Origin of the sequence: Pelagimonas sp. (assembly GCF_050633425.1) — a bacterium.
Taxonomy (GTDB): Bacteria; Pseudomonadota; Alphaproteobacteria; order Rhodobacterales; family Rhodobacteraceae; genus Pelagimonas.
Window position 1 is genome coordinate 57,672 of the sequence record NZ_JBOEGM010000005.1, and the last position, 52,240, is coordinate 109,911.

The following is a 52,240-nucleotide window of genomic DNA, read 5'->3' on the forward strand; positions in this document are numbered from 1 at the left end:
CATGTCGCTGAGAAAGGCAAAGGGTGCGTTGTCATAATCAATATCGCGGTAACTCAGCGCGACCCGTGGTAGCATTCCCTTTACGGCGCGCGTTTTGGAGAAGCTCAGTTGCGCGCCCGTTGTTTCATTGGCAACCATATACAGATCGGAATTTGTGTCACTAAACCAAGCGTCTAGCCGCAAGCGCCCCATGTCGAACTGCTTGCCAAGCGCCAGCCCGATTTCCTGTGTGGTCAGATCATTTCCCGAGCCATGCACAAGCGTTTCATGGCGCCATTCGGCCCGCGCACTGCCCGTCACCCCTGGCATCACCATGCGCCCGTAAAACAGCCGCAGCGCTTTGACATTGGAAAAGCCTTCGCCGCGTCTCGTGTTATGGGTCAGATCGACACCCGCCGAAGCCAGCCATCCGGTCTTGCCACGGGCCTCGTAATCCAGCGAAAGGCCAAAACTGTCTTCACGAAAGTCGTTGTTTTTGGCATCGGGGTCGGTGGCGCGGGCGTCGCTGCTCAGTTCGGCACGGGTCACCTCAATATTGGCCCCAAATTTGAGCCGCGTGTTGCGTGAAATCGGCACGCGATAACTGAAATCCGCGTTCAATCCATAGCGCAGCCCTGACAAGGGTCGCGCGCCGGGGCGCACCGTGAAGCCGTTGATATCGGTGCTTTCGTTTTTGGCACCACCATTCAAATTGTCGGACGGGGCAAAGGTCAGCCCAAGATGAAGCCGCCATGGTGTGGCCCGGCGAAGTTTTCGAAAATCCTGCACCGCCGCCCCGCGCAGACGTTCTTCGGGGGCGACCTGTGCGGCGCGGCGTAGCCAATATTGCGCATAGCCTTTTTGGCCGTTCGACACCAAGGTTCCGGCCTGCACCATGGCGGCATAAAACCTGTCACGGTCGGTGTTGGACACGCTCCAGGCCAATTTCGCCGACTTGCGCGCATCCCTGTGTTTGCCCAGCTCTTGCAAGGCGCGTGCCTTGAGCAACAGCCCTTCCACATCGCCCGGAGCCCCAAGCAAAACACCTTCTGCCAGGATCAGCGCGGCTTCTGGCTTGCCAGCTTGCAACATCCGCGCCGAGGCGGCCCGCGCTTCGGGCAGGCTCAGCCGCATTTCCTGGGCCGAGGCCAGCCCTGTGCACGCTGACATCAGGGCGCAGGAAAGCACCAGTCGTCGCAACCATGTGGTGAGGGCGCGCATCTGCCTATCGGGTCGCGATAAAGCCGCCAGTTTCGCGGACATCGACCTCAATATAGTTGCCTGTGTCCGGGTCGATGCCAATTGGCCCTGTCCCTTCGACGACCACAACCCCGGCGATCTCTTCACCATTGGGGCCGGCAAACAACCCGTCCCAGGTGCCAGACGCGCCAACGGTTGTTCCGCTGTCTGTGAAGACGGTCGCATCGGCCGAAGTGATGGTCCAATTGTCAAAGTTGATGTCGGTGTCGGTCAGTGTGATGAAATCGCCGACCCCATCCAGATCGGTGATCTGCACGCCATTGGCATCAAAGAAAGATCGATCCGCGATAAAGCCGCCGACAACACCCGTATCATCGAAATCTTCGGTGTCGACCCGCAGGGTCGCCGTGCCCGAAACATATTGCATGACTGATCCGTTGTCCGGGTCAATCACGGTGCGAACGGCGGCATATTCGCCTGTGAACACATAGGTTTGCTGGTCATCCGGCAAGGCCCCGGTCCCGCTCAGACGCTGGGCCGCCGCGCCGCCATAACCAAAGCTGACATAGCTTTCTGTACCCGCGGTTCCGACTTGGCTATAGCCGCTGTCCGACACCCGAAAGACGGCAAAATAGCTCGCCGGTCCGGCGGCATTGCGGTAGACGTCGAAAGTCGACGACCCGAAATTATCCGAAATCGTTGCATCGCGCTGATAGATATTGTCGTCGCCATCAAACGGCATGTTGTTGAGCACCAGCTCACCAGTGTCCTCGTCAAACGACATTTCATTTGCGGTCAATCGGTCGTTGTTCAGATCACTGCCAAACACCGTATTGGCGTCGCCATCCCCGTCACCGGTCGGCGTCTCGTCGGGCACAGTGCCTTCGTCGATCAGCGTTGTGTCATCTGGATCAAGATCGTTGATCGGATTGCTTCCGCTGCCGCTTGCACAAGCAGCAAGGACGCCCGCACACGCGAGCGCTATAAAATTGCGATACATCTGACTGCCTCAGGTCTTGCCCGTTTTATATTTTGTAAGCAGCCTGCCCAACGAAACCGCCCCAAGTCAATCTCCCAGCCCCGACTTGGCCATGATTTCGCCACGACTGAGGCAAATCTGTCGCCCACATAATCGCGTTCCCCAACGACCGCCCCCCATATATAGTGTCCCTCGACTCATATCGTGGGAAAGGAATCGCTAGGCCCGGCTCGTCGTGACACCGTATATCGGTGCCTGTCAAAACCGCGCGATTGGCGTTTTCTGATCACATCGACCGGATGACATCCGGCTTTAAAACACAAAGGACGAGGGCCAAGGTGCAGCAATATCATGACGCGTTAAAAACCATTCTGGACATGGGCGAAGAGTCGAGCGATCGCACCGGAACCGGCACACGGTCCTATTTTGGATTGCAATCGCGCTATCGGCTGGCCGATGGTTTTCCGTTGGTCACCACCAAAAAACTGCACCTAAAATCCATTATTCATGAACTTCTGTGGTTTTTGTCCGGCGATACCAATGTGCGTTACTTGCAGGAAAACGGCGTGTCGATCTGGGATGAATGGGCCGATGAACAGGGCGATCTTGGACCGGTTTATGGCTATCAATGGCGCAGTTTTCCGGCGTTGGAACCGACGGACCAGACGCAGGATGGCTCACCGCTTTACACCCGAAAGAGCATTGATCAGATCTCTCAACTTGTTGATATGATTAAAAACAGCCCCGACAGTCGCCGCCTGATCGTCTCGGCGTGGAACCCCGCTGATGTGCCGCGCATGGCGCTGCCGCCGTGTCACACCATGTGGCAAGTGCGCGTGTTGAATGGCAAATTGCATCTGCAACTCTATCAACGCTCGGCCGATATGTTTTTGGGCGTGCCGTTCAACATTGCCTCCTATGCGCTGCTTCAGGTGATGCTCGCCCATGTTACCGGATATGAACCCGGTGATTTCATTCACACTTTGGGCGATGCCCATATCTATTCCAACCATATGGAGCAGGTGGAGTTGCAGCTGTCCCGCACGCCAAAACCGCTCCCCAGCTTGCGGATCAAGCGCGAGGTCACGTCGATTTTTGACTTCAAATACGATGACTTTGAAATCAACGGCTATGATCCCGATCCGCTGATCCGCGCACCGGTCGCGGTCTAAGAAAGGCGCTGAAAATATGATCACACTTATCGTTGCCCGCGCCCTGAATGGCGCCATTGGCCGGGACGGAACCATTCCGTGGCACGTCTCCGAAGATCTCAAATCCTTTCAGCGCGAAACCCTTGGTGGTGCGTTGATAATGGGGCGCAACACATGGGATAGCCTGCCGGTTAAGCCCTTGTCCAAGCGTCTGAATATTGTTGTGTCCTCCCATCCCGACGCCGCTGACATCGTCGTGCCGTCCATTGCTGAGGGCATCAAACTGGCCTCAGACCAAGGCTATGATCGGGTCTATGGTATTGGCGGAGCGCGCATCTACCAAGAAATGCTCGCCCTTGCGGATCGACTTTTGATCTCCGAAGTCGATCTTCAGGTGCCCGATGCCGATACGTTTTTCCCGGAGTTCACGCCCGATGACTGGCGTGTCGCCAATGAACGGATTCTGCGCGCCACCGATCCAAATTGCATCGTCCGAGAGTATCTGCGGCGCGGTCAATAACTGCGGTTATCGGGTCTGAAAATGGGCGGCGTCGCCCGTTTCTGCGACATAAAAACCTGTGCTATGCAGGGCGATTGCTTGCTCACTCGTTTTCCGACTAAGTAGCAGCATTCAAATTCAAAGGTCGCGATATGAAACCATTTTTCCTTTTCGCCGCTACGGTTGTCCTCTCAGCGTGCCAAATTTCGGCACCTGAGGACTTGCCAAAGACCAATAATCCAGACGCCCTTATCGGCCGCACCATTTTGCACGAAGACGGCAACCTTGCAGTAAATCCCGATGGCAGCATCGGCGGTGATCTCACCGGCACATGGGAGATCAAAAACACCCGATGGTGCCGCACCATCGCGACGCCGGAAAAATACGCTGGCACCGAATGCCGCGATGTCCATGTTTCGGGCAATTCGGCGTTCTTCACTCGTGACAATGGCGTCTCCTACACCATGAAACTCAAGTGATGAAAATCCTGGCAGGGGCACCCGGTTGTTCCCTGCCAAACCGCTGTCACGCCGCCGCCGTTAACCATTTTTGACGCCAAGTCATGCGGATCTCGATCACCTCGGTTGCAGGGGGTGGGCAAACTCTACCAAACGCCGCCAGAATCACACATTTTGCCTCCCATCGCTGATTTGGGCGCGCAGATTACCCTTTGGCAATCTCCCCCAAACTCGGGTGGAATCAGACAGATTGCCCCGACGAAATCCCCATGGGGCTGGTGCAAAATCGCTGTTAACCTGACCGCTCCGACACTTAACCGCCCCTTTAACGCGTCGTGCAGACCTGTCATAATAGCTTTCAAACAACAGCAAGAATGAGCAGCGTTTATGCCTGACGATCTCCTTTCCGGCGGTGAAGCACCGAAATATGATGCCTCCTCGATCAAGGTGCTCAAAGGCATGGAAGCGGTGCGGATGCGCCCCGGTATGTATATCGGCGGCACTGATGAACGCGCGCTGCATCACATGGCGGCTGAGATTCTCGACAACTCCATGGATGAGGCCGTCGCCGGTCACGCCACCCGGATCGAGGTTGAGCTAAACTCCGATTATTCCTTGACTATTCGCGACAACGGGCGCGGCATTCCGATTGATCCGCACCCCGAAGATCCGTCCAAAACCGCCTTGGAAATGATCTTTACCGAGCTGCATGCCGGCGGCAAATTCAATGGCGATGCCTATGAAACCTCGGGCGGTTTGCACGGGGTTGGGGCCACCGTTGTGAACGCGCTGACCGACAGCCTTGTGGTGCAAGTTGCCAAAAACAAAGAGCTTTATGAAATTCGGTTTTCCCGTGGCGAGCTTCTTGGCCCGATGGCAAAAATCGGCGCGGCTCCTAATCGGCGCGGAACAACCGTAACCTTCCACCCTGATGCAGAAATTTTCGGGTCTCACAAGTTCAAACCGTCCCGTTTGCTCAAGATGGCCAAGTCCAAAGCCTATCTGTTTTCCGGGGTGGAAATCCGTTGGAAATGCCATGTCGAAGACGCGGATGTACCCTCGGAAGCCGTCTTTCATTTTCCCGGCGGCCTGTCCGATTACCTGTCTGAAACGCTAGAGAAATCAACGCCTTACGCTGAGAGTCCCTTTGCGGGGGTTGTGGATTTCAAGGAGAAATTCAACACCCCGGGCAAGGTGGAATGGGCGATCAACTGGACCCCATCACGCGATGGCTTCATTCAATCCTATTGTAACACCGTGCCAACCCCCGAAGGCGGCACCCACGAAGCCGGATTCTGGGCCGCGATTCTCAAGGGGATTCGCGCCTACGGCGAGTTGGTGCACAACAAAAAAGCCAGTCAAATCAATAGGGATGACCTGATCACTGGCGGTTGCGCGCTGGTGTCGTGCTTTATTCGCGAACCGGAATTTGTTGGCCAAACCAAGGATCGTCTGGCCACGGTTGAGGCGCAGCGCCTCGTCGAAAACTCTGTTCGCGACCACTTCGATCATTGGTTGGCATCAAACACAAAGTTCGCTGGCGCAATTCTGGATTTCCTTGTTCTGCGCGCCGAGGAACGTCTGCGCCGCCGTCAGGAAAAGGAAACCGCGCGTAAATCGGCCACCAAGAAACTCCGTCTGCCCGGCAAACTGACCGACTGTTCGTCGAAATCGCGCGAAGGCACTGAGTTGTTCATCGTGGAGGGTGATTCAGCGGGGGGGTCTGCCAAGGGCGCGCGCAACCGTGAAACCCAAGCGCTTTTGCCGCTCAAGGGTAAGATCCTTAATGTGCTTGGTGCCGCGTCTAACAAGTTGAATTCAAACGCAGAAATTCGAGATTTGTGTGAGGCTTTGGGCGTCGGTGTCGGGGCGAAATTCAACGTGGATGATCTGCGCTATGACAAGATCATCATCATGACCGATGCGGATGTCGACGGGGCCCATATCGCGGCGCTCTTGATGACGTTTTTCTTTACCCAAATGCGCCCGATGATCGATTCCGGCCATCTCTATTTGGCGTGCCCGCCGCTCTATCGGCTGACCCAAGGCGCCAAGCGAATCTATGTTCCTGACGATGCTGAAAAAGATCGTGTCTTGGAAAAAGGCCTTGGTGGAAAAGGGAAAATTGACGTTCAGCGCTTTAAGGGTCTGGGTGAAATGGACGCCAAGGACCTGAAAGAAACCACGATGGACCCCGCCACCCGAACCTTGATTCGTGTGACGATTGATGAGGATGAGCCCGGTGAAACCGGTGATCTGGTCGAGCGTTTGATGGGCAAAAAACCGGAGCTGCGGTTTCAATACATTCAGGAAAACGCCCGCTTTGTGGAAGAACTTGACGTTTAACCCATTTGGGCCGTGGAAGTGCTTGCGTAAATCTCGCGCTTGGGGGAACCTCGGGCCATGCGGTATGTGTTGATTTTCCTTTTGGTTTTGTCGTCATGCGGGCGGGTGTTGACGCCGTCCGAAACGGCCTATCTTCAAGCTATTCACGGCGATCAGCTCGACCCGAAAACGATCCGGATCGTGAACGGGCACTTTGCTGGATCGGTGACCTATCAAATTCCGGTTCGACCGCGCACCACGTGTCAGGAACGAATTTGGCCGCCTCAGACCGAGTCAAAAACAGTTACGGTGTCACCGGCGGCGACCGTGCTTTTCAACAAGGTTTTGTATCGTAAGGATCTGTTTGCCAAAGATTTCATGCCTGGCTGGCCCGAGAAAATTGATCTGTTTTATGCCATGCTATTCGCCCATGAGGCGACTCATGTTTGGCAATGGCAAAACCGCGACCGAACCGGGTATCACCCGATTAAGGCATTGAACGAGCACGCAAATAACGCTGACCCATATTTGTTTGATCCTGACAATACCCGCAGTTTTCTGGACTACGGGTATGAGCAGCAAGGCTCAATTGTCGAGGAATATGTCTGTTGTCGGTTGCTTGATCCAAAGGCCCCACGCACAGCCCGCTTGCGGGCTATGATTGCGCAGGAAATGCCGATTGATGGGCTTGATCGGGCATTGGGGCAGGGCACTGTGCGCCTGCCTTGGTCCGGGGTGCAGACCAAGGGGATATGCCGGACGTCACCTTAGGCGAAGGTCACTCAACCCGCTGAATCTCGCGAATATATGCGATGAGATCCACAACCGGCCGTGAGGTCAGAACCGGCTGGCCAGACGGGGTTTTCATGGGCACATCAAACGTGCCTTCAAAGTAATCTCCGTAGACCGGCATCGGCGAGCCGTGGCTGACCAAAGGATCGCGACCATCAATACGCTTCACGACACGTTCCAGAGGGAAAACGCCGCCGTTTGAGGCGGTTAGCTCGGTCAAATTGACTGGCTTGATCATCAAAACCCCCGCCATGGGGCCATCACCCGCGCCTTCGAGCCCGTGGCAGGTGGCGCAATGCGTGTGATAATGTGATCGCCCGATGTCGGCATCTTGGGCAAGGGCAGGTGTTGCCACGGCAAGGGCCGCAAAAGTTAGTCCGATGAGAGTACGCATGATCGATCCTCCTGTTCCACAACAGATACTGTGGCAGGCGCGCTCTGGAGTTACCTTGATCGGAGTCAAACCGGGCTTTTGCGATGCGTTAGATTTGAGCTAAATGAGAAATGCGGCGATGGATAATCTTAAACCACTCGGCCCTAAACGACGGGGCCCTAAAGCACTGGGCCCTAAGCGACTGGGCAGGAATGCCGGGGCAACGGGTGCCCCGGCCTACTCATAAAAGCGTTGTCGCCAGAAACGATCACCGCGTACCGCTTACTGCCCTTGTTACAGGCCACTCAGCTCTGAAATTGCAGAGCACGTGGCGAACCAGATGGAACTCCTTAAGGGTTAGGCGCGAGGCCTATGAATGACTAACCTGATCCATCTGTGTCCAATATAGAGTGTCAAAGATTGATAATTCCCTGACAGACATCTGGGAGTCACCTTTTGTCGCCCCAAAATGCGCCCTGAACCACCATTATAATTTTTATGCTGAAATTACTGTTTTAAAATATAAGCTTATGCTGAAATTTCGTTGGGCGGATTAGTCTAAATTTTGGAAACAATGGCTGGAATGAGGCAAGTCTGGCCTTAAATTTCATCAAGTTTGCCCAGCAGTTCCGCATTCGTGACCAATTCACAGCGTTTCTAGCACCTAACAAAAACCGTCTGCAGGGCGGTTGGCCACAGATCGTGGTGAGTATTGAGGTTAGGAGCGCTGACATGGCGACGTATACGGTCACAACATCGAACTGGAACTCTTCGGCATTCTGGTCGGGGATCAACGGAGCGTCTGGCGGGCACATGTTGGACTTTTCCGGTTTGGGATCTGGCTATTCGGTCGAATACGATGTGTTCAACGGCGAAACTACCCTTTCGGATGGAACGGACACCTTTGTCGTTGGTGATGCAATTTCGGATGGCGGCCAGGATGCGCAGCTTGGTGGCGGGACGCGTTTGACTGACTTCTCCTCGGTGATTGGCAGCGATGGCGACGACACGCTGTTTTCCAGCGCCGGCAGTGAGACGCTTGCGGGTGGTGGTGGCTCAGACACGTTTGTGATCGGCACGGGCAACGAGACAATCACCGGCGGCGAATCCGGCGATGATATGGATGTGGTCGATATCAGCGCGGCGGATGATGTTTTGAACGTCACCTTTAGCGGCGATGAGGCAGGCACCTATGCCGATGCGGATGGCGACAGCGGGAGCTTTTCCGAGGTTGAAGGTTTCTTCCTCAGCTCGGGAAACGACACCCTTGATGCGTCAGCGGCCACAAGCGATGGTGTCTTTGTCGTTGGGCGCGATGGCGATGACAGCCTGACCGGCGGTGGCGGGGATGACACGTTTGTCGGCGGTGAAGGAAGCGATGTTCTGACTGGCAATGGCGGCGCGGATAGCCTGTCTGGTGGTTTGAATGGCGATACCATTAGCGCGGGTGACGGTGCCGACAGTGTCGATGGCGGCTCTGGTGCGGATGACATCAGCCTGGGCGCAGGCGACGATATTGCCGAGGGCGGATCAGGCCGGGATACGATTTCTGGCGGTGACGGCAACGACACGATTTATGGTGAAGACGCGGATATTGGCAAAGACGCCGGAACCTTGGCCAGTTTCGATTTCTCCACCATCTCGGATAGCGGCAATTCCGGCGCGGGTGTGATCGGCGAATATGCGGTCTATGACAATATCGGGACGACCAGCGATGGCACCGTTGTTCAGGCGCGAATGACCGTTCTGGATGCGGATGATCCAAACATTGAAATCGAATTTGGCACCAACTCGATTTTTCTGAACGACAATGCCAAGACGGTCGCTGGAAATGGCGTGACCCTTGGGTTTGAGTTCTTTGACCAAGCCACAGGTGAGCCAATTCTGATCAGCGGTGGTTTCACGTTCCATGACGTTGATACAACTGACGAAAGTGTGACAGCCCTATCTGCGGATGTGACATCGGTGACTTTGTCGGCCTCACCAGCGTCGAATCTGACTCCTTCTGATAGCTCCGAACAATTGTCGGCGGCCTCTGACTATACAAGTTCAGGCAATGCAGACGAAAATCACTGGGCGCAGTTCACCTATGAAGGCCAGCAACAGTTGGTGTTCGAAGTGACAACGCGCGGTGCCGGGACAAATTATGCGTTTTCGACCGATGGGTTTAGCAACCCCGGCACCACCACCTATGCGACCCCTGAAAATCAGGATGACAGCATTGATGGCGGGGCCGGTGATGACCTGATTTATGGTATGAGCGGCAATGACACCCTGAATGGCGACGAGGGCCAGGACACGCTGAATGGTGGCGTTGGCAATGATCTGATCGACGGCGGGGCTGACGCGGATGTCATCACCTTTGAAGACGGGTTTGGTGATGACACGGTTGCGGGGGGCGAAGCCGTCACGACCGGGTCTGACACGGACCGGCTTGACCTAAGCGCAATTGGCAATAATGGCGTGACAGTCACCTTTTCGGGGGATGAGGCGGGGGCAGTGACCTCTGGGGCGGACAGCATTGATTTCACTGAAATCGAAACCATGACCCTGACCGATCAAGACGATAGCGTGACCGGCGGTGCCGGTGCCGAGGTGATCGACGCAGGCGCAGGCGATGACACGCTTGATGGGGCGGGCGGCGCGGACAGCCTGTCGGGCGATGCAGGCGATGACATCATTGATGGCGGTGCAGATGCCGATACGCTGTCGGGTGGCGCAGGTCAGGATACCCTGATCGGTGGCGCGGGTGACGACGACATGTCAGGCGGCGATGATCAGGACTTTTTCCAGTTCGACGATGGCTTTGGCAATGACACGATCACAGGGGGTGAAGGTGGCACGGATGAGGATACGCTTGATCTGACATCACTCACCACGGATACAACCGTCGATCTAACGGGGGTCGAAAGTGGCACTGTGACCCAAGGCGCGGATACGGCGACCTTTGGTGAGATCGAGATTGTTGACCTTGGCGCGGGCCGTGACACGATTGTTTTGGCCGATGGCTCGGGCAGTGATGTTGTGCAGTCCTTTGACTTGCTCGACAGCGGTGATGGCAGCACAAATGATCAGCTCGATGTTTCGGCCCTGACCAGTGATGGCGGCACAACACCGGTCCACACCGGTGACGTGGTGGTGAGCGATGATGGCAGCGGCAACGCAGTTTTGACATTCCCGGGCGGTGAAGCGATCACATTGCTTGGTGTGGCCCCATCAGACGTGAATGATCCGGCTGAGCTTGAAAGCATCGGCATCCCTTCCGCGCCGTCCTTTATTGTGTCGGGCACAGCGGCTGGTGAGGTGATCGACACCGCCTATAGCGATGATCCGCATGGCGATATGATCGACGCCAATGATCATTCAGATGGGTCGCATGATGACAGCGTCGAAGCGGGTGAGGGCGATGACACGATCTATGCCGCGCAGGGTGACGATACTGTGCACGGGCAGGGGGGCGATGACCGTTTCAACATCGAAAACACCCTCGACAATGACAGCCTGATTGGTGGCGAAACCGGCGAAACGCTGGGTGATGAAGTCAACCTGACCGATCTCAGCGACGATCTGACTGTTGATTATACCGCAGCCGAAACCGGGACCATCAGCGATGGGACCAAGACCACCAGCTTTGAAGAAATCGAACGGCTTGAGCTGGGCGCGGGCAATGACAGCGTCACCGGATCAGCCGGGGATGACAGTATCGCAGGCAATGGCGGTGCTGACACGATCACCGGCGGTGCAGGTGATGACACAATCGCGCTTGGGGCCAGCGATGGCGTGGCGGATGAGTTGATCCTTGGTGATGGCTTTGGCAACGATCAAATCCTCGAATTCGAAGCTCCGACCGACAATGGCGATGGCACCTATACCGGCAATGACCAGCTTGACGTGATCGGTTTGACCGATGCGGGCGGCGACCCTGTCACCACCGCAGATGTCGTCGTGAGCGATGATGGCCTGGGCAATGCGGTTTTGACCTTTCCCAACGGTGAAAGCCTGACTTTGGATGGGGTCGCGCCGGGCGCGGTTTCCTCTCCCGATCAACTCGAAGCCATTGGTATTCCGTCCGCACCTGCGGCCACTGACTTTATTGTCGAGGGAAGCGCGGCAGATGACACCATTGATGGCGGTTATACCGGGGACCCCGAAGGCGATATGATCGATGCAGGCGATCATTCTGATCTGTCTGATGCGGACCTTGTATATGGATACGACGGTGACGACCTGATCCAATCGGGCGCAGAGGCAGACACCGTGTATGGTGGCACCGGAGCCGACACGATTGAAGGGGGCGCAGGCGCAGACGTCATGCATGGCGATGCGGGCGATGACAGCATTGATATCGGCAGCGGCGACACGATTTCCGGCGATGATGGTGATGATCTTTTCACCGTCGACACAGCCCTTCTTGACGGCACCAGCGCCACTGTCACGGGCGGCGAAAATGCCGAAACCGGTGGTGATACGCTGACGTCAGGTGACTACTCTGGCTCAGTGACCGTGAACTTGGCGGCGGGCGATCCAGAGGCGGGCACCATGGCGCTTGGTGGCACAACGGTCCATTTCTCCGAGATCGAACACATTGATACTGGCGACGCGGGCGACAGCGTTGTTGGCGGCAACGGCGATGACACGGTCAGCACAGGTGCGGGCGCTGATACAGTTGAGGGTGGTCTTGGCGATGACAGCTTTGACATTGGCCTTGGTGATGGGGAGGACGATCTGATCCGCCTCAGCGATGGGGATGGCAATGACACCATCACCGGCTTTGAGGCCCCAACCGACAATGGTGATGGCACCTTTACCCCCAATGATCTGTTGGACCTCGGCGGTTTGACCGACGACAGCGGCAATCCGGTCAGCCATGAAGATATCACCGTGACCGACACCAATGGGGATGGCAGCGGCGATGCCGTGCTGAATTTCCCAGACGGCACAACACTGACGCTGATTGGTGTGCCACCAGCGGCTGTTGAATCCAAGGAACAGCTCTTTGCCATGGGTGTCGACCTGCACGCCGGCGATTATTTCGTCGAAGGCACCGGCGGTAGTGATCTGATCGACACGGCTTATGTTGGCGATCCCGAAGGCGATATGATCAACAACAACGATCACTCCGACGGCTCAAACGACGATATCGTTCATGCGGATAGTGGCAATGACACGGTCCTGACTGGCGAAGGCGATGACAGTATCGAAGCCGAAGAAGGCGACGACAGCGTTGTTGCCGGGATCGGTGACGATACGCTTCGCGGTGGCGACGGCGCGGATACCCTGGTGGGGGGTGACGGCAACGATAGTGCGCGCGGCAATGACGGTGATGACAGCATCATCGGCGGCGATGGCAATGACTCGCTCTTTGGTGAGGTCGGTGAAGACTATGTTGAAGGCGGCGCAGGTGACGACAGGCTGGAAGGCAACGAAGGCAAAGACACGCTGATTGGTGGCGACGGAAATGACTGGATGCGTGGGTCATATGACAATGACGCGCTCTATGGCGGGGCTGGTGACGATTTCCTCTGGGGTGGCTTTGGGGACGATACCTTCCACATTGAAAACGGCTTTGGCAATGACACTGTCGACGCCGAAGGTGTGGCCGAAACCCATGGCGACACGCTTGACCTAAGCGCGGTGACCGATGCGCTGCGCATTGATCTGAGCGATGGCAATACCGAAGCGGGCACTGTGAGCGATGGCACCAGCACGCTGGTGTTTGACGAAGTGGAAAACATCCTTCTGGGCGCTGGCGAAGACACCCTGATCCTCAAGGATTTCGGTGGAGCCGACACCGTGACCGGGTTTGCGACACCAATCGACAATGGGGATGGTACCTTTACCGGTGTTGATCTGTTGGACGTCACCGGTTTGACCGACGATGACGGCAACCCCGTCGATACCGACGATGTCATCGTCACCGATGATGGCAGCGGCAATGCGGTTTTGACCTTCCCTGGGATGGTTGTTCTGACATTGGATGGCGTCGCGCCTGCGGATGTTGCGACACCGGCCCAATTGGCGGCGATCGGCATCCCAACGAGCGGCACCACGACCCCCGACTATGTGGTCTCCGGCACGTCTTCGGGTGAGGTGATCGACACGCTTTATGCGGGTGATCCGCATGGGGATATGATCGACAATGCGGACCATTCCGATGCGTCTGACGATGATAGCGTCGAAGCGGGTGGTGGTGATGACACGATCTATGCGGCTGGCGGCGATGACACTGTGCATGGCGAAGGTGGCGATGACCATTTCAACATCGAAGGTGGTCTCGACAATGACAGCCTGATCGGTGGCGAAGCGGGCGAAACGGATGGCGACCAAGTCAACCTGACCGACCTGAGCGACGATCTGACCGTCACCTTCTCGGCGGCGGAAACGGGCACGATCACCGACGGCACCGACACAACCAGCTTTGAGGAAATCGAAGAAATCGCGCTGGGCTCGGGCGACGATAGCGTCACGGGGTCTGCTGGCGATGACGCCATTCTGGCCGGGGACGGATCGGACACGCTGAGCGGCGCGGCAGGCGATGACACAGTGGACGGCCAGGGCGGCGATGACGTGTTTATTGTCGACGGCGGGCTGGACAATGACGACATCACCGGTGGTGAAACCGGCGAGACCCTTGGCGATGTGCTGGACCTCTCGGCGCTGGCCGATGACTTGACCGTCGCGATGAGCGCGGCGGAATCCGGCACCGTGACCGACGGCAGTGACACGACCAGCTTTGATGAGATCGAACGCCTCGAACTCGGGGCGGGCGACGATAGCGTCACGGGGTCCGCTGGCGACGACAGCATCGCAGGCAATGGCGGCGCGGACACAATCACCGGCGGATTGGGCGACGACACCATCGCATTGGGCGCTGATGATGGCGTTAACGATGAGTTGATCCTGGAGGATGGTTTTGGCAGCGATCTGATCCAAGAGTTCGAGGCCCCGACCGACAATGGAGACGGTACCTTTGCGGGCTTTGATCAACTTGATGTCACAGGCCTGACAGATGCGGGCGGCGATCCGGTCAACACCGATGATGTCACGGTCAGTGACACCAATGGCGACGGCACCGGGGATGCGGTTCTGACCTTCCCCAATGGCGAAACGCTGACCCTAGAGGGCGTGGGCCCAGCCGAGGTTCAAACCCCGGCACAGCTTAATGCTATTGGCATTCCGCTGGCTCCCACGCCACCAACGCCGACCCCGCCAACTCCGACCCCACCAACTCCGGGTATCGTCGAAGGCGATGGCAGTGATAACCTGATTGACGACAGCTATACCGGTGATCCGGATGGCGACATGGTCGACAATGGTGACGGTCCAAGCGGCAGCGATGTTGATACGATCACTGCTGGTGCTGGCGATGACACTGTGCTTGCCGGTCTCGCTGATGACAGCGTGTTGGGCGAAGCGGGTGATGACAGCCTGTCTGGCGAGGCCGGTGACGACACGCTGGAAGGTGGCGATGGTCGCGACACGCTGGTTGGCGGTCTTGGCGATGACAGCATGGATGGCGGGGCCGACGAGGATTTCTTTACCCTCTATGATGGCTTTGGCAGCGATACGATTGAGGGCGGCGAAACCGTAACCACGGGTGTCGATGATGATACTCTGGATGCCTCTGGCCTCACGGGGCCACTGACCGTGACCTATAGCGGCGACGAAAGCGGAACGCTCAGCGATGGGACCGATACGGTGGCCTTTAGCGGCATCGAAACCCTCATTCTGAATGATAGCGGTAATGTGTTGGATGGGTCTGGTGACGATGATGGCATTGACCTCGAAGCGGGCGACGGAAGCGATACACTCACCGGCGGCAGTGGTGCCGATTCCCTTGTGGGAGCTGGTGGCGACGATAGTCTGACCGGCGGTGTTGGCGAAGACACGCTTGATGGTGGTGACGGCAGCGACACGCTGTCAGGTGCCGATGGCGAGCAAACCCTACTTGGCGGTGCTGGCGATGATGTGATTGGCGGCGGTGACGGAGTCGACTCACTTGATGGAGGCGATGACGACGATTTGCTGGATGGCGGGGCCGGTGATGACACCGTGCTTGGCGGTCTTGGCGAAGATACGTTGACGGGCGGCGCTGGCGATGATCTTGTCGATGGCGGCGACGACAATGACACGCTGTCGGGTGAAGGCGGTGCCGATACTCTGCTTGGTGGCGGCGGCGATGATGTGATTTCCGTTGGCTCTGGGGATGATGCCCAGGGCGGCGACGGCGATGATGTTTTCAATGCGGGCGCGTCCGGTTTGGACGGTGGCAGCATGACGGTCACCGGTGGCGAGGGGGGCGAAACCCTTGGCGATACGCTCAACATCACCGGGCCCGCGACGATCACCATGAGCGGCGCGGAATCCGGGACGGTTGATTGGCTCGATGGCAGCTCGTTGACCTTTTCTGAGATCGAAACGGTCAATTACGTGCCCTGTTTCACCCCCGGCACCCTGATCAAGACGATGCTCGGCGAAGTTGATGTGGCCGACATCAGCCAAGGTGATGTGGTTTTGACCCGCGACAACGGCTACCAAACTGTCCGCTGGGCCGGGACCAAGGTTTTGGACGGCGGCGAAATCGCCTCCAATCCGTCGCTCCAACCCATCCGCATCGCACGGGGAGCGTTGGGCGCAGGTATGCCTGAGCGCGACATGGTCGTGTCCCCGCAGCACCGCGTGGTGATGTCAGGCTACGCGATTGAACTGTTGTTTGGCGAAGACGAGGTTTTGGTGGCCGCAACCCATCTGGTCGGCCGTCCGGGGATCACCCGCGAATGTCCAACCGCTGGCGTTACCTATGTGCATTTCATGTTTGATCACCACGAATTGGTGATGTCGGACGGCACCTGGACCGAAAGCTTCCAACCCGGTGACTTGTCGCTGGCGGGGCTTGATATGGATCAGCGCGAAGAGTTGATCCTGCTTTTCCCGCAACTCGTCTCACCAATGGGCCGGGAGGCATATGGCGCGGCGCGCATGTCGCTCAAGGCGTATCAAGCCCGGCTTTTGGTTGAAGTTTGAGCCACACTGAAATGACGGTCAAAGGGCGGGGTTTTCCCGCCCTTTTGCATTGCGGCGGGGGGTGGCTTTGATACCGTCAGCCCATGCCAATTTCACCCGGATACCACGAACACAGCCCGGCCACATCTTTGGGGGGCGAAACCTTTTGGTCCTTTGCTGCGTCGAATGCCGGTCAGACCGTTATCCTGCCAGATGGCCGGTGTGACATAATTTTCAAGGGGATCGCGCGGGGCGAGGAGATCACTGAAATCACTCCGATCGTGACTGGCCCGGCGACCCGCGCCTATACTGTCCAATACCAGCCTTGCGATGTCTGGGTTGGGTTACGGCTGCAACCTTGGATGGCGCGCTCGCTTTGGCAAAGCCAGATAGACATCGCTCAGGACCATGTCTCGCGCGGGTCTGGGGCGCAACGCCTTGTACCGCAGTTGGACAGGCTGCCAGAAACAAGCGATGCCAAGTCATTGCGGGCGATTCTTGCGGGTATTGAGAACGGGTTGGAACATGCGGGTCGCGGCGATTTGCTGGACAATGCGCTATCCTTGATCCGGGCCACAGCCGGGCAGATTGCGATCCACGCGCTTGCCGATCAGCTTGGCATGTCCGAGCGGCAGTTGAATCGGCGGTTCACGGGGCAAGTTGGGCTGGCCCCCAAGCTCTATGCCTCACTCATTCGCTTTCATCGCGCCTTGCGCTTGATCCGCGATCTGGGGCTTGGCGCCTGTGAGGCTGCCCATGATGCCGGTTACGCTGACCAAGCCCACTTGATCCGCAGCTTTCGCCGATTTGGCGGCTTCTCCCCGGCCAAAATCCCGACCCAGATAAGCCTGCCGGGGTTTTCCAAACTGCAATGATGTCCGATTTCTTCAATCTTGCCCCGCCGATTTGCGATACATTCGGGGTATGAAACTCGGATATACAATTATTTACGTTCAAGACGTTCCCGCAACCGTTGCCTTCTATGCTGCGGCGTTTGATTTGCCGCTGCGATTTATGCACGAGACCAAAACCTATGCCGAAATGGAGACCGGCCCGACCGCCTTGGCCTTTGCTCGCGAGGCGGATGTTGAGTTAAACGGCGTGGCGGTGTCGCCCAATCGCCCCGAAGCCTTGGCCGCAGCGTGGGAGATATGCTTGGTGACGGACAATGTCGCCGCAGCCTATGATCGGGCGGTATTGGCCGGGGCGGTGCCGGTTTCTGAACCTCAGGACAAGCCATGGGGGCAGACGGTCGCCTATCTCCGTGACCTGAATGGGTGCATTGTGGAATTGGCGTCAGAGGTGGTGAGGTGATGGAGGCAAATTCAGTTGCGGAGTTGGATTCCGCGGTTGTGGAGATGGTGCTTGAAATCTGCCCGGATGTGGCCTTTGTCCCCAAATATGGCGGCAAGCTTTTTGAGGCGGTGGCGGGTGACCCGAGCACGCAATTTGGTGGCCACTTCTTTTACAAAAACCATATGAGCATTGAGTTTACGCATGGGGCGGACCTGATGGATCCTGTGGGGATTTTGCAAGGGTCTGGCAAGCGCCGTCGACACCTGAAAATCCGGTCTCTGCAAGAGCTTCAAGCCCCCGCTATACGCGATATGATCGCGCAGTCCGCGGGCCAAGCTCTTGAGAATGCTTAACGAAGTAGCCTGAGCAAAGCTTGTGAGGGTTTGCCGGTAACAGGCAGCCCCCGAGCCTGTTCAAACCCACGAATGGCGGCTTCGGTCTTTTTGCCGATCACACCATCGGGGCGTCCCGCATCAAACCCGGCACGGCTCAATCCGCTTTGCAGGTCTTTGCGATCTTGCAAAACCAACCCGTATTTGTCAGGCCCGAAACGGGTTTTGAGCGGCCCGCCCCCGGCAAGACGGCCGGCCATATAGCCAACCCCAAGCGCGTAATTGTCGGACGGGTTGTAGCGCTTGATCATGTTGAAGTTGTGGAACACCAAAAACGCCGGTTTGTCGCGCCCCATCGGAGCAAGAATCGCCGCTGATCCGTGGTTTGGAAGGCTCCCACCCGCCGCTGCCTTGACGCCCAAGGCACGCCAACTGTCGACGCTGCGCTTGTTTTTGTGGCCAATTCCAGCGCTGAAACCCGCCGGGAGTGTGACCTCAAGCCCCCAGCTCTGCCCCTTGCGCCATCCGGCTTTTTGCAGAAAACGGGCGGTGGTGGCAAAGGCGTCAATCGGATTGTCACTCCAGATATCGCGCTTGCCATCGCCGTCAAAATCAACGGCGTGCGCCTGATAAGCATCTGGAATCAATTGTGTGTGGCCCATGGCCCCGGCCCAACTTCCGGTGAGCTGGCTCGGCTTGGCATCACCCGACTGGACAATGCGCAAGGCATTCATCAGGTTGCTTTCAAAGAAACGGCCGCGCCGCCCTTCCCATGCCAAAGTCGAGGTGGCCGAAATCACCGGAATCGTACCGCGCTTGGTGCCAAAATAGCTCTCAAGCCCCCAGATTGACGCCAAAACCTCCGAGGGAACACCATACCGCGCCTCGACCTGCGCCAAGGCCTTGCGTTGGCTGGCATAGGATTTGCGGCCAATGGCGACTTTTTCCTCGGGCGCGACAATGGCCAGATAATCTTCGAGCGAGCGTTTGAATTCGGTTTGGTTGCGGTCGCGATCAATCACACCGGGCAAATATCCCTGACCGCGAAACGCTGCAGCCAGCGTCGCCTTGGAAATTCCGCGCGATTGCGCCCGCCGTTTGAACGCCGCCACCCAGCTGTCATAGGACGCGTTGGGCTGTGGCAGGAAAGCCGGATCGACCTTGTTGGAACTGGCAATCTGCGCGGTGCCGCCACCGCCGCAACCCGCCAAAACAAGGGCCGAAACCCCCAAAGTGAATGTCCGCCGCGTGACCTGCATGACTTGCCCCATACCTCAAAATACCTGCGTTGAGGGCAGGGTAACACAGCTAGAGGCTGAGACGGAATCCGCAATCCTACCGATCCGGTCGGGAAGTGGCGGAAAGGCGCTTAGCCGTTGGCCGCGACGCGAATGATGTCGGCTACCGTGGGTTCGTGCTCTGTAGGAGATTGTTTTTGCTGCGAAATCCACTGATAGATGTCTTGGTCGTTTTCATCCAAGAGGGCTTCGTATGCGTCCAATTCAGCATCCGACAAATCAGCCAGACGTTCCGCTGTGTAGCGCATCAACAAGATGTCCATTTCCTTGGTGCCTCGGCGCATCGAGCGCATGTTCAGGCGGCGCAGGCGGGTGTCACGGGTTTCAGACATTGGGGTTTTGGTCCTTGAGCAGAATGCGCAGCTTTTTCTCGAGCAAACCCAAGCGATCAGCGCGGGATTTGAATTCGGCCCGAAGTGCGCGAATGTCGGTCAACACGGCGTTCACGTCTGGGGCGATGGTGTCGTCTTCGTCGGGGTCGGTCAGGCCTTCGCCTTCGCCGGTGATCAGCCAAACCATCGACACGTTCAGGATTCCTGCCATCATCGACAGGCGGTTTGCGCGCGGTTCTGACAGGTCTTCTTCCCAGTTTTGCAGGCTTTTGAGTTTGACGCCCAACCGTTTGGCCAAGGCGCCTTGGGTCATGCTTGCCGCCTCGCGCGCCGCCGCGAGTCGATCTCCGAAAGTGGCGGCCTCAGGCCCATACCAGTCAAAATCGTCGCTCATGGCTAAAAATTCTCCGCTTCGGACCGCTTGATCGGGACCCGGTCGCAAACTATGACAAGAACTGCATTTTTACAAACAGGTGACCTATGTCCTTTCTGTCGCAGACCCTTGACCGTGTGAAACCCTCTCCAACGGTGGCGGTGACGCAACTGGCGAATGAACTCAAGGCGGCGGGCCGGGACGTGATCGGCCTAGGCGCGGGCGAGCCTGATTTTGATACGCCTGATAATATCAAAGCGGCGGCAGTTGCGGCGATTGAGGCGGGTAAAACCAAATACACGGCACCCGACGGCATCATTGAGCTAAAAGAAGCGATCTGTGCCAAGTTCAAGCGCGAGAATGACTTGGACTACACGCCTAAGCAAATCAGCGTCTCAACCGGCGGCAAACAAGTGTTGTATAACGCCCTGATGGCGACATTGAATCCGGGCGATGAAGTGATCATTCCCGCGCCTTATTGGGTCAGCTATCCTGACATGGTGCGCCTGGGTGGTGGCGAGCCGGTGATTGTCGAAGGCGAGCGTCAGCTTGGTTACAAAATCACGCCCGAGGCCTTGGAGGCGGCGATCACGCCGAAAACCAAATGGCTCATCTTTAACTCGCCCTCCAACCCGACCGGCGCAGGCTATTCGCGCGACGAGCTTAAGGCGCTGACCGACGTGTTGATGCGCCACGAGCATGTCTGGGTGATGAGCGACGATATGTATGAACACCTTGCTTATGATGGGTTCGAATTCACCAGCCCGGCGCAGATCGAACCGCGTTTGTATGATCGGACATTGACCGTGAACGGCGTGTCCAAAGCCTATGCGATGACCGGTTGGCGTATTGGGTACGCGGGGGGGGCCGAGCATCTGATCGCAGCGATGCGCAAAATCCAAGGTCAATCGACCACAAACCCCAGCAGCATCAGCCAATGGGCGGCGGTTGAAGCATTGAATGGCCCACAGGATTTTCTGGCGGACCGCTCGGAGGCGTTTTTGCGTCGGCGCAATCTCGTGGTGGCCGGTTTGAACGCTTGCAAAGGGATCACCTGCGAAACACCTGAGGGCGCGTTTTATGTTTATCCGTCGATTGCGGAGTGCATTGGCACAACCTCTGCGGGTGGTGCGAAGATCGAGAACGACGAGGCGTTTTGTAAGGCTCTGCTGGAAGAGGAAGGCGTTGCGGTCGTATTTGGCGCAGCTTTTGGTCTATCACCCAACTTTAGGGTGAGTTACGCTACCTCTGATGAGGCCCTGACTGAGGCCTGCACGCGCATTGCCCGTTTCTGCGACGGGTTGAGTTAAGGAGCTGACATGACGGGCGAGCTTCCCGACTATTATTACCGGATCCGCGAAAATGGCGCGGCGGTGTTTCGGGTCGATACCGAAAACCGCCAACGCCGCATCGAGATGGAACAAATCGCGGTCGTCAATATGAACAAGGGCGAAATCAAGCCCCATGGCGATCGCGAATTGAGCCCCGAAGATAAGAAAGAAATCAGCCGCTGGGTGGCGGAACGCAAAGCCTTGCTGGCGATGCGCGACATCGACGATATTCACCGCGCGGTTGATTACATGAACATCACGACGCAATGGGCGCAATCCAAGGCAAGCCCGGAGCAACTGGATGAGGTGACAGATTCACTTTTGCTTGCGATGCATGATCTGCGCACCGTGTTGGTCCGCAAAAAAGCGGATCGTTTGATGAAAGGTTAAAGGGTGACGGGCCGGTTATGGCCTTGTTTTGTGTATGTTTGTTCGTTTTTGACACCGCAGTTGTTAGACAATATGGGGCCCCGAGAAGGGTTCTTTTGTGCGGCTTATGCGCTTAGGTCTCAACACGACCTTAACCAGTTGAGTTCGGATCAGCTCGAAGACTTCCTCAGTTGGGTTCGCACGAATTTGACCGTTCCAGACCGCTTCAACCGAACGTCCTCCAAGGGGGGGGGGAAGCGCCGCGACACCAAAGGGTTGAGCTGGTTCAAGCCGACGGCCAATGACGCGCTGGTCAAAGCCTATGAACTGATCGCGCTTCTTGAGCTGCATGGCTATGTCATCGACACGTTGCGGTCGGACAATGTCGGGTATGTGGTTTATGAGGATGACGCACAGGTCGTCGCTGAACCCTTTGCCAACACGCCCGTATAGCTCAGCCAACGGTTGCTGGGAAAGGCTAGGGCTTTCTCCCCATGACGCGTTGGGCCTTGGCGTTTAACTTGGTGCTAAATGTCATGGGAGGGAAGAGATGCTAAATCGTCCAACTTTGCCAGCAGAGGCGCGTCAGAGCTTGTTTCCCCTGTCGCCAGATGCGTTGCGAACCCTGCTTGAGCGCTACGGCTCCTAGCCTTTGCGCGCAGCACCCTGGCACTGGCGGTGATGCCATTACAGGTCCGTACCATTAAAAAATGGGCGGTCCTGATTTTTGTTGGAAGCAAGCGAACTAGGTGATCAAAACAGCTGCTTGATCGTGGTAAAAAGCCTTTGGCATTTAACTGTTGCATTGCTTGAAAGCAAATGTTCCCTTAATGTTCTTGGGGCGTGTTGGGTACAGGGAGCCATCCAGTGATCAAAGGAAGTTGTTGTTGCGGTGCGGTGAAGTTTGAACTTTCTCGAGAGCCACCAATGATGGGCACGTGCCATTGTTCGCGTTGTCGCAAAGTCGGGGCGAGTGCGATTGTCTTTGTGAAAAAGGAGCATCTGACTTGGGTGCAAGGCAGGGACAATGTCGCGCTTTTTGAACCGGTTGCACCCTATAAGTATGGTCGCTGTTTTTGTAAAGTCTGCGGCACGTCCCTTGGCGAAATCCTGTCGGACATGGACAGTTTTCCGATAGCGGCCAATGCGATTGATAGTGATCTGACGGTTCGCAATTCGCTGCATGAATTTGTGTCGGAAAAACCGTCTTGGTATGAGATTTGTGATGATGCCGAACAGTCAAAGGGCGATCCCGACCCTGTTGGATAGCGACGGGGGCAGTGGGCGGTGATCAGTTGTGTTGCAATCTGATACGGGCCTGTGCGCGCAATTCTTGGACTGTTGCTGAGTTGCTGTCTTCCCAGCTTTTGAAGCTGCGATAGCCCAGACGGTTTTGGGCGGCGCGTTCCGGGCTGCCCAATGGGGCAGGGGCCTCTTGAACAAATTCCTGCTTTAGTTGCTCATAGTTGGCCATACAGTTTTGGACTTCTTCACGGGTCAGCCCGCGCGTGGCGGCGGCTTGGTCACAAAGGTAATACAGGCTGAGCAGGGTCATCATATGGGTCATATCAGGCTCCGGTCTGGATCAGAGCAGGGTTGCAAAAATCTCCTTTTTTCTGGTTAACGGGGCGTTCTCACTCCCGTTAACCCTGTCTCTGAACCGGTCGCGATGTGTCTTACCCAAGTATGCCGGGCCAGTTCTTCTCACCCTTGGCGATATTGCCGGGAACGTCTTTTAGCCAAAGCTCCCGCGCCCGTAAATTGGCGTTCAGGTACAGCTTGCCCTCATAAATCGTCCAAGCCTCGGGCATTGTCGGCGCGACATAGCCCAGCGACGCCGCATAGGCGCAATATCCACCAAATTGCGGGGCATAGGCGGTCGGATTCGCTTGGAATGTCGCCGCATTGGCCGCTGTGGCAAAGCGCCACTGCGCGCCTTTCCAATCAACCGTATGGTCGGCCGCGCCCGCAACCGGGCCGTTGTTGTCAAAATATGCAACGGCGTCTGACCCGTCGATGGCCACGCCGCCTTCGGCATATATGTCGGGTTCCTTGGCCACGGCGGCCCGCGCTGTCAGAATAAGAGCGGGCGCAGCGAGGCTTAGGCCAAGAAGGGAACGGCGTGTGAGATGGGTCATTGGAAGGCTCCTGTTGCGTGGCGTTGTGCCTAAGATGCGGGACAAACGTGGATCGCAAAAGCCCCGCTCAAGCGGCTGTGATGGCCCGTGTGAATTTGGTCCAAATTCCTGGGCAAATGTTTCAATGCATCAAAATAGGATAGGGATTCGCGCCTAGGGCGCATTGCGGACGTTGGTTTCCCTTGGGACGTCAATGGCGCGACCCAAGACGCGACCCAGGGCATATTTTGCGGTCTTTCATCAAATCAAATCAATTATTCCCGGCTTTCCCTCTGTTTTCAGGGGTTTTTCGCATGAATAAATTGACTATTGCGGTTGTATTGGTAGCTTGGACAAAACACTGAATTAACCAGTCTTAAATGGGGGATATCATGCGTATAGCACGTATTTTTGTGGCGGCAGCCGCGATGGCCGTATCTGGCTCGGCCGCAATGGCTTGGGGCGACATGTATATGGGGGATGGCACGAATAACCCAAATTCCAACGCTTTGGTGCATTCCTATAACGCGCCTAACTATTGCCCCGCGGGTCTTCAGCCGGTGATGGCGGGTGGCGTGATCTGCTGTGGCACACCCAATGCTGGTGCTTACGTCGATCGCCCCGGCAAGGTTCACCGCGCGGCCGCGCCCAAACGCAAATCCACACCAGCGGCCTATGCGCCGGTTGGTGAAAAGGGCGTTGTTTACCGCTAAGACGCTTCGCTCTTGGCTTTTGCTGTCAGGCCGCGTATATGCGCGGCCTGATCGCGTTTCATCTCATCACATTCACGGGGCCAAGCCATGCAAGGCAGTGCAAATCTCAACATCATGATCAAAGCCGCGCGCAAAGCCGGCCGTTCCTTGGTCAAGGATTTCCGTGAGGTTGAGAACCTCCAAGTTTCGATGAAGGGGGCCGGGGATTTTGTGAGCCGGGCTGACATCGCGGCTGAAAACATCCTCAAAGAAGAATTGTTGGGCGCGCGTCCGACCTATGGTTGGCTCGGCGAAGAATCCGAAGAGATCGCGGGCCAAGACCCGACCCGCCGCTGGATCGTTGATCCGCTTGATGGCACCACCAATTTCCTGCACGGCTTGCCACATTGGGCCGTCTCCATTGCGCTTGAACACAAAGGTCAGATCGTTTCGGCTGTGGTTTTTGATCCGGCCAAAGATGAGATGTTTTTTGCCGAAAAAGGTGCGGGTGCTTGGTTGAACAACTCCAACCGTATCCGGGTGTCAGGCCGCAATCGCATGATCGAAGGCGTGTTTGCCACCGGCATTCCGTTTGCTGCGAAACGCACTTTGCCTGCGACCCTCCAAGATTTGGCCCGTTTGATGCCAGAATGTGCGGGCGTGCGCCGCTTTGGGTCGGCTGCGCTGGATTTGGCCTATGTGGCTGCAGGGCGCTATGACGGTTATTGGGAGCGTGAGCTGAACCTGTGGGACATTGCAGGCGGCTATTTGATCGCCCAAGAGGCTGGCGCGCTGATCGAAGGTATCCGCAAGGATCAAGATCCCTTGGCCACGGGCAATCTGATCTGCGCCAACAACGATATCTTCTCAAACTTTGCGAAAATCATTCGCGTTCCCAGCTAAGCCAACTTAGCGGGGCAGGTAGTGGTTGCGTCGCACAGTCAATTCTAAGAACAGCCCGATGACCGGGCTGTTTTGCCGGGCGGGACCGATGCAAGGTGAGCATTGGCAAGATCAATAGATCGCCCGCCGTGCCCGTTTCGATCTCTGTTTCGTATTGAAGCGCCGTCTTTTCAGCATCGCTTGCGGCGACACAACCGGACATATGGCTGCCTTTGGCATACTCCATACCGCCATTGTCGGGCCCGACATCGTCCAGAAAAAGCCGTGTGAACAGCATGGATCGCAGGATCGTCTCAGGCGGTTCGCAATGCCAAATACCTGACTTCTGTGACCAATTTTCATATCCGGGAAGGTCGTGTTTGTCAGAGACCGCAATCACGCGATCTTGGTGCCATGGCGTTACCCAGTTGTGCCTGTCGGTTTTGTCGAACCCCACAACACGTGTCACGTCGGCTTTGGGGCATATCCTGCGCAGGTTTTGTAGCAGCGCGCTTTGGGCCAAACTCTGGGCCAACTCTGACCTCGGACCAAAGCGTTGACCGGGCCGACCTGACCTTTCGGCCAAATCTTTCAAAGGGGCAATTTCCGTCTTGTGCAAGGCCTGTCGCACCCAGATTGGGTGCTCAACAACCGGTTTGACTGGTGTCATCGCTCAAAAAGAACGGGAAACCAATCCTCACGCAGGCGCTGGCCGGGTTGCATATCATGGCCGGGAAAGGGCGGTGATGTTTTGCCGGGGCGTTCCACATAGCGCGCATCATCCCCGACAAGCCGAAGCGAAAAGGCGCGGCGGCGATTGCCGGTGCTATTGCCACGGGCACCATGCAAAATACCATAGTTAAAGGCCACCGCATCGCCGGGTTCCATGGGCCATTCGGTGATCTCCATCCCTTCGGCATCTGGGTCAGGAACGGGCATGTAAGTGTCTTGATCGGGATAAAAGTTCGTTTCCGACAACCAGCGGGTGGGCAAAACCGGCTTGTCCCAGAGATGAGATCCCGCGACACAGCGCAAGGAGGCCTCTGTCACCGGGTCCAGGGGGGCCCAAAAACTGACGGTTTGCAGACCTGACACAAAGTAATATGGCCCGTCTTGATGCCACGGAGTCGGCTTGGATGTGCCCGGCTCTTTGACCAAGACATGGTCGTGAAACAGCTGAACACGTTGCGAGGCCATCAGGTCGGCGGCCACTTCGGCGGCAGGGCCGGTGTGGATCACCTCTTTGAATTCGGGGATGCGCTGCCAGTTGCAATAGTCGTCGAAAAACCGCCCCGCTTCGCCATCCTTTAGGTTTTCGGCGGCATAGGGGCCGGGGTGCGCCATATTGCGATCGACACCGGCGCGCAGCGTCTCGACCTGATCAGCCCACAGGCCTTTTATCAAGGTGACGCCGTCGCGTTGAAACTGGTCGATTTGGGATTGGGTGACAAGCGGGTGCATGGGGCCTCATGTACGATCTGAAGGGTGGTTGACGCCGTCAACCCAAGGGACCGGCTCGATCTCTGTGGGCTCGGTGCCAGCAATCGCATACAGGTTAACGCCAAATTCATTCGGGTTGGAACGGCGCTGGTGGTACATGTAAATCCCGCATACCGAACAGAAATAATGTTTGGCGGTATGGGTGTTAAAACTGTAGAGCGTCAGTTTCTCGGCCCCCTTGATCACCTCGATACCACCCAAAGGCGCAGAAACTGCCGGGGCTCCGCGACGGCGGCAGAACGAACAATCACAACGGCGCGCGGTGTTCAGACCATCGGTTAAGGTAACGCGTAGCTCGACCGCTCCGCAGTGACATGTGGCTGTGACTGGCTTGCTCATTTTCGTTTGATCCTTGGAACTCGGGAAAAGGAATATTGCGCGTCTGGATGCGGCGGATGGCCATGATGAACCCGCCAGATTTTGGTGCCGCCGAGGCGTAAAAACGTCGGAACCGTCAGGATCAACCCGGCGACGAACCCGCCCGCATGCGCCCAATAGGCAACCCCTCCGGTGGTAGGATCCGAACCGATGCCACCAATCAGTTGCATGCCAAACCAGAGCGCCAACATGATCCAGGCAGGGACTGGAAAGACCTTGAAAAAGATGATCAGGATCAAGAGGATGTCAATCCGAGCCTTGGGGTAAAGAAGCAAATACCCGCCCATGATCCCGGCAATAGCACCCGACGCCCCAACGGTTGGAACGTTGGAATAGGGGGCTGATAGGTAATGGATGAGACCGGCGGCAATCCCGGCGGCCAAATAGAAGGCGAGAAAGCCGATATGGCCCATCTCATCCTCAAGGTTGTCGCCGAATATGAACAAAAACAGCATGTTGCCTGCAAGGTGGGCCAGGCCACCGTGCAAAAACATGGATGTGACAAGGCCCGTGAAACCGTCGCCTTCTGACAGGAACAGCGGGACCAGTGCGTAGTCGGCGTAAAACTGCAGCAACTCGCGCGGGGAGGCCGACAAATGCCAGGTCGAGGCAAAGATCACCACATTCAGGATGATCAAGGCGTAGGTCACATAGGGGGTTCGGCCAGACGGATTGTGGTCACGGATAGGAAACATAGCCCGAGAGTGACAGGCTTTGCGCGGGCGTCAAGCGTGAACCAACGGGCGATGTGAAATGCACCGCCCGTTGGATTTGGATCATGCGTTGCCAGCCAGCAAAGCGGCATTGCCACCGGCAGCAGTCGTGTCGATGCAGACATGCCGTTCGGCCCGAACATGCGCGGTATCGGGCGTGTCGGTGATCAGCGGCGTGATGGCACCGCTGCGCGCGGCGAGGGCCCCGCGATAGGCGCGGCCTGCCTCTTCATCACCCCACCAAAGCGCGCCTGAAAAGCCGCTCAACTCGCTCAGGGCCTCAGCGGGAACGCTGCCATGTGCCTCAATCGCCAGTCCGCCAAGGCCACGAACGGCCTGTGCCTGACTGGCCGCCGCCTGTGCGCCGGGGCCAAGGCACAGCACCGGTGGACGTGCGTCATGGCTATGTTGGTTGGCCTCTCCGGTCGGGCCGGGAAGCTCTTGCAGCTTGGGCTCTGGGGTTGTCATGCGTGACGCATCTAGCGCGGATTGAAGGCGCGTGGCGCTGTCATGACTGGCCCAATCGGTGCCCGCCATGGGGGCTGTTTTCTGGCTGAAACGCCCGACATAAAACGGCCCGCCTGCTTTGGGGCCTGTTCCAGAAAGCCCTTCTCCTCCAAAGGGTTGGCTCCCAACAATCGCGCCAATCTGGTTGCGGTTGACATAGATGTTCCCGGCGTGCACTCGTTCGGTCACATGTTGAACCCGATCATCAATCCGGGTCATCAGACCAAATGTCAGCCCGTACCCGGTGGCATTGATCGCGTCGATCACCGCATCAATTCCATCCGCCTTGAAGGTCGCGACATGCAAAACCGGCCCAAAAATTTCCCGTTCCAGATCGGCGATGCTGTTCACGCGGATCAAAGTGGGGGGCACGTAAAACCCGGTCTGTGGCACGGCACAGCGCTTGATCTCACGACCCTCGCGCCGGGCCGTATCGATATGGGTCATGATGCCAGCACGCGCCTCTTGATCGATCACTGGGCCAAGGTCGGACCGCAGCTCCCACGGTGTGGCTGGGACAAGAGCGTCCATCGCTCCGGTGAGCATCTCAAGGAAATCCTCGGCGATGTCTTCCTGGACATACAAGCAGCGCAGCGCCGAGCACCGTTGACCCGCCGATTGAAAGGCGGATTCGACAATGGCTTGAACCGCCTGTTCCGGTAGCGCCGTGCTGTCGACGATCATGGCATTCAGCCCGCCGGTTTCGGCAATCAACGGTGTGCCCGGAGCCAGATGTCTGGCCACCGATTTATGGATGATCTGCGCCGTGTCGGTTGAGCCGGTAAAGGCCACTCCGGCGACTTGGGGCTGGCTGGTCAAAGCGGCCCCCACATCTCCGGCACCGGGCAAAAGCTGAAGCGCGGTGGTTGGCACTCCGGCTTCGTGCAGCAATTGAACCGCGCGATAGGCGATCAATCCGGTCTGTTCTGCCGGCTTGGCCAAAACGGCGTTACCGGCTGCCAATGCCGCCGAAATCTGACCGGTGAAAATCGCCAAGGGGAAGTTCCACGGTGAAATGCAGGCAAAGGTGCCGCGCGCAGGTGGGCCATCGGCGCGAACGGCGTAGTAGCGCAAGAAATCAACGGCTTCGCGCAGTTCTGCGACCACGTCGAGCATGGTTTTACCCGCCTCGCGGTGTAACAGCGCAAACAATTCGCCATAGTTTTGCTCATAGAGATCGGCCGCGCGGTTCAAGATCGCGGCGCGTTCTTGCGGCGCGGCCTTCCATGGTGCTGCCGCCTGTGCGGCAATGGCCACGGTCTCAGGCGTCGCCCAAGTGATTTCGCCAACGCTTTCCGCCGGATTGGCCGGGTTCAACACGGGGTTGACCGCGCCTGTCGGCGCAGATTGGGCCACAAGCGGTGCCCCATGCCATTGCGCAGCATGAAACGGTTGCCGTGCGTCTTCGATCTTTTCAAGCGTCGGGCGGTGGCGCAGATCAAAGCCCTTGGAATTGGCGCGCTCAGGCTGGAACAGATCCGGGCCAGTGGTGATTGCAGCGCCTGCCTCGGCATCAAACGGATCGGCAGCGACCAGCTCGGGCGCGACGTCTTCGTCAACAATTTGGTTCACAAAGGATGAGTTCGCGCCGTTTTCCAACAAGCGCCGGACCAAATAGGCCAGCAAATCGCGATGCGCGCCAACCGGCGCATAGATCCGACAACGGGTCTTGTTTTGTGCTTTGACCAAATCGTGCAGCGTTTCGCCCATGCCATGCAGGCGCTGGAACTCAAACGCCTGACCGGGCTGTGCCATTTGCAAGATCGCCGAAACGGTATGGGCGTTATGTGTGGCGAATTGCGGATATATCCGGTCGGTCATGTTCAGCAACTTGCGGGCATTGGCAATATACGAGATGTCGGTGTTTGTTTTCGTTGTGAAAACTGGAAACCCCTCCAGACCACCAACCTGCGCCAGCTTGATTTCGCTGTCCCAATAGGCCCCTTTGACCAGCCGGACCATAATCCGGCGATCATGCTGTTCAGCCAACGCATGCAGGTAGTCAATGACCGCGCTGGCGCGTGGCCCATAGGCCTGCACCACGACGCCAAATCCATCCCAACCGGCCAGGGACGGATCGCTCAGCACCGCTTCGATCACATCCAGCGAGATCGACAAGCGGTCCGCTTCTTCGGCATCAATGTTCAAGCCGATCCCTGCCGAACGCGCCAATCCGGCAAGCGAGCGCAGACGCGGCACGAGGTTTTGCATGACTGCGTCGCGGTGCATGTCGTCATAGCGCGCAAAAAGGGCCGACAATTTGACAGAGATGCCGGGGTTTTCGCGAATGTCATCGCTCTTGGCCCCGTCGGCAATGGCTGAAATCGCGCGGGAATAAGACAAGTGATAGCGCCGTGCATCGGCCTCTGTTCGTGCCGCTTCACCCAGCATATCATAGCTATAGGTATAGCCCTGATCTTCCATCCCAGTGCCGCGTTTCATCGCCGATTGGATGGTTTCGCCCAAAACAAACTGAGCGCCCATTTCTTTCATCGCGCGGGCAACCGCAGTGCGGATGACTGGCTCGCCCAAACGCTTGATTGCGCCGCGCAGATGGCCAACAGGGCCGGGGGCGTCGTCGTTCAACACCTTCCCCGTGAGCATCAAGGCCCAGGTGGACGCATTCACCAAGGGCGAGGTCGACGCACCCATATGTTTGCCCCAATTTGACGGAGCGATTTTGTCTTCGATCAGCGCGTCGATTGTTGTGGCATCAGGAACGCGCAACAGCGCCTCGGCCAGACACATCAACGCAATGCCCTCGTCGGTGGACAGACCATATTCCGCAAGGAAAACTTCCATCATTCCGGGTTTGGACGATGAGCGGATGTCACGCACCAACTGCGCCGCCTTGGCGCTAATCGCTTTGCGGTCTTCCGCGCTCAGATCGGCCTGATCACGCAAATGCGCCATCATCTCGGATTCGGTTGCATATGTCAGGTCATCAACGCGGCTACGCAGTTTGGATATGGGCATTGAATCCTCCGGGTTGGTCCTTGATCCATCAAGGGCTTCTATATTTCCCGTATATCCTATTTATTTTCGGTGAAAGGACTGTTATGGAGCGATATCGAAGGCGATTGGACCTAAATTATGCAAAGGTACAGTTCAAATGGATCATATAGACCTCGATCGCTTTGATCGCGCGATTCTGACCACTCTGGCCGAGGAAGGGCGCATTTCGATTGCCGACCTTGCGCGGCGGATTGGGTTGTCAAAATCACCCACCCAAGCGCGCCTGCGCCGTCTTGAGCGCGACGGAGCCATTCGCGGGTATCGCGCCATTCTCGATCCGATCCAGCTCGGCCTTGACCACGTGGCCTTTGTTGAGGTCAAAATGACCTCGACGTCTGAGGCTGCGTTGGCCAAGTTCAACCAAGCCGCTGCCGCTGTGCCGGAAATCGAACAAGTGCATCTGATTGCTGGCAATTTCGACTATCTTCTTAAGGTACGCACGGCTGATATGCGCTCGTATCGCCGGGTGTTGGCCGAGAAAATTTCGACCCTGCCGGGGATGTCGGCGACCTCAACCTATGTGGCAATGGAAGCGGTCAAGGAAGACGGTCTCGCAGAAGTGACTTGAAAATAGCCGTCATCGCGTCACCATAGACCCATGAAACGCGCTAGATTACTTTCGACGTGCGCGGCGCTTTTTAGGGCTGGCACGACTTGGACTATGGCTTTGACGATGGCCGGGACGATGGTTGGGGCATTGACCTGGGCAGGGCCCGCTTTGGCGGATGGCTGCCCAACTGCGCCCGATCACTCCGAACCGCTTCAGGGGTTGTATGATCAGCTCCTTGAGGTCGACGGTGAAATGCAGGCTCGCCTTGTCTCAAATCAGATGTGGCAATATTGGGCGGACGCCCCGGACGAAGCCAGCCAAGAGATTCTGGATGAGGGGATGAAAGCCCGCGCAGCATGGGATTTTCTGCGCGCAATTGATCGGTTTGATGCCTTGATTGGCTACTGCCCGTTTTACGCCGAAGGGTATAATCAGCGGGGATTTGTGAATTACCTGCGCCAAGATTATGAAGCAACTTTGCCGGATCTTGAGCGCGCGCTTGACATAAATCCCAAGCATCTTGGGGCTTTGTCGGGCAGGGCGCTGACATTGTTGGCCTTGGGGCGCGAGGTTGAGGGGCAAAAGGCCCTGCGCGATGCGCTTGAGCTGAACCCATGGCTGACAGAACGATACTTGCTCAAACCGCTGCCGGGACAAGAACTTTAACCTTTCTGGGTCTTTACACCGACGACGGCCAAGCTATTGTCGCGCGCACTGGCCCGCGTGGTGGAATGGTAGACACAGGAGACTTAAAATCCTTGAGTCTGTGCGGTAAAACGCATACGAAACAAGGCGTTGCGAAGAGAAGTCCGTTTCTAGGCCCGATATAGGCCCGGAATTGAAAATTGAAGAACAACGCCAGATGCGGGCGTGATGGAATGGTAGACATACCAGACTTAAAATCTGTTGGGCGTATGCCCGTGTGGGTTCGAGTCCCACCGCCCGCACCAAATTTCCCTATAGTTATCAATTTGTTGTGAGGTTTACTCAGCGGCTAATTCGGAGATTTTCTGACGCACCTCATCGCTGAGATACTCGTCGCTAATATTGCTTAGGTAGCTAAGGGCATGCTCGTCATTAGCCTCATACTCCAAACCCCGTTTAAAGAATGTAAGCCGACCTTGAGATTCGTCGATAATCTGACCCCACGTTTTGGCCCAAACTCGGATTTTGGGCTCGTCAAGCTCAAGTACCAGACCTCTGGGTTTCCCGGTCTGTTTTGCCTCCAACTCCGCATCACGTGTGAAGCTGTTTGATACCGCAAGAAAATCCCATTCCACTGAGGAGTTTTTGAACCGGTCATCCAACGCTACCGCTTTTGCGTATTTTTTAATCTGGTTGACGACGTCTTCATTTATCGGCTGCGAAGGCCGCTTGAGCTCTATGACTAGGTGCTTCCGTTCGTCATCGGTAGAAGTTGGAAGTCGTTGCGATAGCATGAGGTCTACAATCCTAGTTTTACCGTCAGCGTCGAGAACAGGTTCGTCTGGTGCAAGTTCTTCGCGGTCAGGGCCTAAGAGTTTCAAATGCGATCTAAGGACTGACGATAAGTCTTCATCATCATTGGTTAGATTGAATTGTTCACCAAATAGCCAAGTGTGTTCGGCAATGACTCGATGTAGCTGGGATCGTTCGAGAAGTTGCCGTTTTGAAGCTGCATCAAAAATGAGGATTTGGAGAGCTTTCAGAAAGTCCAAGCGGTCTGACACCGATCGTGCGGCATTAATGACTGCCGTTAGGGTTGTTCGCTTGAGTAGATTTGCCAAGTCCTCCTGTTTGTCTTTTGGGAGGTCTATGACATGATTTAGTAAGTCAGGAAGTGCGCTTGGGCCAGCTTCAACGGCTGCTTTTACCAGTTGGAGGATCAGCTTTTGCGATTTAGGCGGAGTTTTCTCAAAATCACTGCTGTAATCGGCCAAATTCAAAGCAACAACGTCAAACACCTGTCTCTCGTTGCGTTCAATGGGGCTTTCGGTGTCTCCCTCGTAGGGGTAGATTTCAGCCTTTTTCCATTCTTCGATTTTTGACCTTGATCGTACGGACTCTTTTTCCCTGAAATGCTCACGAAGTTTGACCTTTGTTTCTTCCAGCAGTTGGTTCGCCACTACGTCTAGTTCGACCAACCCTTCAGTATTGTCATCAACTAAAGTTTGGAAATATTCGGATGTCAGATACGCCGTGAACCAAAATCCTCTTGCTTGAATACCTGCTGGCATTTCATGGAGGCTAAAACGACCTGGTAAGCAAAGCATAAGCTTTCGATCTATTCGCTTGTTCCACTCGACGATTTCTAGTTTTGCCTCGATCACGGCGCCGTTTTCAGAGGTGATCTGAATTTCTTTTTCTTCGACTCCCCTGATAGCTTCGCGGGCATCGATTTTGTGACCGTCATATTCGATCTCAAATGAAGGGTCTTCGAATAGCTGAAGCGCAAAGATGTCTGTTATTTTAACAGTCGCGCCGTGGCTGGCGCGAATTTCGAAATCCTTTTGGATATCGGTGATCTCGACAATGCAGCCTTTCCGAGTTGCAGGTGATATCTCCGACATAGGGAAATGTTTTGGGTCAGATATGTTTCCATGAATGGAGAAGTGATGATTTTTGAAATCTGAAAGCCAGGTAACTTCTTTGCCCAGAGAAAAGGCCTTGAAGCGACCTTGGCCTTTTTCACCATGCACGAAACGGCCGCCGTCGGTTTTACGCTTACGTTTTTTCCAAGAAGCACCCAATCCACCGAACATTGCCTCAGCCTGTTCTGGGTCAATTCCAGTTCCATTGTCCGAAATACTAATAGTCTCGATGCTGGTTAAAACACCGTCTTCGAACGTTACGTTTACTTTCGTTGCGTCTGCATCATAGGCGTTCCAGATTAGCTCAGACAACGCACGTATTGGGCTGGTTTTTGAAATTCGCTCAATGTGGTCGGGCTGTACTTGAACCTCAATATCTGGCATGTTTTTTTCTTCTCGTAACGGAATGGATTCAACAAAATACTTGGCCCAGCTTGCCCCTAAAAGTTGTGTGCTGCAATATCAAAGCCCATCCAACCCTAAGTCGATTAAGGTTTTCGCGGGCTCTTTTTCCAAGATTCGGCAGAGCTTTACGAACTCAATCACATCTAGTCGGCGCTCATAGCCTTCCACCTTTGCGACGAACGACTGTGGGCGGCCCAACGCATCTGCAACCTGTTGTTGTGTCAGGCCTGCTTCTAGGCGAGCGGCTTTCAAAGCGTCGATGAGCTTCCTGTACTCTTCATTATAGATGCTCTTTGACAATCACACATTCCATTGACCAGTTGTGTGATGAGCGGTAATTCGATTTTGGGATTATCCCAAAAAAGGATGTTAAACATGAATTTTCAGGAAAAATTGACGACAACCCAGCGCGGGAAAATTGCTGAGTTGCACGTGGCAACGGCCCTTATGGCTCAGTCCGCAGGTAGACTTTCACCGTTTGAGCCACTGTCGGATGACCATGGGGTTGATTTGGTGGTGTTGGACAAGGTGACGGGCGCAGCGCTGCCAGTCCAGGTGAAATCCTGGTTCCTACAGGTGGACAAACAGGTGAGGACCGTTCAGTTTGATGTTCAGAAGACCACTCATTCAGAAGGCCAGGTTGGTGCTGTTGTCTGCGTTGTGATTGATCCTGAGACTTTGGCAATTGTGGTCAGTTGGGTAATCCCGTTGCGGGATATCTCCGATGTTGCGACGAATAGGCCAAATAAGTTCGCGCTCGCGCCAAGCAGGCTGGAGGGCTCAAACGACAAGTATACCCGCTATCGCAATCATACGCTTGCAGGAATGGGGGAGAGCGTGATGGAACTGCTAAAGGCTATTTCTTAGCCTTGACCGCTTTTCGGCGACTGGGAATATCTTGCCCCTTGCGTCGTAACATACTGGCGATTGAGGCCACAGACCGGGTTGTGGTTTTGGCTTCGGGGAAATCTGATTTTACCAGAGCAACAATCTCGGCATAGCTGAGCGCTGTATCGTTTAAGAGTTCGGCTACGAGCGTGCCAACCGTCTGTTTCGGCTGTGTGTCGGTGCTTTCGGTAGATGCTGCCTTGGCGTTATCGGTTGCCTTGTCACCGTGTGTTTTAGAAGCTGTCATATCCTGTGTCCTTTTTGGAGTTCATGCGAAAATGGCGTCAATCTGTGGTTGGCTGATGCCACTGGTGACCTCGACGGTGAAATGCGCGCCAGCATGGAAGATATTGCCGCTGTCGAATTGATCGAACGCCACAGCCCCCAAAACGAAGCCGTCAAAACCATCTGCCTCTAGTTCCAGACGTGCAGTCTTCAGGGCTGCATCGAGGTCCTTTGCACAAAGCTCAAAGGCCTCATTCTTGCTGTTGGCCTCGTCCCAATAGTCGCCCGGGAAAAGGCTGGTTGGATAGATTGCGGTCATGGTCCGTCTCCTCATTTGCAAGACTAGAATGTCGCGCTGCGGGCAGTTCGCGAATGGGGAAATCTTGTTTGAATCACGACGAATGGCTTCGGGGTTGAAGTAAATTGTGGGCGGCGAGGTCTGAGGTGGCCCCGTCATGTTAGAAGTGCGAGGTTCTATTTCCTGACGCCAGATCGAGGGATATAGGATTGGTAATCACCTGATCTAAGTGGGAAAATGGTTTGGAAACAATACGTTGGCCTTGCCGATGGGGCTTCAGGCCCAAAATGGGCCCATTTCCGTTGTAGATTTCAGGAGATTTGGATTGTGGATGGCCTATCAGCCATCCTCCAGTTTTTTGTGGGCTTCAGCCACATCCATCGATGTGATGCCACCGCGTTCCAGTTCCTGTGCATCATCTCGGGCCTGTATGAGTGCTTTGCCAATGTCTGTTTCAAGTGCCCGACTATAGGCTTTCTCGAAGGTCTCGCCGTCCTGCTGAACAGACTTTGCCAGCGTGTCGAGTTCGGCTTCTGCTGTTTCTCGGTTTTTGGCTGCTGCTTTCTTAACGTCGTTTGGGATAGTCATGGTCTTCTCCATATTTGCGGCCGCACGAGCGGTTTCCACTTGTTGTTCAAGCTGCTTAACCTCTTGGGCCAATTCAGCAACTTCCTGGGCTTCGACTTCATCACGGGCCAACCGCATCAGAGCGTCTTCCAAGTCTTTCTTGCGCTGCTCTAGTTTGGCCAATTCGTCAGCATGGCGTTGTCCTTCGGCGCTCATAGGTTTGCCTCCATTTGATCCAGTTCAGCTTTGGCCTCACGGGACATGTTTGGTTGGGGGGACGATGCTTTTATGCGGAGCAATTCAACCCGCAGGCTTTCAACCACACGCCCTTCGGCATCCGCCAAAGTTGAAGCATGACGTTCACGGATCGGGGTATCTATGCCCATAGACCGAGCAAAGCTAACACCGCCTGCCGCAATAAGTGCTTTGATCAATGGCTCAGCAGAGCGGTTGTTGGTCAGGGCGCGTTCAACAGCCGTCAAGTCGCCGCCCGCACCTGATACTTGGCCGACATCTTTACGCAGGGCTTCAGCATAAGCGTTCCAGTTGGAGGCCAAAGCAATGAGTGCCTCATCAACGGATGCCGCCAGTTTGGTGCGTTTGGATGTGGCGTCGAGTGCCGCTTCGGCGCGGCGACGCCGGTTGTTTCGTTCTGTTCTTTCAGCAATGCTGCGCGTTTGATCTTCCAACTCGGCGATTGCATCATCTACGATGGAAATCCGTTCTGCCAGAGCTGTGGCTGTTCCTGCGGGTTTCTGGCCGGCAATCAAGGCGTCGCGGGCCTCGATGCGGGCGTTTTCAAGTTCGCCCATCAAGCGTTCTCGTTCAACCTGAAGCTCTGACAGCCGGGTTCCAATGTCATTCTTGTCTTTCATCAACATATCCTCGGTTTAGTCGGGGGACGGATGGCTGTGGGCGAAACCGCCGAAGCGCCACAGCCATCCGTTTGTCGAGATTAGAAAAGGAGATAAACAACCTCGGCATGACAGCAGATTGTCGCGTCGGTGAGTTGTGGGGGACCAGCGTTTGACATTCAGGCGCGAAATGCTGGCTTAGTTACGTCCCATGAGGTCCAGTTCCATCTGACGGATGAGATCAACAGGGGCGCCATTCGTTGTCAGGAATTGGCCTGGGTTGTCCTGAATGTCAGAACGATAGGATCGCCAAACCCTCGCGTTGGGGCAATCCAAACCCAGATCAAGGAAAGCCTGCATTGCTGGCATCACCCATCCCCGAGGGAATTTGGTTGAACCGTGACAATACCACATTGAGACCAGCAGCCTGACCGCATTCGCCCGCATGGTAAGACCTGCCTTTGGGGTATATTCACCCAGAGCTTCAGAAACCAATGCCTCTGCTTTGGCTTGAGTATCCTTGTAACGAATGGCAGGGAGCGGGGGCTGTGGGCGCGGTGACAATGCAGCCATTTCGGAACCTCTCGCCTTTGCAACATACGCAAGAACTATGCCGTGCTGACGCTATTGCGTAAGCCAGAAAGCCGATTGGGCCTGTGTTCGGGCCCAGAGCTGAGCGCATCCCAAGAAGTTGATTAGGAAGGGTTATTTCAGTTCAATGAGAGCCATTGGATTAGCAATCACTCATACCAGGGCGTTTGACGGATATGGTTGAGCAATTTTGCTCGCATGTCTTCGCCAAGGTCATTTCTGGCTTCGATTGCCACAATGGCCTCATCGCGTGTTTGTGTATCCCGCCAAGGCACTGGTTCTGCCTTGGATTGCATTTCTTCCAGCAAGCCAGTGTCAGGTGCATTGATGTGGCCCAGCGTTACTCGACAGGTAATCGCTCCACCTTCAAAGGGAAGCGTCGCCACACCACTTGGCAGGACATAGCAGGTTTGGACTTCGGGCCAATCAGACATTTATTGTGTCCTCGTCAATTTCGGATACGAGTTCAGCATCAACCACGTCGGCCGTCATCGAAGGCCTGACAAGCTTTGGCATCGGCTTAGGTGCAGTATGAACATGCGTATCGTTTTGCACCGTGATTGATGTTGTGGCTGCCCCATCAGCAGAAGGCAGGGCTTTATCCAGGAGCTTGATCAAGACACGAGCATCAACATGAGAAACGTCATATTGCATGACCTTTTCAAAATTGTCGTCCAGAACGGGCTGACCATTCTCGTCAAGCACTTCAATCCAACGCCCCAAGCTCATTGTACGTGCCGTTTCAACGACCTCTTCCCGCAGACCATCCAAACTAGCATGTAATGCGAGGTCCCACGCTGAGGCCACTTCGGGGTCCGTCAGACGCCAGTGGTATGCAGCACTTCGACTTATGCCTGCACGCTTGCAGGAAAGTTTGACATTGCCAGTTTGAGCCAGTGCTGCCAGAAATTCCCGCTTGGTTTCGACCGTGGTGGGCTCAACACGCCGATTGCCTATTTTCTTGGGCCCGCTGAGTTGTCGTCCATACATGTCGTTTCTCTCAATGGCCGTTAGACGCTAGGTAGCTGATTGCTTGATTGATGATATTGATTGTGATGCCAGAGTGTCGTGGAATTGAACTTTGGGAAACCAGCGTTGAGTGCAGCCGCTTTGGGCACATGCACAGTGGGCGTTTGGCCATATGATCCAGATACCCCCTGCCTGCCGCCGAAAAACACACCAAAATAACGACTTTAGGGGGTCAGGCCGGTCAGGCCGGTCGGGGTTAATTTACATACATTATATATATACGGCTTTTGGTTTTTTATCCTTATACGATAACTGAGAAATAACCCTGACCACCCTGACCCCCTTAACAAAAGGATCAAAAAGAGTTTCCGAAATAAGCGCTTAGGCGGTCAGGGGTAGAGCCATCCACCCCTGACCGACCCCCGACCGGCTAGCATTCATGCCTGACCGCTTTGGATTTTCGGTGCACATTTCGGCAAATAACCTTGACCGCCCTTGAGCAGCTATTTTGTCAATCAAGGAAGTCGTCGGCAGGGTCATATGGCAAAGCGGCCTCATCAAGCTGGACACGCAAGCCTTCGACTGATTGGACCCTTTGACCATCAACACGAACACGCTTTTCCATGTTGTCTCGGAACTTTCCAGAGTTCCGCAAATCACGCCAGAAAATGTTTTGGTCCGCGAAATTGGGACGGCCATGACCCTGACAGTAACGCATGTAAGCATCGTAAACGTCTGACTTGGGCGTGGTTGCTGCGGGGTCTCCAATCAAGCATTCCGATGCAAAAGCTGTGACAGTTGAAGCTTCACGCAGTATCTCTGCTTGGCGTCCTTCAATGGAAGATGGAACAAGGAATTTCCCACGTTTTGACAGGCGCTTTGCAGCCCTAAGGCAAAGGTTTAAAACGCCAGCAGCTTCTGGCAAGAGGTCACGTTCAAACAAAGCATTATCTTCACGCCCCAGAAATGAACGCCTTGTTTCCATCAACACCATCCTGGTGGCAATTGTTCCAGTCAGGTCATGCATGAGGATGGGTTCATTTGACATTAGCATCCATTGAACGGGTAAATATCCAACGAAATCATCTTTGAATTTCCGCTGGACGGTTTGAAGATCACCGCCAGATGTGGACAACAAAAGTTCGGTCAAGGCAGACGTTTTGCGGCCCCGTTCAAGCCGAGCATCCCCCACAATAGCTGCTTTTTTGCCAATCAAAGACTGCAAGCCAAAGCCGCCATCTGCTATCTGTTTGATACGTGGTGAGGCCACAGAACGCATCCCCAAAATCCTTGTTAGCATCAGGTTGATGGTGCCTTTGCCTGATCTGGGTGGGCCAAAAAGCTGGAATATCTTTTGAAACTTATTCTGCCCAGTCAGGATGCAGCCCATGACTTCATGCAGCAGATTGATTTGTTCCAGATCACCATCAAAAATCTCATCCAGAAACATATCCCACATGAACGTTTCAGCATTCGGATCATAGGCGACATCAGAGCAATCAGTTGAAACGAAACGTGGCGTGGCTTCTATCAACCGACCAGAACGCCAATCCAGCAAGCCATTTGATACAGGCAGAAGGTTGCTAGGATCGGGATCATCAACACGTTTTTCTCGCCAGAAAGGCAGTTCTTCGACACCTCTTTGCAAAGTCAGGTGGATCATCGCCTCACGAATATCAGCCGACATTTTTGTGTTCAGGTGGAGCGGCTTTTCCTCTGGGCCATCCTTTCCTTTGTGAATATATGTTTGACCTTCGAGTGCTGACCAAATCATTCCTTTCAACTCATCGTTATCAAGTTCCCGGTATCTGTTTTCCTCGGAGGCATATTCCAGCCACATGCCCATGGCCTTGACCAATGCTGATCCTGAAATGGCCTCGGCTGCGAGATGGCTAGGTGCAATACTTTGCAGGATGTCTCGATTGTCCAAACTCATTGTGCCGCCTCCAGATTTGAAAGGTCATCTGGGAAATCATAGTGCGGGCGTCGATCAATCAGATGAGCAGCCCCAGCTTCACGCATGAACATGTAAAGTGTACCAAGCCCGATGCCGTGACGGCGCAAACTATCCCACCGATAGGCAATCTCAGGTCCATCGGTTGAATAGAGCGGATCGGCTGTACACCATTCAACAAATTCCTCTTTGGCATCACCTGCGCTTGCGTGGTGACATGCCATCATCAGTTGCAGCCATTTGTCATGATCCCGAAAATCTTCGGGGTCCAGCATGGCTAGGATGGTTACGATTTCTTCTGGCGGATGTTCCCCAATGCCTTGGCCTGACAGGGCAACAGCTCGTTTTGGCCTGCGGATCAGCCGCAGAAGTTTTTCGGGTGCCGTGGGTGCACCCAGCCACAAATCATCTGGCACCGAAGACCATGAATATGGCTTGCCAGACGGATGCAATGAACCTGGGGCAACGACTTGCCGACCGAAGGTTTTGAACTCAATCCCTAGAAAGTCAGGCAACCCGTCAACAACGGAAAGATGAGATGGTTTGGTCATGTAGAGATGCAAGCCACCCCCACCAGTCAGCACGGTTGGAAAATGATCTGGTTCGAGGCCAATGGTTTTCAATGCAGGCAATATTCCCTTTTGCCCACCGTCAATATTCCTTGGGTCAACATCCACCACAAGATCACTTGTTGTGAGGCGCACGCCAACATTGCCGCCGTTTGCAGCATGGTCCAATGCGTCAGAATTACGATAGGGGCGTGTTGTCCAATCAGTGTGGATCGGCGATTTCCCCCGAATGCGCAGTTTGCCAGTGCGCGGGCACTTAGTTTTAGCATCCCATGGATAAAGAGCGATCAGGGTGTATTCAGCACTAGAAAGCACGGCCATTTGGCCCGGGTTTACTTGGTCATCCATATCAACCTCTCCCCGCAATATAGGCTTGGACGGCTGTTCTGGCATAGAAGACGGCGGTGCCATGCTTGATGAAATCAGGCCCGGCATCAGATGATTGGCCCGTATTGCGGCGGCTTCGATAGACAGCCAGAACGGTTGCTGGATGGCCCGTCAAACGGGCTGTTTGGGCTGGGGTGAGTAGATCACACAACGATGGTGTGGTTGGGCAGGGTGGTGCGTTATCTTCATTGTGACAGGACATGGTATATGCTCCTTGTGTTCCTGATTGAGCGGGTCGTTTGATGGTGGTCTTGCGACCCGCTTGTTACGTTCAAACAGTGCCGCAGTTTGTTTGCCTCGTATGCCAACGAGGGACGTTGGGATGTCCAACGCTGGCAAACAGGCGACCTGCGATCACTTAGTGGCAGGATATCAGGGGGGCATAGTGCGGGGATATCAACGAATCGGGTGTGCGTGCGCTGGCTTAACTGGTTGTTAGGGGCATGCCGATTGACCTCACCAACCTTGGTAAGGTCGTAGACCCGAGCGCTGACCTTGGGGTCCCGTTGGTAAATATGAGGTTTCCAATCGCTTTAGCGCGAGGCAAACTAAATCACGATCACTCCAAAATAAGTCGAGTTTTGAATGCTCTAATGCGACTGATGGCTCCGCAAAGTGAATGAGACCATCGGTACGGCGTATTTCGCGTGGCATCTCGCAGACAGGAAATACGCCGGCGTAAAGTGCCACTGTCCACAAGGTCATGGGATGGTCATGCGGCCAATCAATCTCAGCGCAGCCTGCGGTCAAATCACGTTGGAAAATTCCAAATCGAGAACCCGCAATTGCTGCCTGAACAGCAATTTCAATTCGTACTGCGTCGTGCGCAGGCACGGCTTTCCCAGACCAGTTATCAGCGTCATATTTGCGGATCAGCTCACGCAGGCGAGAATTCTTGTTCTTTGAGCCAGTCATTGCAGCGCCTCATGTCGTCGGTCATCCATATAGGCTCGAAGATCGGCGACAGAATAAAGGACACGTGTGCCGACACGATGCACGGCAGGGCCTTCGGCATTCATACGCCATAGATCCAAGGTCTGGCGGCTGACACCAATGAAGTCGGCAGCTTGCTTGATGTTTAGGTATTCTTTGGGTGGCGCATTGACAGCTGCTTCAATACGCTCAAGGCGTTCCAAAATCTCTTGTTGTTGCATGCCTTAGTTCCCTTGGGTTGATTGACATGCTTTGATTTTGATCTCGTTGCTATCTGATGTAACCCGTTGTTACTCAAGCTACCTTCCATGAAGGCTAGCAACAGACCAACAATTCTTTGTTTGCAGCTAGCCGACCGCCTCACATCTCTCTAAGGTTGTTCGTGACATTCTAACGGGGCCGCAAAACCAAGGGTGCCGCAAAACACTTCAGGCAACATTTTAATGAAGATCACAAAGCTAACAGTTGAGAAATTTCGTGCCGTAAGGTTTTCTGAAATTGAATTGAGCCAAGAAACCGCACTTGTTGGGCAAAATAGTGCGGGAAAGTCTTCTCTCTTGAGAGCGCTCAACGCCTTTTTCAACTTTCCGGAAGAAAAACGTGCGTTCGTGGAAGGTCGTCACGCTTTTCAAAAAACGACCACGGCAGTTATTACAGTTGATTTTGCTAACGTTCCAGACGGCTGCAATCTTCCTCGACATGTCAACGGTGGTGATGAAATTCGTGTTCGATTGAAGTATCGAAAGTCGGACATTTGGCAAATCTGTGACAATGGGAACTGGGTTGCTGCACCCAGCGACATGCACAAAAAGCTATCAGAGCATATTCGATATGTTTATGTGCCGATGAGACGGGATCATGAGGTCTCGGGTTGGAGTGACGCGGGCCTGCTTAAGTCCGTTGTGGAAGCGTGGCTCGAGCAACATACGAAAAAACGCGACACAATAAGCCCAAAGGTGACCGAGCTGAGTGCGGCAATTCAGCGGCAAGCTTTCAAAGGGCTCAGTAAGCAAATACGCAATGTTACGCCTCTAAACGGCAAGTTTTCCTTTGCATTAGAATATGACCCCGCCCCAAACTACTCACTACTTCTTCGAGACTTGGTGCTGCGCGTGACGGAGGGTGATACAACCGTTGATCTGGAAGATTGCGGCAGTGGAACCCAGAGCATGACTGCCTTTGGCTTGTATTCTTACCTAGCCGAATTGCAGGGCAGCACTTACGTTCTTGGCATTGAGGAACCCGAGCAAAATCTTCATCCACATGCTCAGCGTGAACTGCTCCAAAACTTGCGAAAGTTACCTCTTCAGGTTCTGTTTACGACCCACTCAACGGTGATGGTAGATGAACTGGATCACGAGGAAGTAGTTTTATGCCGGCGTACGTCATCTGCAACCAGAGGAATTGAAGTTACAACTACCCAAATAAAAAGCGCCTTTTGGGCGGGCCAAGGTTTTGATCGAGAAAGGTACTATCTTTTCCATAGGCAACGAAATTCAGACTTCTTTTTTGCCAGTCATATTGTTCTGGTGGAGAGTCCGATTGACGGTGAAGTGATCAAATACATCCTTTCTCAGGAAAGCATCGACCAGTCAGCGTTTTCAGTTTCCGTGTACAGTGTCGGCGGCGTTAAATCCTTGCCGTATGCTTACAAGTTGCTTCGGGAATTGGGTATGAGTTTTTCTGTCGTCGTGGATAAAGACTATTTCATGCCATACTTAAATGACGAAAGAAAAAAGAGCTTAGACCCACGTGGATTTCCTAAGTACCGGAAAGAACTAAAAGGGGATTCCTTACTGGGTGCAATGCTGCCTGATCCCGCTGACCAAGCGGATTTGCTGGACAAGTTTCATTCCAACCACTCACGAGCAATGGAAATATTAGACGCTGTTGGTGTGTATTGTTTCCGGTGGGCGATGGAAGTCGATTTGGTTGCATCCAACACAGCGGAAAGTCTGATATATACTCACTTGAATGTTCCGCCTGCAGATCAGAGTACACTTGAGCTTCTGTCCAACAGGGGGAAATCACTGAAAAGGCTGGAGACAGTGCTATCAGTGTTAAGGCAATTGCCGAAAAAGAATTATCCGCATTCCTACGCTCGCATTCGGAAGAGCCTTCCGAAAGTGATAAAACAAACAACCTAAACGAAGGAAAAGAAGGATTTGTCACTTTCACAAACTCAGGTAATTCAGTCACTTGCTGAGGCGTTGGCGTGGTTTGAAAAGGAGCTAGGATGGGGCGTTGCACCTGCTGAATTGAACCACCTGACAGGCAGGATTGGTGAGTTGTACGCAGCGATGATCACACGCGGCCAGATGGCGCTGGAAACCAATCAGCGAGGTTACGATGTGATCAGTGCTGATAACGAACGCATATCTGTAAAAACAGTCACTTCCAGTGTGCATGTCTCCTTTAACCCAAACACATTTGATCAAGTTGATCGTGTCATGGTTCTCAGGGTTAATGTGGATGAGGAGGACGGTGTTTCGGTCGAGACGCTGCTTGATTGCTCAGCAGCCGAATTCCTCGAAAAACATGGAAAAGACAGTGGTAAGCATGTTTTCGGAACGTCTGCAGGTTCGAGGCCGAAGCAGTCGTTGGACAATCTGCAAGTTTCAGATGAAGCCAGATGGGGTGATCATTTGGTTCGGCAATTCGAAAACGGAACAATCCAGGTTTTGATTTCCGGAAATCTCCAACAAATGGCGAAACCGCACTTGAGGGAAATTGCCGCTGAGATTGGGGTGGACCTACTGAACAGCAACTCTCGCGCCAAAAACACTCGACAGCTTGGCGCGGACATCATCAAAGTGTTGCAGGTCAAAAACGAAAAACGGCTACCTGAATGACGCCAGCCTGGCACAAACTTCCTCCTGCGCTTCCCGCATATGTCCTAACAGATGCGCCCGAGTCACATAGTTGAATGACACATGTGGGTTGGCGTGGTTCAAAAGCAGCGTCACCGTCTGAAAATCCACCCCGGCCTCCATCGCGTGCGTTCGGTACGTGTGTCGCATCATGTGAGGGGCATACGGAAAGCCCTTTGTTCGCGACATATTTTCGATGTGACCGCTTTTTGCACCCGTTGACGGAAAGGCGAAGGGGCTTTCCAGAGGCCGTGTTATGTCACGCACTTCACCCAATTCTTGGATTAGTAACCGTGGCAGGGGCATTTTGAACGCCTTGGCTTCACCACCTTTGGGTGACGGCACCGACAGAACCCCGTCTTGATCCAGATGTTCCCACTTCATTGTTTGAGCGTCACCTCGACGCAAGCCAGTCAACAGCATCACAAGCCAACATCCACGACGAACCCGATCTTCCAAATCATCTAGCTGCTGCCAAAGCAGGGGCATATCATCTGGACCAATTGCCCAATCTCTTGGCCTCTCTTGGTTCATGCGAACGCCTCGCGTCACCGGGTTTGGAGGCAAATCGTGTGTCCTTGCGGCGTCGTTGATCAGCAGCTTCAGAACCCGCATTGCACCGTTGGCACCGCATGGTCCTGCTTTGCGGGTCAGCTTTTCATGCAATGCACGTACTGTTGCACGATCAATCCTATCCACTGGGATTTTCTTCAACGTTGAAAGCGAGCCATCCACCTTTGCTTTACACCACGCCAGAGTTCGGGTGCTCAGTTCCTGACCGCGTGTTGCAAAGTAAGCGTCTGCGACCTGCTTCAGGTTCGGTATCGTAGCCTTGGGTGCTCTCGGGTCTTCGCCACGACGCAGTATCGTCCGCAGCTCGTGAGCGCGTTCTCGGGCTGATTTTAGCGACACCTCGTCCGTGCGACCAATGAGAAGCGAGATATAGCGGTCAGTACCGTCATTGATCCGGCCGACCAATTTATAGCTGGCACTGTTCTTGCCAACAACAATGCGAAGGCCACTGACGGCGGCATCATATATTTGTTTCCCCGGTTTCTGGTCATGGCGGATTTTGTCCACCACGCTTTGCGTGAGTTTGGTTGCCATGAGGCGTTTCTCCTATGCAATCTGACGGTTAGCCCGAACTCGGGCCCGTTTTTGATTAGGTAGCCTCAGGTCGATCTGAGGCGCATAAGAGTTTTATGTCGTGTTTATATGGACTTGCGGACCTCTATAAGGCGTAAAAGGTCGTAAAAAGTACCCTGAATCAAAACTTAAAATCTCCAGGCTTAATAGGCCGTGCCGGTTCGAGTCCGGCCGCGGGTACCAGTATATCCCCAGTTTTGCACACAGATGCGCATAAATGAGTGGAAAACAACGGTTTGTTGTGGATAACCGCAATGCGTGACTCGCCCTGATAGCCAAGAATGTGCAACTCGTTACGCATATTTTACGCATGTTGCGTAAACAGCGGGGCGGCATGGCATCATTTCGAAAACTCAAAACAGGGTGGCGCGCGGAAGTATCGCGCGGAGGGATTCGCAAAAGCAAGGTTTTTCCGACGCAGCGCGAAGCTAAGGATTGGGCAGCGCGTGCGGAGTATGAGATTAAGAACGGTGACAGGGTCGCTTCGAAGACCCGGTTTGGCGACATTCTGGATCGTTACGCCCGCGAGGTTAGCCCCAAGAAGCGCGGGCATCGCTGGGAGGCGATCAAGCTAGGTAATTTCGGGAATGATCCGATCGCGAATATTCGCATGGGCGACCTGAGCGCCACGGATCTTGCGGATTGGCGTGACAAGCGGTTGCGTGAAGTTTCTACCGGCACGGTTGCGAGGGAAATGAGTTTGCTAAGCGCAGTCCTGACACAAGCCCGGCGGGAATGGCGTCTCATTTCGATCAACCCGATGTCGGATGTGCGTAAGCCAACCTCGCCGCCGCCTAGGACTAGATTGCCAGCGCCAGACGAAATAGAGCGACTGCGCCTTGTGGCTGGTGAGGATTTGACCAAGACAACTGCTAGGGCGTTTCATGCGTTTCTGTTCGCCGGGGAAACAGCCATGCGTGCCGGTGAAATTGTCGGATTGTCCTGGTCACGGATCGATATGGAAAAGCGGGTGGCGCATCTGCCGATGACGAAAAACGGTACGGCGCGGGATGTTCCGCTAACCTCGGAGGCAGTGCGGTTGCTGCAAGCGTTGCCTGAGATCGAGCCGGTGTTCGGCATTACATCAGGGAACTTAGATGCTCTTTGGCGCAAGATCCGCGGTAAAGCCTTGGTTGACGGGTTGCGGTTTCACGACTCGCGCGCTTGGGCTCTGACGAAGTTGGCGCGCAAAGTGGATGTCATGACTCTGGCGAAAATCAGCGGACATAGAGATTTAAAAATTCTCCTGAATACTTACTACCGGGAAACGGCTGAGGACATCGCTCGGCGGCTCGACTAAAGCCGCACAAGTCGCATCTTGCCTGATCCCTTGGCCTCAATCTCGCCAGACGCCGCCCTTCTGCGGACCGTGGCCTCAGACACTTCCAACTGAGCGGCAGCCTGTGGGATTGTTAGCCAATCGTTTTGCGGCGTCATTCGGACGGCTTTGACCTCGAGGCGCAAGGCCTTTACCTCGGACAGCAGTTCGTCAAGCGCGCCTGCATCAACTGCGATTAGTTGCGCTGTCATCTATCCTTCCCCCTCTGCTATCAGGGCCTTGAGAATGGCGATTAACCATGCTCGGGCAGTGGTGCCAGCTTCACCATGCCGCATTATACCGTCATCCATCATGTTGCCGGTCCAGACATCAACTTTGTCGGCGGTCATGCACCAATCCCACCCCGGCAGTACAGCCTCGTGAAGTGCTTTAGCCGCGTCTAGGGAGCCGTTGTAAGCGCGGTATGCGTTGATTGACACCTTCAGTTCTGCGGTACTGAAATTATCAAACATAACCGCGAACGTCGGTACGCTCGACTTGTGGTCAACCTCCCCCGCCTCGACTTTCGCCAGTAGGGCCTTGAGTGCTGTTGTGTTGGTCATTGGTTAGCCTTTGCTATCTCAAGGCAGCATTCGCACAGGGCTTTCCCATCGTGCTCATAGCACTCTTGAGTTTCCCAATATGCCGCTTTGTAGTGGCAGTCAGGATTCTCACACCTCACATAGAATCCGGCGCGTAGCCATTGAACATTTGTCGGCTCGCTCTCCAAACCTTCCCACGACTTGGGCGCGCTGATGTTGTCGAAAATGCAATCTTGCGGCTCGCCCCATTGGTCGGGCGTAAGGTGATCTTTACACGAATATTCACCGCACTCTGGGCACTCATCTCCCTTGGTGTATCCATGTTCGTGCGCATAATACTCCGCAGCTTGCCGCGCACTTGACGCCCGAAATGGGTATGCCATTTCGTCACTGTGACCGACTGCAAACCAACGTCGCACTTGAGGCTTGGCGGCTTGACTCAGTACCGGCGCGGCTTCAATTGCTGGGGCAACGACCGCAACACCTATGGCGCACGATGTGGTTTTTAGAAATGATCTCCGGCTAATGGCAAACATCATTCCCTCTTCCTGAGCTAAGGCGCGTAGGGCGCTGATGTCAGGCGGAACGGTTTCGCCAGTCGGGTCGATTGTGTAGAGCAGCCCCACCCGCAGCTTCTGGTATGCTGTAAGGTGGTCCAGAAACACTACAGATTTCGCCAATTCATCCAAAGCGCCGGGGGTGTCCAACAACACCTTAGCCGCCTCTTGCACGGTTGGGGTGGCGCGGTGAAAGCTCATTTTGGAAAGATCGTATTCCTTCCAAATCTTTGCGTCGTGGTCCACATCAAAACCTCTGATTAGCCAGCACGGCTCAGGGTGCCATTCTGATGTCCCGAAACGCATCGAGCCAGAAAGCATTAATCGCCTTACAGACGTGACCCCGCGCCAATTGGTGTAAGTTACCTTTATCGGCCCGTCGCTCGTCGGTTTCAGCTTATCCATTGTCGCACTCTCCTTTCCAAACCTGCCTTCCGTCTGACTTGCAAAATTCCACGAACCCACGCTGCAGCCCTTCGTCATGCGCTGCGTTAAATCCGAAAGCGTATCCAGCGTATCCAATCGCCAGAACGGTCAGTGTTATTGCAAAAACCCATGCGGCAAATTTGTTGAAAAGTGCTGCGACGGCTAGTGTCCCCAAAAGATCATCCATTGTCATACTCCTGCCCCGGATCGACCGGGGTCTGCATTGGGTCGGTTAGGGCTGAGACGATGCGGCGTTCGTTGTGGGTGTTTGCCCAATCAACCGCCCGAGAAAAGCCTTTGATGTTTTTGCAAATCACCCTCCCGTGAAATCGGACGCGGAACGTGTCTTTGTGCGTGTGCGCCACTTGGTAGCCATCTTTATGCCCCCAATACCCGTTGCGGCGCTCCGGCATATCCAACGGCTTCACCTTCCGCGCATCCGCCACCCCCCGTGCATAGGCGTCGCGCTCGGCTTGGTCTGCATCGGCGGTCAGCGTGTATTGCCGATAAGCATCGGCAACATCAGCGCAGGGCTTAACGTGCGCGTCTGGGCAGTTCGCGATTTTGCCGCGCCTGTCGATCACGTGCCATAGGTGTTTCGGTGCGTCAGTCATTGCTCTTACCCTCCAATGCTGCGCGGGCGGCCTTTAGGTGATCGTGCGAAACAAAACGCAACGCCAATGCGGTAACATCGTTTTTGTCCGGCATGCGTCCCAAGCGCTCCCGTGCTGAAATTAAAGCCCAATCAAACGGTTTCAGCGCCCCCCGCAGCCGCTCAATCTCTGCGTCTTTGTCCAAGTCTTCGTCGGACCACCCGTTGCCGTTTAGCAATTTTCGAAACCGCTCATTATCCGCCGCCAGCTTGCGCACCGTGTCGCGCATTACCTCCGGGCTGATCATGTCGCCCCGGTTGACCCGCTCAATCAGTTCGCTGTGGTCGGTCATGTCAGCGCCTCCGGGAACCCGTTGTGTTCGTCGCCATCCAGAAGCCGACCAGCGACTTTTTTGCCGAGGCGATACATCTGCACATTGTCGTCAAATGTGTGGATTTTGTCTGTTTCCCCGCTCTGGATTTTATAGAGCGCTCTCAGCTGTTCGTTGCCATCGATCCCCATTGTTTCGTTGTCGGTCCATTCCCCCCATTGCTTGAACAGAAAGGGCGTTTCCGCCTCCCAGCACTGATCGCGCAGGGAGCGCGCCCAATCCGGGTGCATCGGGCGGGCTTTTGGTCCGCTTTCGCCGCCGCAGATCACCCAATCGATTTTGGGGTATGGCTGAAAGTCGTATCCGGTCGCCGTGCCGATAACCTTTTTGCCGTTCAAAGGCTCAATCGTGTCTGACACTACCCGGCGGCTGGGATAGTTCCCCCTGCCGATACTGATCAACCCTAGCTGAATCGGCCCTAGCATCGGCTCGATACTCAACCCGACCCAAGGAATACCAAGCCGCGCCTTGAGGTCCAGCAGCTTCGGTATGTCCCGGTTTGCTTCCTCCTGATTGACGACTGTGATCATCAGGCCGACATGCGAAGGCCAGCCGCCATTTGCCCAAGCTGGTGGGATCATTTGGAACACGTTCCCCACGCGCTTGGTTAGCATCTGAAAACGGCAATTCGGTGCAGCTTCAATGGCGCGGAATAAATCAATCCGCCAATCCGGGGCTGCCGCATTGTCAAACACGACGCATAGGCTGGACAGGAACACGCGCGGCCAGCGGCCACGCTCGCG

The 52,240-nt window shown here is 55.1% G+C and carries 56 protein-coding genes and 1 tRNA gene (1 of these 57 running past the window's edge); 22 read left to right on the forward strand and 35 right to left on the reverse strand.

The features are described from left to right. Both ACRBB0_RS04875 and ACRBB0_RS04880 read right to left on the reverse strand, forming a co-directional pair. A protein-coding gene (locus ACRBB0_RS04875; RefSeq protein ID WP_431373284.1) for a surface lipoprotein assembly modifier crosses the window boundary here: on the reverse strand, positions 1–1,200 show its 5' portion. The gene continues 171 nt to the left of window position 1, outside the view; 1,200 of the gene's 1,371 nt are visible here — the first part of the coding sequence; its start codon is at positions 1,198–1,200; its stop codon lies off the left edge, out of view. A 4-nt stretch (positions 1,201–1,204) separates the two neighbouring features. After that, positions 1,205–2,179, reverse strand: coding sequence for a hypothetical protein (locus ACRBB0_RS04880; RefSeq protein ID WP_431373285.1), 975 nt, complete (start codon positions 2,177–2,179; stop codon positions 1,205–1,207). A gap of 317 nt (positions 2,180–2,496) precedes the next feature. On the opposite strand from ACRBB0_RS04880, the gene ACRBB0_RS04885 reads away from it, so the two are divergent. The 5 genes from ACRBB0_RS04885 (at position 2,497) to ACRBB0_RS04905 (ending at position 7,362) form a co-directional block, all read left to right on the forward strand. Beyond that, the gene (locus ACRBB0_RS04885) at positions 2,497–3,330 is read left to right on the forward strand and encodes a thymidylate synthase (RefSeq protein WP_431373286.1); all 834 of its coding nucleotides are present in this window, start codon (positions 2,497–2,499) and stop codon (positions 3,328–3,330) included. A gap of 16 nt (positions 3,331–3,346) precedes the next feature. Continuing rightward, positions 3,347–3,829 (forward strand): dihydrofolate reductase, encoded by a 483-nt coding sequence (locus tag ACRBB0_RS04890; RefSeq protein ID WP_431373287.1) that lies wholly within the window; start codon positions 3,347–3,349, stop codon positions 3,827–3,829. 131 nt (positions 3,830–3,960) lie between these two features. Continuing rightward, complete coding sequence (locus ACRBB0_RS04895; protein WP_431373288.1) at positions 3,961–4,287, forward strand: hypothetical protein; 327 nt, start codon at positions 3,961–3,963, stop codon at positions 4,285–4,287. Between the two features lie 366 nt (positions 4,288–4,653). Next, positions 4,654–6,612, forward strand: coding sequence for a DNA topoisomerase IV subunit B (gene parE, locus ACRBB0_RS04900; protein WP_431373289.1), 1,959 nt, complete (start codon positions 4,654–4,656; stop codon positions 6,610–6,612). 57 nt (positions 6,613–6,669) lie between these two features. Continuing rightward, positions 6,670–7,362: a hypothetical protein gene (locus ACRBB0_RS04905; protein ID WP_431373290.1), complete on the forward strand. Its 693-nt coding sequence runs from the start codon at positions 6,670–6,672 to the stop codon at positions 7,360–7,362. A gap of 7 nt (positions 7,363–7,369) precedes the next feature. Here the strand turns inward: ACRBB0_RS04905 and ACRBB0_RS04910 are convergent, their stop codons facing one another. Further along, the gene (locus ACRBB0_RS04910; protein WP_431373291.1) at positions 7,370–7,777 is read right to left on the reverse strand and encodes a c-type cytochrome; all 408 of its coding nucleotides are present in this window, start codon (positions 7,775–7,777) and stop codon (positions 7,370–7,372) included. A gap of 711 nt (positions 7,778–8,488) precedes the next feature. On the opposite strand from ACRBB0_RS04910, the gene ACRBB0_RS04915 reads away from it, so the two are divergent. From ACRBB0_RS04915 to ACRBB0_RS04930, 4 genes are all read left to right on the forward strand, one after another. Then, a complete protein-coding gene (locus ACRBB0_RS04915) occupies positions 8,489–16,780 on the forward strand; it encodes a Hint domain-containing protein (RefSeq protein WP_431373292.1) in 8,292 nt (2,763 codons plus the stop codon). A gap of 83 nt (positions 16,781–16,863) precedes the next feature. Then, entirely contained in the window at positions 16,864–17,634 is a 771-nt protein-coding gene (locus ACRBB0_RS04920; protein ID WP_431373293.1) for a helix-turn-helix domain-containing protein, read from the forward strand. 49 nt (positions 17,635–17,683) lie between these two features. Beyond that, a complete protein-coding gene (locus ACRBB0_RS04925; protein ID WP_431373294.1) occupies positions 17,684–18,073 on the forward strand; it encodes a VOC family protein in 390 nt (129 codons plus the stop codon). After that, the gene (locus ACRBB0_RS04930; RefSeq protein WP_431373295.1) at positions 18,073–18,408 is read left to right on the forward strand and encodes a DUF1801 domain-containing protein; all 336 of its coding nucleotides are present in this window, start codon (positions 18,073–18,075) and stop codon (positions 18,406–18,408) included. Before ACRBB0_RS04925 ends, ACRBB0_RS04930 begins: the two co-directional genes overlap by 1 nt. Here ACRBB0_RS04930 and ACRBB0_RS04935 read toward each other — a convergent pair. From ACRBB0_RS04935 to ACRBB0_RS04945, 3 genes are all read right to left on the reverse strand, one after another. Then, entirely contained in the window at positions 18,405–19,646 is a 1,242-nt protein-coding gene (locus ACRBB0_RS04935; protein WP_431373296.1) for a lytic murein transglycosylase, read from the reverse strand. The two genes, ACRBB0_RS04930 and ACRBB0_RS04935, sit on opposite strands and share 4 nt — an antisense overlap. A gap of 110 nt (positions 19,647–19,756) precedes the next feature. Further along, a complete protein-coding gene (locus ACRBB0_RS04940) occupies positions 19,757–20,017 on the reverse strand; it encodes a succinate dehydrogenase assembly factor 2 (RefSeq protein WP_431373297.1) in 261 nt (86 codons plus the stop codon). Continuing rightward, entirely contained in the window at positions 20,010–20,411 is a 402-nt protein-coding gene (locus ACRBB0_RS04945; protein ID WP_431373298.1) for a helix-turn-helix domain-containing protein, read from the reverse strand. The genes ACRBB0_RS04940 and ACRBB0_RS04945 overlap by 8 nt, the downstream gene beginning before the upstream one ends. 86 nt (positions 20,412–20,497) lie before the next feature. Here ACRBB0_RS04945 and ACRBB0_RS04950 point away from each other — a divergent pair, with 86 nt between their 5' ends. The 4 genes from ACRBB0_RS04950 to ACRBB0_RS04965 all read left to right on the forward strand — a co-directional run bounded on the left by ACRBB0_RS04950 (position 20,498) and on the right by ACRBB0_RS04965 (position 23,359). Then, positions 20,498–21,700, forward strand: a complete 1,203-nt coding sequence (locus ACRBB0_RS04950) for a pyridoxal phosphate-dependent aminotransferase (RefSeq protein WP_431373299.1) — start codon at positions 20,498–20,500, stop codon at positions 21,698–21,700. Positions 21,701–21,709: 9 nt separating this feature from the next. After that, positions 21,710–22,111, forward strand: coding sequence for a hypothetical protein (locus ACRBB0_RS04955; protein WP_431373300.1), 402 nt, complete (start codon positions 21,710–21,712; stop codon positions 22,109–22,111). 138 nt (positions 22,112–22,249) lie between these two features. Beyond that, complete coding sequence (locus ACRBB0_RS04960) at positions 22,250–22,543, forward strand: hypothetical protein (RefSeq protein ID WP_431373301.1); 294 nt, start codon at positions 22,250–22,252, stop codon at positions 22,541–22,543. A gap of 474 nt (positions 22,544–23,017) precedes the next feature. Next, the gene (locus tag ACRBB0_RS04965) at positions 23,018–23,359 is read left to right on the forward strand and encodes a GFA family protein (protein ID WP_431373302.1); all 342 of its coding nucleotides are present in this window, start codon (positions 23,018–23,020) and stop codon (positions 23,357–23,359) included. 22 nt (positions 23,360–23,381) lie between these two features. Here the strand turns inward: ACRBB0_RS04965 and ACRBB0_RS04970 are convergent, their stop codons facing one another. Both ACRBB0_RS04970 and ACRBB0_RS04975 read right to left on the reverse strand, forming a co-directional pair. Then, entirely contained in the window at positions 23,382–23,657 is a 276-nt protein-coding gene (locus tag ACRBB0_RS04970; protein ID WP_431373303.1) for a hypothetical protein, read from the reverse strand. 109 nt (positions 23,658–23,766) lie between these two features. Continuing rightward, on the reverse strand, positions 23,767–24,228 hold the full coding sequence (locus ACRBB0_RS04975; RefSeq protein ID WP_431373304.1) for a YHS domain-containing (seleno)protein: 462 nt from the start codon (positions 24,226–24,228) through the stop codon (positions 23,767–23,769). A gap of 371 nt (positions 24,229–24,599) precedes the next feature. Between ACRBB0_RS04975 and ACRBB0_RS04980 the strand changes: the two genes are divergently transcribed. After that, positions 24,600–24,920: a hypothetical protein gene (locus tag ACRBB0_RS04980; protein WP_431373305.1), complete on the forward strand. Its 321-nt coding sequence runs from the start codon at positions 24,600–24,602 to the stop codon at positions 24,918–24,920. An 87-nt stretch (positions 24,921–25,007) separates the two neighbouring features. Further along, positions 25,008–25,802 carry an inositol monophosphatase family protein gene (locus tag ACRBB0_RS04985; RefSeq protein ID WP_431373306.1) on the forward strand — a complete coding sequence of 265 codons (795 nt, stop codon included), beginning with the start codon at positions 25,008–25,010 and terminating at the stop codon, positions 25,800–25,802. Here the strand turns inward: ACRBB0_RS04985 and ACRBB0_RS04990 are convergent. The 5 genes from ACRBB0_RS04990 to putA all read right to left on the reverse strand — a co-directional run bounded on the left by ACRBB0_RS04990 (position 25,783) and on the right by putA (position 31,855). After that, complete coding sequence (locus tag ACRBB0_RS04990) at positions 25,783–26,451, reverse strand: phytanoyl-CoA dioxygenase family protein (RefSeq protein ID WP_431373307.1); 669 nt, start codon at positions 26,449–26,451, stop codon at positions 25,783–25,785. The two genes, ACRBB0_RS04985 and ACRBB0_RS04990, sit on opposite strands and share 20 nt — an antisense overlap. Further along, positions 26,448–27,242 carry a phytanoyl-CoA dioxygenase family protein gene (locus ACRBB0_RS04995; RefSeq protein WP_431373308.1) on the reverse strand — a complete coding sequence of 265 codons (795 nt, stop codon included), beginning with the start codon at positions 27,240–27,242 and terminating at the stop codon, positions 26,448–26,450. Before ACRBB0_RS04995 ends, ACRBB0_RS04990 begins: the two co-directional genes overlap by 4 nt. 6 nt (positions 27,243–27,248) lie before the next feature. Next, on the reverse strand, positions 27,249–27,620 hold the full coding sequence (locus ACRBB0_RS05000; protein ID WP_431373309.1) for a GFA family protein: 372 nt from the start codon (positions 27,618–27,620) through the stop codon (positions 27,249–27,251). Then, on the reverse strand, positions 27,617–28,354 hold the full coding sequence (locus ACRBB0_RS05005) for a rhomboid family intramembrane serine protease (protein WP_431373310.1): 738 nt from the start codon (positions 28,352–28,354) through the stop codon (positions 27,617–27,619). The genes ACRBB0_RS05000 and ACRBB0_RS05005 overlap by 4 nt, the downstream gene beginning before the upstream one ends. Positions 28,355–28,435: 81 nt before the next feature. Further along, positions 28,436–31,855 carry a bifunctional proline dehydrogenase/L-glutamate gamma-semialdehyde dehydrogenase PutA gene (gene putA / locus ACRBB0_RS05010; protein ID WP_431373311.1) on the reverse strand — a complete coding sequence of 1,140 codons (3,420 nt, stop codon included), beginning with the start codon at positions 31,853–31,855 and terminating at the stop codon, positions 28,436–28,438. Positions 31,856–31,991: 136 nt separating this feature from the next. Between putA and ACRBB0_RS05015 the strand changes: the two genes are divergently transcribed. The 3 genes from ACRBB0_RS05015 (at position 31,992) to ACRBB0_RS05025 (ending at position 33,394) form a co-directional block, all read left to right on the forward strand. After that, positions 31,992–32,462: an Lrp/AsnC family transcriptional regulator gene (locus tag ACRBB0_RS05015; protein ID WP_431373312.1), complete on the forward strand. Its 471-nt coding sequence runs from the start codon at positions 31,992–31,994 to the stop codon at positions 32,460–32,462. Positions 32,463–32,555: 93 nt separating this feature from the next. After that, positions 32,556–33,110 carry a tetratricopeptide repeat protein gene (locus ACRBB0_RS05020; protein ID WP_431373313.1) on the forward strand — a complete coding sequence of 185 codons (555 nt, stop codon included), beginning with the start codon at positions 32,556–32,558 and terminating at the stop codon, positions 33,108–33,110. A 198-nt stretch (positions 33,111–33,308) separates the two neighbouring features. Then, a tRNA-Leu gene (locus tag ACRBB0_RS05025) sits at positions 33,309–33,394 on the forward strand. Positions 33,395–33,427: 33 nt separating this feature from the next. On the opposite strand, the gene ACRBB0_RS05030 is transcribed toward ACRBB0_RS05025, so the two are convergent. Next, positions 33,428–35,398, reverse strand: coding sequence for an ATP-binding protein (locus ACRBB0_RS05030; RefSeq protein WP_431373314.1), 1,971 nt, complete (start codon positions 35,396–35,398; stop codon positions 33,428–33,430). 78 nt (positions 35,399–35,476) lie between these two features. Further along, positions 35,477–35,719, reverse strand: a complete 243-nt coding sequence (locus ACRBB0_RS05035) for a helix-turn-helix domain-containing protein (protein ID WP_431373315.1) — start codon at positions 35,717–35,719, stop codon at positions 35,477–35,479. A gap of 27 nt (positions 35,720–35,746) precedes the next feature. Here ACRBB0_RS05035 and ACRBB0_RS05040 point away from each other — a divergent pair, with 27 nt between their 5' ends. Further along, complete coding sequence (locus ACRBB0_RS05040) at positions 35,747–36,286, forward strand: hypothetical protein (RefSeq protein WP_431373316.1); 540 nt, start codon at positions 35,747–35,749, stop codon at positions 36,284–36,286. Here the strand turns inward: ACRBB0_RS05040 and ACRBB0_RS05045 are convergent. From ACRBB0_RS05045 to ACRBB0_RS05100, 12 genes are all read right to left on the reverse strand, one after another. Next, positions 36,276–36,554 (reverse strand): hypothetical protein, encoded by a 279-nt coding sequence (locus ACRBB0_RS05045; RefSeq protein ID WP_431373317.1) that lies wholly within the window; start codon positions 36,552–36,554, stop codon positions 36,276–36,278. The two genes, ACRBB0_RS05040 and ACRBB0_RS05045, sit on opposite strands and share 11 nt — an antisense overlap. Before the next feature lie 21 nt (positions 36,555–36,575). Further along, the gene (locus tag ACRBB0_RS05050) at positions 36,576–36,851 is read right to left on the reverse strand and encodes a hypothetical protein (RefSeq protein ID WP_431373318.1); all 276 of its coding nucleotides are present in this window, start codon (positions 36,849–36,851) and stop codon (positions 36,576–36,578) included. A gap of 318 nt (positions 36,852–37,169) precedes the next feature. Beyond that, on the reverse strand, positions 37,170–37,613 hold the full coding sequence (locus ACRBB0_RS05055; protein ID WP_431373319.1) for a hypothetical protein: 444 nt from the start codon (positions 37,611–37,613) through the stop codon (positions 37,170–37,172). After that, positions 37,610–38,272 (reverse strand): hypothetical protein, encoded by a 663-nt coding sequence (locus ACRBB0_RS05060; RefSeq protein ID WP_431373320.1) that lies wholly within the window; start codon positions 38,270–38,272, stop codon positions 37,610–37,612. The genes ACRBB0_RS05055 and ACRBB0_RS05060 overlap by 4 nt, the downstream gene beginning before the upstream one ends. 177 nt (positions 38,273–38,449) lie before the next feature. Beyond that, positions 38,450–38,824, reverse strand: a complete 375-nt coding sequence (locus ACRBB0_RS05065) for a hypothetical protein (RefSeq protein WP_431373321.1) — start codon at positions 38,822–38,824, stop codon at positions 38,450–38,452. A gap of 167 nt (positions 38,825–38,991) precedes the next feature. Further along, entirely contained in the window at positions 38,992–39,276 is a 285-nt protein-coding gene (locus ACRBB0_RS05070) for a hypothetical protein (RefSeq protein ID WP_431373322.1), read from the reverse strand. After that, positions 39,269–39,832 (reverse strand): hypothetical protein, encoded by a 564-nt coding sequence (locus ACRBB0_RS05075; protein WP_431373323.1) that lies wholly within the window; start codon positions 39,830–39,832, stop codon positions 39,269–39,271. Before ACRBB0_RS05075 ends, ACRBB0_RS05070 begins: the two co-directional genes overlap by 8 nt. Positions 39,833–40,322: 490 nt before the next feature. Next, entirely contained in the window at positions 40,323–41,747 is a 1,425-nt protein-coding gene (locus tag ACRBB0_RS05080) for a DNA primase family protein (RefSeq protein WP_431373324.1), read from the reverse strand. After that, a complete protein-coding gene (locus ACRBB0_RS05085; protein WP_431373325.1) occupies positions 41,744–42,682 on the reverse strand; it encodes a bifunctional DNA primase/polymerase in 939 nt (312 codons plus the stop codon). The genes ACRBB0_RS05080 and ACRBB0_RS05085 overlap by 4 nt, the downstream gene beginning before the upstream one ends. A 1-nt stretch (position 42,683) precedes the next feature. After that, positions 42,684–42,923, reverse strand: a complete 240-nt coding sequence (locus ACRBB0_RS05090; protein ID WP_431373326.1) for a hypothetical protein — start codon at positions 42,921–42,923, stop codon at positions 42,684–42,686. Between the two features lie 254 nt (positions 42,924–43,177). Further along, the gene (locus ACRBB0_RS05095) at positions 43,178–43,636 is read right to left on the reverse strand and encodes a hypothetical protein (protein WP_431373327.1); all 459 of its coding nucleotides are present in this window, start codon (positions 43,634–43,636) and stop codon (positions 43,178–43,180) included. Then, a complete protein-coding gene (locus ACRBB0_RS05100; protein WP_431373328.1) occupies positions 43,633–43,875 on the reverse strand; it encodes a helix-turn-helix transcriptional regulator in 243 nt (80 codons plus the stop codon). The genes ACRBB0_RS05095 and ACRBB0_RS05100 overlap by 4 nt, the downstream gene beginning before the upstream one ends. Before the next feature lie 222 nt (positions 43,876–44,097). Here ACRBB0_RS05100 and ACRBB0_RS05105 point away from each other — a divergent pair, with 222 nt between their 5' ends. Further along, positions 44,098–45,801, forward strand: a complete 1,704-nt coding sequence (locus ACRBB0_RS05105) for an ATP-dependent nuclease (RefSeq protein WP_431373329.1) — start codon at positions 44,098–44,100, stop codon at positions 45,799–45,801. Between the two features lie 18 nt (positions 45,802–45,819). Further along, the gene (locus ACRBB0_RS05110) at positions 45,820–46,506 is read left to right on the forward strand and encodes a DUF6998 domain-containing protein (RefSeq protein WP_431373330.1); all 687 of its coding nucleotides are present in this window, start codon (positions 45,820–45,822) and stop codon (positions 46,504–46,506) included. On the opposite strand, the gene ACRBB0_RS05115 is transcribed toward ACRBB0_RS05110, so the two are convergent. Beyond that, positions 46,495–47,631, reverse strand: coding sequence for a tyrosine-type recombinase/integrase (locus ACRBB0_RS05115; RefSeq protein WP_431373331.1), 1,137 nt, complete (start codon positions 47,629–47,631; stop codon positions 46,495–46,497). The genes ACRBB0_RS05110 and ACRBB0_RS05115 overlap by 12 nt on opposite strands. 373 nt (positions 47,632–48,004) lie before the next feature. Here ACRBB0_RS05115 and ACRBB0_RS05120 point away from each other — a divergent pair, with 373 nt between their 5' ends. After that, positions 48,005–48,970 (forward strand): tyrosine-type recombinase/integrase, encoded by a 966-nt coding sequence (locus tag ACRBB0_RS05120; protein ID WP_431373332.1) that lies wholly within the window; start codon positions 48,005–48,007, stop codon positions 48,968–48,970. Here ACRBB0_RS05120 and ACRBB0_RS05125 read toward each other — a convergent pair. From ACRBB0_RS05125 to ACRBB0_RS05155, 7 genes are all read right to left on the reverse strand, one after another. Continuing rightward, positions 48,967–49,200, reverse strand: a complete 234-nt coding sequence (locus tag ACRBB0_RS05125; protein WP_431373333.1) for a helix-turn-helix domain-containing protein — start codon at positions 49,198–49,200, stop codon at positions 48,967–48,969. The genes ACRBB0_RS05120 and ACRBB0_RS05125 overlap by 4 nt on opposite strands. Beyond that, entirely contained in the window at positions 49,201–49,551 is a 351-nt protein-coding gene (locus tag ACRBB0_RS05130; RefSeq protein WP_431373334.1) for a hypothetical protein, read from the reverse strand. Then, a complete protein-coding gene (locus ACRBB0_RS05135) occupies positions 49,548–50,492 on the reverse strand; it encodes a twin-arginine translocation signal domain-containing protein (protein ID WP_431373335.1) in 945 nt (314 codons plus the stop codon). The genes ACRBB0_RS05130 and ACRBB0_RS05135 overlap by 4 nt, the downstream gene beginning before the upstream one ends. Then, positions 50,485–50,700, reverse strand: coding sequence for a hypothetical protein (locus tag ACRBB0_RS05140; RefSeq protein WP_431373336.1), 216 nt, complete (start codon positions 50,698–50,700; stop codon positions 50,485–50,487). Before ACRBB0_RS05140 ends, ACRBB0_RS05135 begins: the two co-directional genes overlap by 8 nt. Next, positions 50,693–51,127, reverse strand: coding sequence for a hypothetical protein (locus ACRBB0_RS05145; RefSeq protein ID WP_431373337.1), 435 nt, complete (start codon positions 51,125–51,127; stop codon positions 50,693–50,695). Before ACRBB0_RS05145 ends, ACRBB0_RS05140 begins: the two co-directional genes overlap by 8 nt. Beyond that, positions 51,120–51,458, reverse strand: coding sequence for a hypothetical protein (locus tag ACRBB0_RS05150; RefSeq protein ID WP_431373338.1), 339 nt, complete (start codon positions 51,456–51,458; stop codon positions 51,120–51,122). The genes ACRBB0_RS05145 and ACRBB0_RS05150 overlap by 8 nt, the downstream gene beginning before the upstream one ends. Then, positions 51,455–52,240 (reverse strand): DUF5131 family protein (locus ACRBB0_RS05155; RefSeq protein WP_431373339.1); only part of this gene is annotated, 786 nt, incomplete at its 5' end. The genes ACRBB0_RS05150 and ACRBB0_RS05155, both read right to left, overlap by 4 nt.

Excerpts from the sequence above, each read along its gene's own strand:
- ACRBB0_RS05040 (WP_431373316.1), top strand. The coding sequence starts at position 35,747 with ATGAGCGGTAATTCGATTTTGGGATTATCCCAAAAAAGGATGTTAAAC.
- ACRBB0_RS04940 (WP_431373297.1), bottom strand. The coding sequence starts at position 20,017 with ATGTCTGAAACCCGTGACACCCGCCTGCGCCGCCTGAACATGCGCTCG.
- ACRBB0_RS05125 (WP_431373333.1), bottom strand. The coding sequence starts at position 49,200 with ATGACAGCGCAACTAATCGCAGTTGATGCAGGCGCGCTTGACGAACTG.
- ACRBB0_RS04975 (WP_431373304.1), bottom strand. The coding sequence starts at position 24,228 with ATGACCCATCTCACACGCCGTTCCCTTCTTGGCCTAAGCCTCGCTGCG.
- ACRBB0_RS05130 (WP_431373334.1), bottom strand. The coding sequence starts at position 49,551 with ATGACCAACACAACAGCACTCAAGGCCCTACTGGCGAAAGTCGAGGCG.
- ACRBB0_RS05020 (WP_431373313.1), top strand. The coding sequence starts at position 32,556 with ATGGCTTTGACGATGGCCGGGACGATGGTTGGGGCATTGACCTGGGCA.
- ACRBB0_RS05105 (WP_431373329.1), top strand. The coding sequence starts at position 44,098 with ATGAAGATCACAAAGCTAACAGTTGAGAAATTTCGTGCCGTAAGGTTT.
- ACRBB0_RS05065 (WP_431373321.1), bottom strand. The coding sequence starts at position 38,824 with ATGGCTGCATTGTCACCGCGCCCACAGCCCCCGCTCCCTGCCATTCGT.
- ACRBB0_RS04995 (WP_431373308.1), bottom strand. The coding sequence starts at position 27,242 with ATGCACCCGCTTGTCACCCAATCCCAAATCGACCAGTTTCAACGCGAC.
- ACRBB0_RS05060 (WP_431373320.1), bottom strand. The coding sequence starts at position 38,272 with ATGAAAGACAAGAATGACATTGGAACCCGGCTGTCAGAGCTTCAGGTT.
- ACRBB0_RS05140 (WP_431373336.1), bottom strand. The coding sequence starts at position 50,700 with ATGGATGATCTTTTGGGGACACTAGCCGTCGCAGCACTTTTCAACAAA.
- ACRBB0_RS05100 (WP_431373328.1), bottom strand. The coding sequence starts at position 43,875 with ATGCAACAACAAGAGATTTTGGAACGCCTTGAGCGTATTGAAGCAGCT.
- ACRBB0_RS04965 (WP_431373302.1), top strand. The coding sequence starts at position 23,018 with ATGATGGGCACGTGCCATTGTTCGCGTTGTCGCAAAGTCGGGGCGAGT.
- ACRBB0_RS04955 (WP_431373300.1), top strand. The coding sequence starts at position 21,710 with ATGACGGGCGAGCTTCCCGACTATTATTACCGGATCCGCGAAAATGGC.
- ACRBB0_RS04980 (WP_431373305.1), top strand. The coding sequence starts at position 24,600 with ATGCGTATAGCACGTATTTTTGTGGCGGCAGCCGCGATGGCCGTATCT.
- ACRBB0_RS04970 (WP_431373303.1), bottom strand. The coding sequence starts at position 23,657 with ATGACCCATATGATGACCCTGCTCAGCCTGTATTACCTTTGTGACCAA.
- ACRBB0_RS05135 (WP_431373335.1), bottom strand. The coding sequence starts at position 50,492 with ATGGATAAGCTGAAACCGACGAGCGACGGGCCGATAAAGGTAACTTAC.
- ACRBB0_RS05145 (WP_431373337.1), bottom strand. The coding sequence starts at position 51,127 with ATGACTGACGCACCGAAACACCTATGGCACGTGATCGACAGGCGCGGC.
- ACRBB0_RS05015 (WP_431373312.1), top strand. The coding sequence starts at position 31,992 with ATGGATCATATAGACCTCGATCGCTTTGATCGCGCGATTCTGACCACT.
- ACRBB0_RS05150 (WP_431373338.1), bottom strand. The coding sequence starts at position 51,458 with ATGACCGACCACAGCGAACTGATTGAGCGGGTCAACCGGGGCGACATG.
- ACRBB0_RS05055 (WP_431373319.1), bottom strand. The coding sequence starts at position 37,613 with ATGAGCGCCGAAGGACAACGCCATGCTGACGAATTGGCCAAACTAGAG.
- putA (WP_431373311.1), bottom strand. The coding sequence starts at position 31,855 with ATGCCCATATCCAAACTGCGTAGCCGCGTTGATGACCTGACATATGCA.
- ACRBB0_RS05090 (WP_431373326.1), bottom strand. The coding sequence starts at position 42,923 with ATGTCCTGTCACAATGAAGATAACGCACCACCCTGCCCAACCACACCA.
- ACRBB0_RS05070 (WP_431373322.1), bottom strand. The coding sequence starts at position 39,276 with ATGTCTGATTGGCCCGAAGTCCAAACCTGCTATGTCCTGCCAAGTGGT.
- ACRBB0_RS05115 (WP_431373331.1), bottom strand. The coding sequence starts at position 47,631 with ATGGCAACCAAACTCACGCAAAGCGTGGTGGACAAAATCCGCCATGAC.
- ACRBB0_RS04910 (WP_431373291.1), bottom strand. The coding sequence starts at position 7,777 with ATGCGTACTCTCATCGGACTAACTTTTGCGGCCCTTGCCGTGGCAACA.
- ACRBB0_RS04945 (WP_431373298.1), bottom strand. The coding sequence starts at position 20,411 with ATGAGCGACGATTTTGACTGGTATGGGCCTGAGGCCGCCACTTTCGGA.
- ACRBB0_RS04895 (WP_431373288.1), top strand. The coding sequence starts at position 3,961 with ATGAAACCATTTTTCCTTTTCGCCGCTACGGTTGTCCTCTCAGCGTGC.
- ACRBB0_RS04930 (WP_431373295.1), top strand. The coding sequence starts at position 18,073 with ATGGAGGCAAATTCAGTTGCGGAGTTGGATTCCGCGGTTGTGGAGATG.
- ACRBB0_RS05005 (WP_431373310.1), bottom strand. The coding sequence starts at position 28,354 with ATGTTTCCTATCCGTGACCACAATCCGTCTGGCCGAACCCCCTATGTG.
- ACRBB0_RS05080 (WP_431373324.1), bottom strand. The coding sequence starts at position 41,747 with ATGAGTTTGGACAATCGAGACATCCTGCAAAGTATTGCACCTAGCCAT.
- ACRBB0_RS04890 (WP_431373287.1), top strand. The coding sequence starts at position 3,347 with ATGATCACACTTATCGTTGCCCGCGCCCTGAATGGCGCCATTGGCCGG.
- ACRBB0_RS05000 (WP_431373309.1), bottom strand. The coding sequence starts at position 27,620 with ATGAGCAAGCCAGTCACAGCCACATGTCACTGCGGAGCGGTCGAGCTA.
- ACRBB0_RS05085 (WP_431373325.1), bottom strand. The coding sequence starts at position 42,682 with ATGGATGACCAAGTAAACCCGGGCCAAATGGCCGTGCTTTCTAGTGCT.
- ACRBB0_RS05030 (WP_431373314.1), bottom strand. The coding sequence starts at position 35,398 with ATGCCAGATATTGAGGTTCAAGTACAGCCCGACCACATTGAGCGAATT.
- ACRBB0_RS04925 (WP_431373294.1), top strand. The coding sequence starts at position 17,684 with ATGAAACTCGGATATACAATTATTTACGTTCAAGACGTTCCCGCAACC.
- ACRBB0_RS04950 (WP_431373299.1), top strand. The coding sequence starts at position 20,498 with ATGTCCTTTCTGTCGCAGACCCTTGACCGTGTGAAACCCTCTCCAACG.
- ACRBB0_RS05075 (WP_431373323.1), bottom strand. The coding sequence starts at position 39,832 with ATGTATGGACGACAACTCAGCGGGCCCAAGAAAATAGGCAATCGGCGT.
- ACRBB0_RS04920 (WP_431373293.1), top strand. The coding sequence starts at position 16,864 with ATGCCAATTTCACCCGGATACCACGAACACAGCCCGGCCACATCTTTG.
- ACRBB0_RS05050 (WP_431373318.1), bottom strand. The coding sequence starts at position 36,851 with ATGACCGCAATCTATCCAACCAGCCTTTTCCCGGGCGACTATTGGGAC.
- ACRBB0_RS04990 (WP_431373307.1), bottom strand. The coding sequence starts at position 26,451 with ATGACACCAGTCAAACCGGTTGTTGAGCACCCAATCTGGGTGCGACAG.
- ACRBB0_RS04915 (WP_431373292.1), top strand. The coding sequence starts at position 8,489 with ATGGCGACGTATACGGTCACAACATCGAACTGGAACTCTTCGGCATTC.
- ACRBB0_RS04880 (WP_431373285.1), bottom strand. The coding sequence starts at position 2,179 with ATGTATCGCAATTTTATAGCGCTCGCGTGTGCGGGCGTCCTTGCTGCT.
- ACRBB0_RS05095 (WP_431373327.1), bottom strand. The coding sequence starts at position 43,636 with ATGACTGGCTCAAAGAACAAGAATTCTCGCCTGCGTGAGCTGATCCGC.
- parE (WP_431373289.1), top strand. The coding sequence starts at position 4,654 with ATGCCTGACGATCTCCTTTCCGGCGGTGAAGCACCGAAATATGATGCC.
- ACRBB0_RS04985 (WP_431373306.1), top strand. The coding sequence starts at position 25,008 with ATGCAAGGCAGTGCAAATCTCAACATCATGATCAAAGCCGCGCGCAAA.
- ACRBB0_RS05120 (WP_431373332.1), top strand. The coding sequence starts at position 48,005 with ATGGCATCATTTCGAAAACTCAAAACAGGGTGGCGCGCGGAAGTATCG.
- ACRBB0_RS04935 (WP_431373296.1), bottom strand. The coding sequence starts at position 19,646 with ATGCAGGTCACGCGGCGGACATTCACTTTGGGGGTTTCGGCCCTTGTT.
- ACRBB0_RS05045 (WP_431373317.1), bottom strand. The coding sequence starts at position 36,554 with ATGACAGCTTCTAAAACACACGGTGACAAGGCAACCGATAACGCCAAG.
- ACRBB0_RS04905 (WP_431373290.1), top strand. The coding sequence starts at position 6,670 with ATGCGGTATGTGTTGATTTTCCTTTTGGTTTTGTCGTCATGCGGGCGG.